Genomic DNA, 55,161 nt, shown 5'->3' with positions numbered 1-55,161 from the left:
GGCGTTCACCTCGGTCGGCCAGGTCTACCCGCGCTCGCTGGACTACGAGGCCGTCACCGCGCTGGTGCAGCTCGCGGCGGCGCCGTCCTCGCTGGCCAAGACGATCCGGCTGATGGCCGGCAACGAGCTGGTCACCGAGGGCTTCAAGCCCGGCCAGGTCGGTTCCTCGGCGATGCCGCACAAGATGAACACCCGCTCCTGCGAGCGCGTCAACGGCCTGATGGTGATCCTGCGCGGCTACGCCTCGATGACCGGCGAGCTGGCGGGCGACCAGTGGAACGAGGGCGACGTGTCCTGCTCCGTGGTGCGCCGGGTCGCGCTCCCGGACGCGTTCTTCGCGCTGGACGGCCTGCTGGAGACCTTCCTGACCGTCCTCGACGAGTTCGGCGCGTTCCCCGCCGTCATCGCCCGCGAGCTGGACCGCTACCTGCCGTTCCTCGCCACCACCAAGGTGCTGATGGGCGCGGTGCGCGCCGGGGTCGGCCGCGAGGTGGCGCACGAGGCGATCAAGGAGAACGCCGTCGCCACCGCGCTCGCCATGCGCGAGCAGGGCGCCGAGCGCAACGACCTGCTGGACAAGCTCGCCGCCGACGAGCGCCTCCCGCTGGACCGTGCCCAGCTCGCCGCGCTGATGGCGGACAAGCTGTCCTTCACGGGCGCCGCGGCCGACCAGGTCGCCGTGGTCGTCGGCCGGATCGAGGAGATCGTCAAGCAGCGCCCGGAGGCCGCCGGCTACACCCCCGGAGCGATCCTCTGACCACGCGTCCCACCAAGGCGGACCTGGAGGCCGCCCGCGACCGCCTCGTCCCCGACGTGGTCGCGGGCGGCCTGCGGGTGCTCTTCTGTGGCATCAACCCCGGCCTGCTGACGGCGGCCACCGGCCACCACTTCGCCCGCCCCGGCAACCGGTTCTGGCCGGTGCTGCACCTGTCCGGCTTCACCCCGAGGCTGCTGAAGCCGGCCGAGCAGCGGGAACTGCTGTCGTACGGCCTCGGCATCACCAATGTCGTGGCCCGCGCGACCGCGCGGGCCGACGAGCTGACCGCCGAGGAGTACACCGAGGGCGGCCGGCTGCTCACCGAGAAGGTAGGACGCCTCGAACCGCGGTGGCTCGCGGTGGTCGGGGTGACCGCGTACCGCGCCGCCTTCGCCGACCGCGCCGCCAAGGTGGGGCCGCAGGAGCGGACCATCGGGGACACCCGGATCTGGGTCCTGCCCAACCCCAGCGGCCTGAACGCCCATTGGACGGCGGCGACGATGGCGGAGGAGTTCGGGCGGCTGCGGGCGGCCGCCGAGAAGTAGCTCAGGCGTCCCTGCGGTGCAGGGTCCAGCCGCCCGCGAGCAGGGCCGCCGCCGCCCACAGGGCGCAGACCGCGAGGCCGGTCCAGGGGCCGAGAGGACCGTCCCAGGTGCTGTGCAGGACGACCTGCCCGGCGCGGTCGGGCAGGAGGTCGGCGACGCCCGAGGACATGTCGCCGATCACGAAGGACACGATCAGCAGGAACGGGATCAGGATCGACAGGGTCGCGACACCGCTGCGCAGCACGGCGGTGAGGCCCGCGGCGAACAGCGCCATCAGCGTGAGCTGGAGGGCGCAGCCGACGGCGCCGCGCAGCCCCTGGGCCCAGGTCGGACCGTCGGCACCGAGGACGGCCTTGCCGACCAGCAGCGTGACCACTCCGGTGAGCAGTCCGGCGGCGAGCGCCGGCAGGGCGATCGCGGTGGCCTTGGCGGCGAACCAGCGCGGCCGGTCCGGGGTGGCCGACAGCGTCAGCCGGAGCGCACCGCCCCGGAACTCCGCCGCCACGGCCGTCGTGCCGAAGGCGATGGCGGCGATCTGTCCGAAGCTGACGCCGAAGAACGCCGAGAACAGCGGGTCGGGGTCGTTCTGGTCGGGGGAGGCCGAGGCGAGCGCGGAGAAGGCGGCCGTGACGACGACGATCGCGGCCAGGGAGCCGACGAGCGAGCGCAGGGTGCGGATCTTGATCAGCTCGGCGCGCAGGACCGGGGTGAACGGCATGGTCAGGCCTCCTGGGGCTGGGCGGTGAACTCGGCTTCGGCGGCGGTCAGATCGAGGTAGGCCTGCTCCAGGGTGCCTTCGCGGGCGGCCAGTTCCAGGACGGGCACGCCCGCCTCGGCCAGCAGGCGGCCGAGGTCCTCGGCGCGGGTGTGCCGTACCGTCCAGGCGCCGTCCGGGTGCCGGGTGGCGTCGTGGCCGTGCCGGGCGAGCAGGTCGCCGAGCGCGCCGGTGTCGGTGCTGCGGACCCTGACCTCGGGCTGGACGCGGGCGTCGATGAACTCCTGGACGGGGGTGTCGGCGAGGAGCCGGCCGCGGCCGAGGATCACCAGGTGGTCGGCGAAGGCGGCGGTCTCGTTCATCAGATGGCTGGAGACCAGGACGGTACGGCCGTCGGCGGCGAGGTCGCGCAGCAGGGTGCGGATCCAGACGATGCCCTCGGGGTCGAGTCCGTTGGCGGGCTCGTCCAGGAGGATCACCTCGGGATCGCCCAGCAGGGCCGCGGCGATGCCGAGCCGCTGGCGCATGCCGAGCGAGTAGGTGCCCACCCGGCGCCGGGCCACCTCGGCGAGGCCGGTGCGCGCCAGTACCTCGTCGACGCGCCGCCCGGGGACGCGGTTGCTCGCCGCGAGGGCCCGCAGGTGGTCGCGGGCGGTGCGGGAGCCGTGCGCGGCCCCGGCGTCCAGCAGGGCGCCCACCCGGCGCAGCGGGTCGCGCAGCGCGGCGTACGCCAGGCCGCCGATGGTGGCGGTGCCCGAGGTGGGGCGGTCCAGGCCGAGGACGAGGCGCATGGTGGTGGACTTGCCCGCGCCGTTGGGCCCGAGGAACCCGGTGACGCGGCCGGGGCGGACGCTGAAGGTCAGATGGTCCACGGCCCGCCGGGCGCCGTACTCCTTGGTGAGGTCGCGTACGTCGATGCTGGTCATGGCTGCAGCCTGGTGGGCGGCGGCAGTTGGCGCCTCCCCCGCCGGTGGGGTCCGTCTCCCCCGTGCGGGGGAGGCCCGTTGTCGGTGGCGGGTGCGAGGATGTGCGCATGGTCCGCCTCCTGCGCCCGTTGCTGCGCGGGACGACGTACACGCGACTGCTGCATCTGTGGGTGCCCATGCTGATGGAGAGCCTGTGGCTCTTCATCGATCCCTCGCGCCCCTGGGTGCCCGCCGTGGTGCTCGTCCCGCTCGGTCTGCTGCCCGCGGTGCGGTTGGGCGAGGGGGTGCAGGCGCGGTGGTTGCTGACGCCCGGTGCCCGGGAGTCGGGCATATCCGAGGCTCCGTCGGCGAACTGGCGCGACCGGCTGCGCACGGTGGGGTGGCTGGAGCTGCGCTGGGTGCTCGGCTGGATGGCCTGCTTCGCCACGGTGTGGCCGCTCATGGCCGCGGTCGAGCTGGCGCGGTGCGCGTGGGGGCGCGCGCCGTCCGGGCTGCCGCTGCTGGACCGGCTGCCGCCGTCCCGCGGCTGGGCCCTGCTGGCGCCGGTTCCCCTGCTCGTCCTGTACGGCGCGGTCGTCGGCCTGGGCGCGCTGATCACGGTGTGCGCGCGGCGTCTGCTGGGGCCGTCGGCCGCCGAGCGGCTGGCCGCCCTGGAGGAGCGCACCGAGCGGCTGCTCGAACGCACCCGGATCGCGCGGGAGTTGCACGACTCGATCGGGCATGCGCTGACGGTGGCGGTGGTGCAGGCGGGTGCGGCGCGCGCGGCGGGCGATCCGGAGTTCACCGACCGGGCGCTCGGCGCGATCGAGGAGACCGGCCGGGCCGCGCTCGCCGACCTGGAGCGGGTGCTGGGGGTGCTGCGCGAGTCCGGGCAGTCGGCGAGCGCCCGGCCCACCCTGGCCGACGCGGACCGGCTCCTGGAGTCGGCGCGGGCCTCGGGGGCGACGGTGGACGCCGAGGTGTCGGGGCCGGTCGCGGCGGTGCCGGGGCCGGTCTCGCGCGAGGGCTACCGCATCCTCCAGGAGGCGCTGACGAACGTGCTGCGGCACGCGGGCGCGGTCCCCGTGCGGGTCCGGGTCGCGGTCACGGACGACCGGCTGCTGCTCCGGGTGCGCAACGCGCTGCCGGAGCCGATACCCGGCCCCGGCCGGGGCAGCGGGCTGCGGGGCATACGGGAGCGGGCCGCGCTGCTCGGCGGCAGCGCGCGCACCGGCCCGGAGAAGGGCGAGTGGCTGGTGCGGGTGGAACTGCCGCTGGGCTGAGCCGGGCGCGCGGGCAAAACCGCCCCGAGCCCGACCGGCCGGTGCCGGGGGGCCGTCGGATTGGTTCAGCGCACGGTACAAGATCCGTAAGAGAGGCCCTAGGCTGGCCGGATGCCGGTCACCGTACTCCTCGTCGACGACGAACCCCTGGTCCGCGCGGGGCTGCGGGCCGTCCTCGACGCACAGGCCGACATCGAGGTGGTGGGCGAGGCCGCGGACGGGGCCGCGGTGATCCCGCTGGTGCGCCGGCTGCGGCCCGACGTCGTGGCCATGGACGTACGGATGCCGCTGCTGGACGGCATCGAGGCCACGCGCGCGGTGCTGCGCACCGTGCCCGACCCGCCGAAGATCCTCGTGGTGACCACCTTCGAGGACGACGAGTACGTGTATGAGGCGCTGCGCGCGGGCGCCGACGGGTTCCTGCTGAAGCGGGCCCGGCCCGCCGAGATCGTGCACGCGGTGCGGCTGGTCGCCGAGGGCGAGTCGCTGCTGTTCCCCGCCTCGGTACGACGCCTCGCCGAGCGGTACGGCGACGGCGGCGACCGGTCCGCGCGTGCCGTCCTGGACCGGGCGCGGCTGACCGAGCGGGAGGCGGCGGTGCTGCGGCTCATGGCGCGCGGGCTGTCCAACGCGGAGATCGCCGCCCGGCTGGTGGTGGGCACGGAGACGGTCAAGTCGCATGTGAGCGGCGTCCTGGCCAAGCTCGGCGCGCGCGACCGGACACAGGCGGTGATCGCCGCGTACGAATCGGGGTTCGTGGAGCCGCGCTGAGCCGCGTGTCCCACTCCGGCCGAACCCGGCGCTCGCCGGGGCGCAGCAGGCCGAGTACGATCCGGCCAACACGCCCGCGAGCTGGGAGGACGGACGGTGGGGCAGCTGACCGGCGGCGATCCCTCGCTGCTGCGAAGGATCAACTCCGCGGTGGTGCTGCACGCGCTGCGGGCCACGGACTGCGCGACGCTCACCGAGATCGCCCGGGTCACCGGACTGTCCCGGCCCACGGTCGAGGGCGTGGTCGAGGGGCTGATCGAGGCCGGGCTGGTGGTGGAACGGGCCGCCGACGAGGGGATCGCGCGTCGGCAGGGGCGCCCGGCCCGCCGGTTCCGCTTCCGTGCCGAGGCGGGGCATCTGCTGGGCCTGGAGGTCGGCCCGCACCGGGTCGCGGCGCTGCTGTCCGACCTGGACGGGCGGGTGCTGGGCCGGCAGGCCAAGGAGGTCGGCGAGGCGGCCTCGGCGGACGAGCGCCTGGACCGGCTGCGGGGCACGGCCGCCGAGCTGCTGCGGCGCTGCGGGGTTCCCCGTGACTCGCTGCGCGCGGTCGGCGTGGGCACGCCGGGCATCGTGGCGGCCGACGGCACGGTGCGGCTGAGCACGGCGCTGCCGCAGTGGACGGGCCTCAACCTCGGCGAGCGGCTGAGCCGTTCCTTCAAGTGTCCGGTGCTGGTGGAGAACGACGCCAACGCGGCGGCGGTCGCCGAGCACTGGAAGGGCGCGGCGGACGAGACGGACGACGTGGTGTTCGTGCTGGCCGGGCTGAGCCCCGGGGCGGGTGCGCTGATCGGCGGCCGGCTGCACCGCGGTTTCGGCGGGGCGGCCGGGGAGATCGGGGCGCTGCACCTGCTGGGCCGGGAGGCCACGCCGGAGACGCTGCTGTCCACCACCGACGAGCCGTTGCACCCGCTGGACGAGCAGGCGGTGGCCAAGGTGTTCGCGCTGGCCCGGGAGGGCGATCTGCGGGCGCGGGCGGCCGTGGAGCGGTTCATCCAGCGGCTGGTGCACGACGTGGCCGCGCTGGTGCTGGCGCTCGATCCGGAGCTGGTCGTGATCGGTGGCTGGGCGGCCGGGCTGGACGGCGTGCTGGAGCCGCTGCGCCGTGAACTCGACCGCTACTGTCTGCGGCCGCCCCGGGTGGCGCTGTCCCTGCTGGGCGAGGCGGTCGTGGCCACGGGGGCGCTGCGGCTGGCCCTGGACCATGTGGAGGAGCAGCTGTTCGCGGTGGAGGGCACGGTGACGGCGCGCCGCTGACGGCGCTCGGGGTCCTCGCCGGGCTCCGCTACGGGGCCGCGACGCCCGCCGCGGCCAGCAGTTGGCCGGCCACGGTCCGGGCGCCGTCGTCGCCCGTGAGGATCGTGTAGTGGTTGGTGCCGGGGACGTGGCGGGGGTGGACCCGCTCGGGGTCGAGCTTCGCGGCGGCGAGGCGGTGCTCGTCGTACAGGCCCTGCGGCTCGTTCATCAGGCCGCGTTCGGCCCAGAGCAGCCGGGCGGGGAGGGGCAGTCGGTGGATCACGCCGGCCATCTCCGCGCCGAGCTGGTCGATGCCGTCGACGCGGACCGCCTCGATCGCGCAGGAGGAGCGCAACTCGGGTTCGACGCCCACGAGATCGCGCTGGAGGTAGGCGTCCACCCAGGGCGACCAGGCGCCGGCGAAGCCCGGGTGGCGCTGCCAGAACGCCCGGTAGGCGGCACGGTCCGCGAACGTCATCGACAGGCGGCTCATGGCCGGGCCGAGCACCGCGTCGATCACCTCGTCGGGTGCAAGTCCGGCCGGCACGGGGAAGGGCACGCCGCCGTCGACGAGCAGCAGCGCGGACGGCAGGCCCGGGTGGCGCACCGCGGTCAGCACGGCGGTGGCGGCGCCCATGGAGTGGCCGGTGAGCACCACCGGGCCGGGCGCCAGCTCCCTGGCCACGGCGGCCATGTCGTCGGCGTGCGCCGCGATGCCGTACGGGCCGGGCAGGTGTCCGCTGCGGCCCCGGCCGCGCAGATCGGGGGCCAGCAGGGTGACGCGGCCGGCCAGGTGGTGGGCGACCCGGCCCCAGGACAGGCCGTTGCCGGTGATGCCGTGCAGGGCCAGCACCACGGGGGCGCCGGGATCGGCGGCGGGCCAGCGCAGTACGGCCAGCTCGCCGCCGGGCACCGGGACGTGCGGCTCCTCGTACGCCGGTACCCCTGCTGTGGGCTGGACGCGGCTCATGGCGGGCGGCCTCCTCGCGGTGCGTGGTCGCCGAAATCATAGGAGCGCCGCGCGGTGGACGGCGTGGTGCCGTACCGGCGCGCCCCGGTGCGGTTCCGGGGCGCGCGGGCGGGTCAGGAGGCCCGCTGGGCGGGGTCGTGGTGGATCTCCACGCCCGCGGTGTCGCCGAAGGTCAGCCGGCAGGTGTCGGCGCGGTAGGTCGCCACGGAGAGGGCGGCGGTGCGGCCCTCGGCGAGGAAGCGGGTGGTGACGACGAGGACGGGCGAACCGGGGAGCCGGTCCAGCTCCCGGGCGTCGTCCGCGCGGGCCGAGCCCAGTTCGACGGCGCGGTCCTGGCCCTCCAGCTCCAGGTGGTGCAGCTCGCGCAGCACCGCACGCGCGCGGGCCGCGCCGAAGGGCGCGTCGATCGCGGTGAGGCCGGGCACCGAGGCGGCCGGGATGTAGAGGAGTTCGGTGGCGACCCGCTGGCCGCCCGACGTCCGGGAGCGGCGCACGGTGTGCACGAGCTCGTCCGGGCCGGTCTCCAGCGCGGTGACGACGGCCGCGGGCAGCGCCTCCTGGACGCAGTCGACGGCCTGCCAGGCGTCCCCGGCGGCGCCGGGCCACGCGTGCTGTTCGCCGCCGACGGCCACGCCCACGCGCGGGGGCGCGACGGTGGTGCCGACGCCCCGGCGGCGCTGCAACCGGCCCTCCAGCTCAAGCTGTTCGAGGGCCTGGCGGAGCGTGGCGCGGGCCACGCCGAAGCGGGCGGCGAGGTCCCGCTCGTTGGGCAGGATCTCGCCGACGGAGAACTCGGAGTCCAGTGCCTCGCTGAGCACGGTCTTGAGATGCCAGTACTTCGGTTCCTGCACCGAATCCAGCTGCGTGGTCCCCACCCTGTCCTCCGCAAGAGCCGTGGTCCGGCGGTTTTTAGCGCCCTTGTTTATTAAAGGTTGTTGCACTTATCTGCGACCATAGGACGGCCGACATCCTTGGTCAAGACCAATCCTCGATCCCCGGGCCCGTGCGCAGGGGGGCCGCAGCGGAGCGTTCACGAGCCGTTCGTACGCGGTGTTCCGGGTGACATCACGGCAAAGCCCCCGTCGCGGGACGGGGGCGGTGCCGGACGGCCGGGTTCAGTCGTCGGCCAGATGGCGCAGCTTGTCGGGGTTGCGCTGGATGTAGACGGACGTCACGCGGCCCTGGGCGGCGTCGAGTTGGAAGAGGCTGTCGGGCTTGCCGCCGGACAGGACCAGGACGGCCGGGCCGCCGTTGGCCTCCAGCAGCCGCACGGAGAAGTCCGGTACCGCGGCGGGGGCGACGGCGGCCAGGAAGCGGGCGACCTTGTCGGCGCTGTGCATGATCCGCAGGGCCGCCTTGGCCTTGCCGCCGCCGTCGGAGACCAGGCGGACGTCCGGGGCGAGCACCGACATCAGCCCGTCCAGGTCGCCCCCGGACGCGGCGCGGAGGAAACGCTCCGTCAACTCGCGGCGCCGGTCGGCGTCGACGTCGTAGCGCGGCCGCCGCTCCGCCACGTGCCGGCGGGCCCGACCGGCGAGTTGCCGTACCGCCGGTTCGCCGCGGTCGAGCAGGGCCGCGATCTCGGCGAACGGGAAGCCGAACGCCTCCCGCAGCACGAACACGGCGCGTTCCAGGGGGGACAGCGACTCCAGGACGACCAGGACGGCCAGGGAGACGGTGTCGGCGAGGACCGCCCGGTCGGCGGCGTCGGGGGCGACGTCGCCGTACTCGGTGAGGTACGGCTCCGGCAGCCACGGTCCGACGTACGACTCGGCGCGCGAGCGCACCTGGCGCAGCCGGTCGATGGCCAGGCGGGTGGTGATCCGCACCAGGTAGGCGCGGGGCTCGCGGATCTCCGCGCGGTCGGCGCGGGCCCAGCGCAGCCAGGTGTCCTGGACCACGTCCTCGGCGTCGGCGACCCGGCCCAGCATGCGGTAGGCGACGCCGGTGAGCAGGGTCCGGTGCTCCTCGAAGACGTCGGTCGCGGGGTCGGCGGTCATGACCTCATCCCATCCGACACGCCCCGGCGCTGTCCACCCGGAATCTCGGCGCGCGTGCGCGTGCCGGACCACAATGACCGCGCGGACCGCCGGGGGCCGGCGGCCGGGAGCCGGAGGTTTGCGATGCGGTACGGGGTTCTGGGCACGGGCGAGGTGGGCCGGGCGCTGGCCGGGCGGCTAATGGAGCTGGGGCACGAGGTGACGCTGGGGTCGCGGACCGCGGACAATCCGGTGGCGCGGGAGTGGGCGACGGCGGCGGCGGGCCGGGCGCGCGCGGGGACCTTCGCGCAGGCGGCGGAGGCGGGCGAGGTGGTGGTGAACGCGGTGAGCGGGCGGGTGGCGCTGGACGCGCTGCGCGCGGCGGGCGCGGCGCACCTGGACGGCAAGGTCCTGGTCGACGTCTGCAACCCGCTGGCCTTCGAGGAAGGGGTGCCGCGGCTCGACCCCGTGGAGTCGGACAGCATGGGCGAGCGGATCCAGCGGGCGTTCCCCGGGGCGCGGGTGGTCAAGACGCTGAACACCGTCAGCTTCAAGGTGATGGTGGACCCGGGGCGGGTGCCGGGCGAGCACCACATGTTCGTGTGCGGGGAGGACGCGGTCGCGAAGGAGCGGGTGACGGCCATGCTGGGCGAGTTGGGGTGGCCGACCGGGCGGGTGCTGGACCTGGGGGGTATCGCGGTGGCGCGGGCGACGGAGATGTATCTGCCGCTGCGGGTGCGGTTGTCGAGGGTGTTCGGGCACGAGGACTTCAACATCGAGGTGCGGCTGGCGGGTTGACGTCGGTCCGGTGGCATGGCTGTCATGGCCCGCACCCCGGGGCTACCTGTCGGTAGCAATTGCTGACAAGCTGTCTACGGCGTCCGTCAGCAGCCGAGCCGAGGAGCACTCATGTCCGCCACCGTCTCCTTCACCATCCCGACCCCGCGCGGCCCCGAGGACGTGGCCGTGTCCTGCGCGCGCGTGGGGCGCGGCGAGCCGCTGGTCCTGCTGCACGGCATCGGGCACCACCGGCAGGCCTGGGACCCGGTGGTGGACATCCTCGCCACCGAGCGCGAGGTGATCACGGTCGACCTGCCGGGCTTCGGCGCGTCCCCCGCGCTGCCGCCCGCCCTCGCCTACGACCTGCCCACGACGAGCGCGGTGCTGGGCACCCTGTTCGAGACGCTGGAACTGGACCGTCCGCACATCGCCGGCAACTCGCTGGGCGGCCTGCTCGCGCTGGAGCTGGGCCGCGAGAAGCTCGTACGGTCCGTCACGGCCCTCTCCCCCGCCGGGTTCTGGACGGAGGCGGAGCGGCGGTACGCCTTCGGCACGCTGCTCGCGATGCGGGGCATCGCCCAGCGGCTGCCGGTGCCCCTGGTGGAACGGCTCAGCCGCAGCGCGGCGGGCCGCACGGCGCTGGTGAGCACCATCTACGCCCGCCCCGCCCGCCGGGCCCCCGAGGCCGTGGTGGCCGAGACCCGGGCGCTGGCGGAGGCCACGGGCTTCGAGGCCACCCTCCGCGCCGGCAACGCGGTCCGCTTCACCGACCCCCTCCCCGGCCTGCCGGTCACGGTCGCCTGGGGCACCAGGGACCGCCTCCTCCTGCGCCGCCAGGGCGTCCGCGCCCGGCAGACGATCCCCCACGCCCGCCTGATCCGCCTCCCCGGCTGCGGCCACTGCCCGATGAACGACGATCCGGCGCTGGTGGCACGGGTGATCCTGGACGGCAGCAAGGACTGAGCCGAGGGGACCAAAAGGGCCGGACGGCACTCGGGAGCGCGGCCGTCCGGGCGCAGCGGCCCGGCCGGGGCGGCCGGTAATCGACGGTCCCCCGGCCGGTTACCGTACGCTTCGAGCCATGCCGCGCACCGGCGTCATCCCCCGGCGCGCGGCAACCCAACTCGGGCGCGGGGCGCGGCTCTTCCCCCGCACCGGGCATCCCGCACCGGGCATCCCGCACCGGGCATCCCGCACCGGGCGTCCCGTTCCGGGAGCCGGCCGCGGGCGCCGGGGGCGGGCGCCGGCCGGGACGAGAACAAATGGGGCGGAGCATGCTTTACCTGACGGTCACAAACAGTTCGTGATCAGGCAACACGCTTCCTTCACAGTGGCCGTATGACTCCGGACATGTCTGATGTGACCCGCGCCCGGCACGGCAGGCCCGTGCACCACTGGCGGCGGGACCTCGTGGAACTCGCCGCGCTCTTCACGGCCGTCGCCGTGGCCGACGGGATGGCGAACCTGGTCGGGCACGGCCCCGACGGCCCGGCCCTGCTGGTGTTCTCGGCGCTCGCGCTGGCCGCGACGGCCGGCTTCCACACCTGGTGGGCGCGGCGCCACGGCCACGCACCGCCGCCCGCCGGTGATACCGGTGCCCGGCCGGCCGCCGAGTCGCGGCCGACCGGGTCCGCCGGGCCGTACGACGGCGCCGGGGAGGTGACCGGGACCGGCACGCTGTGGCGGATGCGGACGACGGTCAGGGACGAGCCCGGTTCGCTGGCCGCGCTGTGCACGGCGCTGGCCGAGCGCCGGGTGGACATCCTGAGCCTCCAGACGCATCCGCTGGCCGACGGCACGGTGGACGAGTTCCTGCTGCGCACGCCCGGGACGCTGAGCGCGGCGGAGCTGACACGGGCGGTGGCGGCGGCCGGGGGCGCGTCCACGTTCGTCGAGCGGGCGGACGCCCACGACCTGGTCGACGCCCCGACGCGGGTCCTCGGCCTGGCCGCCCGTACGGCGCTGGACGCGGCGGAACTGCCGCTGGCGCTGAGGCAGTTGCTCGGCAGGTGCACGATCCGCTCGCTGCCCGGCCACGGCCCCGGCCGGGACTCCGTGCCGGTGGAGGGGGTGTTGGAGGACACCGTCATGCGGCTGCGGGCGTCGGAGGGCGGTGTGCTCACCGTGGAGCGGCCGTATCTGCCGTTCACGCCCACCGAGTTCGCGCGGGCCCGGGCGCTGGTGGAGCTGGACGCGCGGCTGGGTCCGCGGATTCCGGACGGGCAGGACGTGCTGACGCTGCCCGAGGGCGAGGACATCGCCGTACGGCGGATCGACACCGGCGAGCTGGCGGCGGCGAAGGCGATGCACGAGCGGTGCTCGGCCCGCACGCTGACACTGCGCTACCACGGGCCGGTCGGCGACGCCGACCGCTATCTCGGCCACCTCCTCAGCCCCCGCTTCGGGCGGACGCTCGCCGCGCAGACGCCCTCCGGACGGATCGTCGGCCTCGGGCACCTGCTGTGGGACGGCGACGAGACGGAGATCGCGCTGCTGGTCGAGGACGACTGGCAGCGGCGGGGCGTCGGCGCCGAACTGCTGCGGCGGCTGGTGGAGATGGCCCGCTCGGCCCGCTGCGACAGCGTGTACGCCGTGACGCAGGCGTCCAACACCGGGATGGTCGCGGCGATGCGGGGCCTCGGGCTGCCGCTGGACTACCAGGTGGAGGAGGGCACGCTGGTGATCACGGCACGCCTGGCCACCGAGGTATCGGCCCGCCCGGTGTACGACACGGCGCGCCGGGACTGACGCCGATGGGGGTGCCTCTCCCAGGCCCTCGGGGCGCCGGGCACGACGGCACGCGCCCCCGTCAGCGCGCCGCCTCCCCCGTCCCCACCGGGACCCGGACCGGCTCCCCCAGTGCCTGGTCCAGGTCGGCCCAGAGGTCGTCCACGTCCTCCAGCCCCACCGACAGCCGCAGCAGCTTGTCGCTGACGCCCGCGCCCCGGCGGTCGTCCGCGTCCACGATGCGGTGGCTGATGGAGGCGGGGTGCTGGATCAGGGTGTCCACGCTGCCCAGGCTCACCGCGGGGGTGATCAGCCGCACCCGGGAGATCAGGTCGTGCGGGTCGCCCTCCACCTCGAAGGCGATCATCGCGCCGCCGATGCGCGGGTAGTGGACGCGGGACACGCGCGGGTCCGAGGCGAGGCGGCGGACCAGCTCCGCGGCGTTCGCGGATGCCGCCCGGACCCGGACGGGCAGGGTGGACAGACCGCGCAGCAGGAGGTAGCCGGCCAGGGGGTGCAGGACGCCGCCCGTGGCGAAGCGGACCTGGCGGAGCCGGCCGGCCAGTTCCTCGTCGCAGGCCACGACGCCGGCCAGCACGTCGCCGTGCCCGCCGAGGTACTTCGTCGCACTGTGCAGGACCAGCCGCGCCCCTTCCTCGGCCGGCCGCTGCAGCACCGGGGTGGCGAAGGTGTTGTCGACGAGCAGCGGCACCGAACCGCACGCGTACGCGATGGCCCGCAGGTCCAGCTCGGCGAGGGTCGGGTTGGCCGGGGACTCGACGATCACCAGGCCGGTGTCCGGGCGCAGCGCGTCGGTGACCCCGGCCGGGTCGGTCCAGGTCACCTCGGTGCCGAGCAGCCCGGCGGTCAGCAGGTGGTCGCTGCAGCCGTACAGCGGCCGTACCGCCACGACATGGCGCAGCCCCATGGCCGAGCGTGCGAGCAGCACCGCGCTGAGGGCGGCCATGCCGCTGGCGAACGCGACCGCGGACTCCGTGCCCTCCAGGCGGGCCAGCGCGGTCTCGAAGCGGGCGACGGTGGGGTTGCCCAGCCGGCCGTAGACCGGCGGCCCCACCAGGTCGGCGCCGTCGGTGGCGAAGGCGTCGATGCGCGCGGCCTCGCCCCGGCTGTCGTAGGAGGGGTAGGTGGTGGACAGATCGATCGGCGGGGCGTGCAGCCCCTGGCGGGCGAGATCGTCGCGGCCGGCGTGCACGGCCTCGGTGGCGAGGGCTCTCGGTGCGGGGCGTACGTCGTCGTAGGCACCCATGGTCGCTGTGTCCATGCCAGGAAGGGTGAACAACGAACGGGTTGACGGGGTCAAATCCCGTGTTATGTTCGCCCGATGGCCGAATCTGTCGTACTGGATCCGGTCGATCTCCAGTTGCTGCGGCTGCTGCAGAACGACGCCCGGATCACCTACCGCGACCTCGCCGCCCAGGTCGGCGTGGCGCCGTCGACCTGTCTGGACCGGGTGACCCGGCTGCGCCGCTCCGGCGTGATCCTCGGCCATCGGCTGCGACTGGATCCGGCCAAGCTCGGACGCGGGTTGCAGGCGCTGCTGTCGGTGCAGGTCAGACCGCACCGCAGGGAACTGGTCGGGCCGTTCGTGGAGCGGGTGCGCGCGCTGCCGGAGGCCCGCTCGGTCTTCCATCTGACCGGCCCGGACGACTACCTGGTGCATGTGGCCGTCGCGGACATGGCCGACCTGCAACGACTGGTGCTGGACGAGTTCACGGCGCGCCGCGAGGTCGCCCGCGTGGAGACCCGCCTGATATTCCAGCAGTGGGAGTGCGGGCCGCTGCTGCCGCCCGGCCACGCCGACAGCTGAATCCCCCTCGGGCCGGGTGACGCGCGGATCGCTCTCGTACGAGGATGGGCGGCATGTCTGAGATCAACACCCCGCTGCCCCGCCAGGTCGCCGACGCGTACGTCGACGACCTCATCGCCCTCGACCCGGTGACCGGTACCTACCTCGGCGTCCCGGAGAGTTCGCGCGCGCTGCCCGACTACTCGCCCGCGGGCCAGGAGGCACTCGCGGAGCTGTCCCGGGCCACCCTGGCCAAGCTGGCCGAGGCGGAGCGCCGGCCCGGCGCCGACAGCGACGTGGAGCGGCGCTGCGGGCGGCTGCTGCGGGAGCGGCTGACCGCCGAACTCGCGGTGCACGAGGCCCAGGAACACCTGCGCGCCGTCGGCAACATGCACACGCCCGGCCACTCGGTGCGGGACATCTTCACGGTGATGCCGGCCGAGACCGAGGAGGACTGGGCGGCGATCGCCGAGCGGCTGCGGGCGGTGCCGGGCGCGCTCGCCGGCTACCGCGAGTCGCTCCGACTCGGCCTGGACCGCAAGCTGTTCGCGGCGCCGCGGCCGACCGAGACCTTCATCGGGCAGCTCACCGAGTGGATCGACACGGACGGCAAGGGCCGTGGCTGGTACGAGGAGTTCGCCGCCGCGGGGCCCGACGCGCTGCGCGCGGAGCTGGACGAGGCGGCCCGCTCCGCCACCGCCGCCCTGACCGAACTGCGCGACTGGCTGCGGGAGGTGTACGCGCCGGCCGTGGCGGACGCCCCGAACGTGGTGGGCCGGGAGCGGTACGCGCGCTGGGCGCGTTACTTCAACGGCACCGACCTGGACCTGGACGAGGCGTACGCGTACGGCTGGTCGGAGTTCCACCGCATCCTCGGCGAGATGAGGCGCGAGGCGGAGCGGATCCTGCCCGGCGCCGAGACCCCCTGGGTGGCGCTGGCGCACCTGGACGAGCACGGCCGGCACATCGGCCTGGACGAGGTCCGCGAGTGGCTCCAGGGCCTGATGGACCGGGCGATCGCGGACCTGGACGGCACCCACTTCGAACTCGCCGAGCGGGTGCGGCGGGTGGAGTCGCGCATCGCCCCGCCCGGCGGCGCGGCGGCCCCGTACTACACCAGCCCCTCGGAGGACTTCTCCCGGCCCGGCCGCACCTGGCTGCCCACCATGGGCCTGGACCGCTTCCCGGTCTACGACCTCGTGTCGACCTGGTACCACGAGGGCGTGCCCGGCCACCATCTCCAGCTCGCGCAGTGGACGCACGTCGCGGAGAACCTCTCCCGGTACCAGGCGTCGGTGGGCATGGTCAGCGCCAACGCCGAGGGCTGGGCGCTGTACGCGGAGCGGCTGATGGACGAGCTGGGCTACCTCGGCGACCCGGAGGAGCGCCTCGGCTACCTGGACTCGCAGATGATGCGGGCGGCCCGGGTGATCGTGGACATCGGCATGCACCTGGAGCTGGAGATCCCGGCCGACTCGCCGTTCCGCCCGGGTGAGCGCTGGACGCCGGAGCTCGCGCAGGAGTTCTTCGGCGCGCACAGCAGCCGCCCCGCGGACTTCGTGGAGAGCGAGCTCACCCGCTATCTGACGATCCCGGGCCAGGCCATCGGCTACAAGCTCGGCGAGCGGGCCTGGCTGCTGGGCCGGGAGCGGGCGCGGGAGCGGCACGGCGACTCGTTCGACCTGAAGTCCTGGCACATGGCGGCCCTCTCCCAGGGCTCCCTGGGCCTGGACGACCTGGTGGACGAACTGTCCCGCCTCTGAGCACTCCGCTCACTCGATCGGCGTGCCCGGCGCGCGGGTCACCCGGCTTCGCTCCCATGCTGGCGGACGGGGAACGACCGCCGTCCGGGCCGCCGCGCCAGCCGCGTGGGACGCGCCCCGGACCCTGGCCACCGGAAGGGCGTCGATGAGGCTCGTCGTCGATCTCAACAAGTGTCAGGGGTACGCGCAGTGCGCGTTCCTCGCGCCGGACGTCTTCGCCATGCACGGCGAGGAGTCGCTGGTCTACGACCCGCAGCCCGACCACGAGCAGCGCGAGCGGCTGGCGCGGGCCGTGGCCGCCTGCCCGGTGCAGGCGATCACGGCCGACGGGGTGGACGCGGACGGCCCGGACGTCGCTTCCCGGGGCCCGGAGGCCCCCGATGGCCACTGAGGTGGTGGACCGGCTCCGGCGCGAGGGCCGGATCGCGATCGTGGGCGCCTCGCTGGCCGGGCTGCGGGCGGCCGAGACGCTGCGCGCGGAGGGCTTCGCCGGGAAGCTGACCCTGATCGGCGACGAGCCGTACGAGCCCTACGACCGCCCGCCGCTGTCCAAGGCGGTCCTGCTCGGCCGGGCGGGCCCGCACCGCACCGCGCTGCCCCGGCGCCGGGAGATCGACGCCGAGTGGCGGCTCGGCGTGGCGGCCACCGGCCTGGACCTGACGGCCCGGCGGGTGCGGCTGGCCGACGGGGACGAGGTGGAGTACGACCGGCTGCTCATCGCCACCGGGGTGCGGGCCCGGCCCTGGCCGAAGGAGTCGGAGGCCCGGCTGGAGGGCGTCTTCCTGCTGCGTACCCGGGACGACGCGGCCGGGCTGTACCAGCGGCTGCGGGCGGGTCCGCGCCGGGTGTTCGTGATCGGCGCCGGGTTCGCGGGCTGCGAGGTCGCCTCCGCGTGCCGGGAGCGGGACATCCCGGTGACGGTCGCGGAACGGGCGGGCGCGCCGCTGGTGGGCGCCCTCGGCGGGGTGGTCGGCGCGGTCGCCGCGGAGCTGATGCGCGAGCACGGCGTCGACCTGCGCACCCGGGTGACGGTGACCGCGCTGGAGGGCGACGCGGCGGGGCGGGTGCGGGCGGTCCACCTGTCCGACGAGAGCGTGGTCGAGGCGGACGTGGTGGTGGTCTCGCTGGGTTCGCTGCGCAACACCGAGTGGCTGGCCGGGTCGGGGCTCGGCGCGGGGCCCCGGGGCGTCGCCTGTGACGCGGGCTGCCGGGCCTTCGACTTCCGGGGCATCGTCACCGACGACGTGTTCGTGGCGGGCGACGTGGCGCGCTCCCCGCACGCGCTGTTCGAGTACCAGTTCCTGTCGCTCGAACACTGGGGCAACGCGGTGGCGCAGGCGGAGACGGCCGCGCACAACATGGTCTGCGACGGTGCCGACCGGCGCCCGCACCTGTGGATGCCGGCGTTCTGGTCCTCGCAGTTCGGGGTGAACATCAAGTCGGTCGGGGTGCCCCCGATGGGCGAGGAGCTGATGATCACGCAGGGTTCGACGGCCGAGCGCCGGTTCGCCGGGGTCTACGGCCACCGGGGCCGGGTGGTGGCCGCGGTGACCTTCGACAACACGCGGTGGCTGGAGTTCTACCAGCGGCAGATCGAGCGGGGCGCGCCCTTCCCGGCGGAGTACCCGACGCTGGACCGGCGCCCCGAGAACCGGCACCCGGTGCCGGCCGACTTCCCCGACCCGTCCCTGCCGACCCACGCCGCGATGGTGACTCTCAGCGGCTACTCACCGGCCGACACCCAGCTCGTCTTCCACCCCGCCCGCCACTGACCGGCCCGCCCGTACCTCCCGTACCCGCCCCGAGGACCCGTCATGACGCAAGACTCGCTCGTGCACCGGATCACCGACTTCGCCAACCGCGCCGACCCCTACCCGGTCTACCGGGAGCTTCGCCGGACGCCGGTGCTGCACGAGGAGGAGGGCGGCCCCTACGTCATCAGCTCCTACTGGGACATCGAGGCGCTGCTGCACGACCCGCGGGTCAGCTCCGACGCGGCCAACCTGGCGGCCGCCGGGGAGGACGTGCTGCTGCGCTCGGAGGAGACGGGCGGGCTGCCGCCGTCGTTCCTGCGCCTCGACCCGCCCGAGCACGACCGGCTGCGGCGCATCGCCAACAGCGCCTTCGGGCCCCCGCACCGGCCGCACCGGATCGACGGCCTGCGGGGCGAGCTGCGGGAGATCGTCACCGGGCTGATCGACGGCATCGGGGACGCGCGGCAGGTCGATCTGGTCGACCGGTTCGCCTACCCCTTCCCGGTGACCGTGATCTGCCGGCTGCTCGGGGTGCCCCGGGAGGACGAGCCGCGCTTTCGTGCCTGGGTCGATCCGCTGGTCGCGACCCTCGACCCGGGGACGCGGCGGGAGGCGGGCGAGGACTTCGCCACGACCGCGCGCGAGGCCCGGACGCAGCTCGGCATGTACCTGGCCGGGCTGGTCGAGGAGCGGGCCAGGGAGCCGCGCGACGACCTGCTGTCCGACCTGGTGAACAGCCGGGGCCCGGACGGCGCCATGACGATGATGGAAGTGCTCAGCACCTCCGTGCTGCTGCTGATCGCGGGCCACGAGACGACCGTCAACCTGATCACCAACGGCATGCTCACGCTGCTGCGCCACCCGGACGTCCTGGAGCGGCTGCGCCACGACCCGGGCCTCGCGCCCCGGCTCGTGGAGGAACTGCTGCGCTACGAGCCGCCGGTGCAGATGATCCCGCAGCGCACCTGTATCGCCGACATCGACGTGCGCGGGGTGACGATCCCCAAGGGCTCGCGGATCTGGCTGGTGCTGGCCGCGGGCAACCGGGACCCGGAGCGGTTCGCGGAGCCCGAGCGGTTCGACCCGGACCGCGAGGACATCCAGCACCTCGGCTTCGGCAGCGGCATCCACATCTGCTTCGGCGCGCCGCTGGCCCGTCTGGAGACGCAGATCGCGCTGACCGAGCTGGCCCGGCGGCTGGAGAACCCGCGCCTGGTGCAGGACCCGCCGCCGTACCGGGAGAACGCCGTGCTGCGCGGCCCCCGGCACCTGGAGATCGCCTTCGACGGGCTACGGCCCTGAGAGGTGCCTACGCGAGCCTGCTGAGCCGGACCAGCCCCACCCAGGTCTCCGGCCCCGGCTGGGCGTGGGCGACGCGCACGGCGTACGACCCGGCGGCGAGGGGCACCCTCAGGTGCGCCCGCCGGTCCGCCTCGCCGCCCGGCCGGGCCGAGTCGAACAGGACCACGGGCCCCGGCACGTCCCAGCGCAGCTCCTGCTCCCACACGGCGCTCTCCAGCGCGGCGGGGACGCCGGCCAGCAGCTCGCGCTCGGAGTCCGCGGCGGACCACCGGACGAAGGTGCCGTGCTCGGGCAGGTAGGAGGTGGCGGCCGGTTCGTCGCCGAGGACGAGGGCCGCGCTGTCGCCGACCGGGAGCAGTCCGGCGTATCCGGGGACCTCGCAGGCCCGGTCGTAGTCCGTGTCGAGCTCCTCGCTGTCGGCGCCCGCCCAGAACGGCAGGACCACCTCCGGGACGGCGATCAGCGGGCCGCCGCCCGACTCCACCCACTCCAGCACTCCGCGATCTTCAAACCGAGCCATGGGCGAAGAACCTACACGTCCGCGAAACGGCCGCCGAGGCGGGTCAGCCGACCCCCTTCTGCCGCAGCGTGGAGCCCGATCGGCCCTTGACGACCTCCAGTTGGGCGTGGACGCGGCGGCGCAGGTCGGCGACATGGCTGACGATGCCGACGCTGCGGTCGCGCTCGCGCAGGCCGTCCAGGACGTCGAGGACCTCGTCCAGGGTCTGGTCGTCCAGGCTGCCGAAGCCCTCGTCGATGAAGAGGGTGTCGAGGCGCACCCCGCCCGCCTCGTCGGTGACGACGTCGGCGAGGCCGAGGGCGAGCGCGAGGGAGGCGAAGAAGGTCTCGCCGCCGGACAGGGTGGCGGTGTCCCGCTCGCGGCCGGTCCAGGCGTCCACGACGTGCAGCCCGAGCCCGCTGCGGCCGCGGCCGCTGCGCCCGTCGGAGTGCACGAGGGTGTAGCGGCCCGAGGACATGCGCTCAAGGCGTGCGGTCGCGGCGGCGGCGACCTGTTCCAGGCGCGCGGCGAGCACGTACGACTCCAGGCGCATCTTGCGCTCGTTGTCGGCGGAGGTGCCCGCGGTGAGGGCGGCGAGCCGGGCGACCCGGTCGTACTCCTCGCGCAGCGGGGCGAGCCGGCGTGCCGCCTCGGTCGCGCGGGTGGAGAGGCGGTCCAGTTCGGCGCAGCAGCGGGCGGCGGCGTCACGGGCGGAGGCGGCCGCCCGCAGCCGCTGCTCGGCCTCGGCCGCGGCCCGCTCGGCGCCGGCCGGGTCGGCGGGCGGGCGCTGGGCGGCGGCCGCGGTGTCGGCCTCGGCCAGTACGGCGCGTACGGCGGCCTCCTCCGACTGCCGGGTGTCCAGGCGGTGTTGCAGCTCGCGGTGGGCCGCGTCGTCGAGCAGGGCGGCGGCCGCCTCCCGCGGCGTGGCGAAGCCGGCCCGGTAGGCGGCGTCGGCGAGCCGGGCGTCGGCGGCCTTGAGGCGCTGCGCGGTGTCCTCGGCCGCGCGTACGGCGTCGGCGGCCGCGGTGAGCAGCGCCGCCCGCCGCTCCAGCTCGGCGGCGCGCGCGGCCACGCTGTCGGCGGTGCCGCGCGCCTGGGTCAACTCGCCTTCCAGTTGCGTCTGTTCGCGCTCCAGGGCGTCGCGCCGGGTGAGCCGGGAGGCGGCCCGTACGGCGGCCTGCTGCCGGTCGGCGAGGCGCCGTTCGCGCTCCTGCTCGGCGCGCCGCAGCTCCTCGCGGGCGGCGTGCAGGGCGGAGGCGGCACGGTGGGCGCGGGCGTACTCCTGCTCCAACTCGGCGGCCTCGACTTCGAGTTGCGCGGTGGGCGCCTCGCCGGCCTCGGCGGTGGCGACGGCCAGGGCCTTGCCGACGTCGCCGGCGCGCCGCTCCTCGTCGGCGTGCCGCCGGTCGGCCTCCTGGGAGGCGGTGTGGGCCTGTTCCTCGGTGGCGCGGTCCACGTGTCCGGCGACCTTGCGGGCGGGCGCGGGGTGCTCGGTGGCGCCGCAGACCGCGCAGGGCTCCCCGTCGGTGAGGTGGGCGGCGAGTTCGGCGGCGATGCCGTCGAGCCGCTGTTCCTTGAGCCGGAGCCAGTGGGTGCGGGCGTCCAGGGCGTGCTGTCGGGCGTCCTGGGCCCGCCGCCGGGCCGTCTCCAGTTCGACGGCGAGGGCGTCGCGGGTGCGGGCGGCGTCCAGGCGCCCCCGCGTCGGCTCGCGCCGGGCGCCGAGCTGTTCGGCGCGGGTGGCGGCCTCCTGGGCGGTGTCGATGCGCGCCTGGAGGGCGGCGCGCGCGTCGTGCCAGCCCTCCAGCCAGGCGTCGGCCTCGCGCAGCACGTCCTCGTCGGCCCGCTCCTGACGGTCCAGTCCGGCCCGTTCCGCGGCCAGTTCGCCGATCCGCCGCTCGGCGCGCCGGGCGGCGTCCAGGCCGCCCAGTTCCTCGGCGGCGCGGCGCGCGGCGGCGGCGAGCCCGCTCGCGTCGGCCTCGGCGAGGGACGCGGGCAGCGGGCCGCGGGCGCGGGCCTCGGCGGCCTCGGCCCCGCGGTGTTCCCGCTCGGCCTCCTCCCGCAGCTCCAGCGCGGGCGCGACCGCCTCCGCCTTGCGGGAGCGCGCCATGCGCTCCTGGTCGGCCTGGTGCTCGGCGGCCCGCTCCTGGAGGCGCTCGGCGCGGCGGCGGCCCTCGGCGAACCGGCTCTGCAGGCGGGCGAGTTCGCGTATGCCGTCGAGGGTGTGGCGGGCGTCGGCGTGGGCGGACTCGGCGGCGGTGAGCCGGCTGTGGGCGACGGCCAGGCGCTCCCGCGCGGTGCTTCGGGCGACGGCGGCGGCGCCGAGCACGGCCTCGGCCAGGCCCGGGTCGCCCGGGGCCAGCTCGGGCAGCTCCATGGCGTCGGCGGCCGCCTGCTGCATGCGGTGGGCGTCGGCGAGCAGGTCCGCGTCGGCCTCGCGGACCCGGGCCTCGGCGGCGCGGCGGCGCTCGGCGAGGCGCTTCTCGACGTCGGCGAAGCGCTGGGTGTCGAAGAGGCGGCCGAGGAGCCGGCCGCGGGCCTCGGCGTCGGCGCGCAGGAAGCGGGCGAAGTCGCCCTGGGGCAGCAGCACCACCTGGCAGAACTGCTCGCGGCTCATGCCGAGCAGCTGCTCGAACTCGGCGCCGATCTCCTGGTGGGAGCGGCTGAGGTCCTTCCAGGAGCCCGCCGCGGCGTCGTACTCGCGCAGCCAGGTCTGGGCCTTGTCGACGGTGGTGCCCTTGCCGCGCAGCTTGGGCCGTTCCCAGGGCGGTTGCCGGGTGACCTCGAGACGGCGTCCGGCGACGGTGAGTTCGAGGCGGATCTCGGTGCGGGTGCGGGGCTCGGCGTGGTCGCTGCGCAGGTTCATGCCCTGGCCCGCGCCGCTCTGGCGGGCGCCGGGGACGGAGCCGTACAGCGCGTAGCAGACGGCGTCGAGGACGGAGGTCTTGCCGGCGCCGGTGGGGCCGTGCAGCAGGAAGAGCCCGGCGGCGGACAGGGCGTCGAAGTCGACGCCCTGGGTGGCGCCGAAGGGGCCGAAGGCGGTGATGTCGAGCCGGTGCAGCCTCACCTCGCCACCTCCCGCACCACGGCGTCGGCGCGGACGGCGTCGAACGCCTCGCGCAGCACGGCCGCCTCCTGCGCGTCGGGCCCGGCGCCCCGGACGTGGGCGACGAAGTCCTGGGCGATCTGCTGGTCGCCGCGGCCCGCGAGGCGCCGGGCGTAGGAGACACGGGGGTCGTCGGTGGCGCGTTCGGGGGCGAAGACCAGGCTCAGCGTGTGCGGGAAGCGTTCGGCGAGCCGGGCCATCGGCTCGGCCGGGCGGACGGCGTCGGTGAGGGTGGCCTCGACCCAGGCGTCCTCGTGGCGGTCGAGGGCCGGGTCGGCGAGGAGTTCCTCCAGGGTGCCGCGGATGCGGGCCAGCGGGCGGGGCACCGGGCAGTCGAGGCGCTCGGCGGTGACGGCGCCGTCGGCGGCGAGGTCGACCAGCCACATGCTCTTGCGGTGGCCGGCCTCGGAGAAGGAGTAGGCGAGCGGGGAGCCGGAGTAGCGCACGCGCTCGGTGAGGGTCTGGCAGCCGTGCAGATGGCCGAGGGCCACATAGTCGGCGCCGTCGAAGATCCCGGCCGGTACGGCGGCGACCCCGCCGACGGTGATGTCCCGCTCGCTGTCGCTGGCCTGGCCGCCGGTGACGAAGGCGTGGGCGAGGACGACGCAGCGGGTGCCCGCCGGGCGGGTCGCGAGGTCGGCGCGGACCCGGTCCATGGCGGCGGCGAGGACGGCCTCGTGGCCCGCCTTCTCCACCCCGAACTCGTCCTTCACCAGGGCGGGTTCGAGGTACGGCAGCCCGTAGAAGGCGACATCGCCGTGGCGGTCGGCGAGCACCACCGGGGTGGCGACGGCGGACGGCTCGGTGCGCAGATGGATGCCGGCGCGGTCGATGAGCCCCGCTCCGACGCCGAGGCGGCGGGCCGAGTCGTGGTTGCCGGAGATCATCACCGTGGGCACGCCCAGCGCGGCGAGGCGGTGCAGGGCGTCGTCGAACAGCTCGACGGCGGCGAGCGGCGGGACCGCCCGGTCGTACACGTCTCCCGACACGACCACCGCGTCCACCTCGCGCTCGCGCACGGTGGCGACGAGGTGACCGATGAACCCGGCCTGGGCCCCGAGCATGCTCACCCGGTGGAAGGCCCGCCCGAGGTGCCAGTCGGACGTGTGCAGGAGTCTCATGACTCCCGAGACTAACGGGCGGGTCCGACAACACGGCCGGTTACTCCTGAATCACCCGTCATGCCCGGGACCCCGCAAGGGGGTTATGTCTGTTTTGTCCTTGTCGTCAATATCTCAGACGTCCCCGTACGCCTCGCCGCCCGGCTCGAAGGCGGCCGTGCCCGCCGTCGCGTCGGCGAGCCAGCCCCTGAATGCCTCCACGTCGGCGTCCGGCAGGCCGATCTCGATGGTGACGGCCTCGCCGTAGCGCACGTCGCGGACCTCGCGGCCGGTGGCGCGCAGCTCGTTCTGGAGCTTGCCCGCGCGCTGGTGGTCGACGGTGACCGTGGCCAGCCGGAAGCGGCGCCGGGTGCGGGTGCCGACGGTGTCCAGGGCCTCGCCGACGGCGCCGCCGTAGGCGCGGATGAGTCCGCCGGCGCCGAGCTTGACACCGCCGTAGTAGCGGGTGACGACGGCGACGACGTAACGCATGTCGCGGCGCAGCAGCATCTGGAGCATGGGGACGCCGGCCGTGCCGCCCGGTTCGCCGTCGTCGCTGGCCTTCTGCACGGAGGCGTCGGCGCCGATGACGTACGCCCAGCAGTTGTGGGTGGCGTCGGCGTGCTCCTTGCGGACGGCCGCGACGAAGTCCTGCGCCTCCTTCTCGGTGGCGGCCGGGGCGAGGGCGCACAGGAAGCGCGAACGGTTGATCTCGGTCTCGTGCACGCCCGCGCGGGCCACTGTGCGGTACTCGTCCTGCATCCCGCCAGCCTAATCCCGGCCCGCCGGCCAGACCGCCGCCAGGCAGTCCGATCCGGCCCGGCGGGCGCCGCCACCCGCCGCCCGTGACCGGAGGTCGTACCCGCTCCGGTGGCGCAACCAAGACTGTTGCCAGGCCAGTTGAGGTGCCCTAGCATTCCGCCGGGCAGTCAGTTTGAAAGAACAACTCACCTAATCAGCGTTGTGACATGGATGGAGCTGCTGCATGCGTCAGTCGACGCTCGGGCCTGCCGAGGCAATGGCGGCACTCGGAACCCCTGAGGGGCGAGCCAACCCGTACCCCATCTACGAAGCACTGAGAAGCCGCGGTCCGGTGATCAACCTGGGCCCGCTGGCCGTGATGGTCGGCTACGAGGAGATCAACAAGGCCCTGAAGGAGCCGCTGTTCCTCTCCCCCGACCCCGCTGTGCGCGACGCGGTGCGGCCCGACTGGCGTGAGCAGCCGGCCTGGCGGTCGATCTGCACCACCATGCTCTTCCACAACGAGCCGACCCACGAGCGGCTGCGCCGCTTCTCCAGCGGACCGTTCAGCCCCGGTGTCGTCGCCGGCATGGAGCCGCTGCTGGAGCAGCTCGCCGAGGCCGCCGTCGACAAGCTGGAGAAGCTCGGCGCGGCGGGCGAGCCGGTCGACTTCATGGACAACTTCGCCTGCTGGCTGCCGCTGTCCGTCATGGGTGCGCTGCTGGGCATCCCGGTGGAGGACCACGCGAGGATCCAGCCGCTGCTGCGCCCGGTCACCGAGGGCCTCGACCCGTTCGGCGACACCTCGCGGCTGGCCGCCGCCAACCACGCGGTCGAGGAACTGGCCGCGTACTTCGCCGACCTGGTGGCCGCCCGCCGTGCCGAGCCGAAGGACGACCTGGTCACCAAGCTGACCCAGGACTTCGACAACGGCGCCGATGTCAGCGAGGACGAACTGATCGCGACCTTCATGGTCCTCCTGGTCGCCGGCACCGCCGCGCCCTTCGACATGCTCGGCAACACCATGGCGCTGGCCATCCGCAACCCCGAGCTCGCCGAGCAGGTCCGCCAGGACCCCTCGTTCGCCGCCGACTTCGTCGAGGAGGGCATCCGCCTCGACCCGGCCGTCCAGGTGCTCAACCGGGTGGCCGCCGAGGACATCGAGTTCTGCGGCGTGCCCATCGCCAAGGGCACCCCGATCCTGCTGCTGATCGCCGGCGGCAACCGCGACCCGCGCCGCTACACCGAGCCCGAGCGGTTCGACCCGCGGCGCTCCAACATCCAGCCGCTGACGTTCGGCCTGGGGGCCCACTACTGCCTCGGCTCGCCGCTGGGCCGGCTGGAGGCTGCGGTCGCCCTGAAAGCCCTGGTCCGCCGCTTCAAGAACCCGAGGATCTCCGGCGAGCCGGTCTACCGCGACCAGCTGGTCCAGCGCGGATTCGAGAAGCTGCCCGTCACCCTCGGCTGAGTTCCACAGGACCGCGCGGGGGAGCGGACCAGCCAGTCCTTGAAAGAACCGAGTTGGAGAATCATGGCCCAAGAGACATCGAACGCCGAAGAGAAGAAAACCACCACTGACCGGTTCGGCCTCGTCTTCGCACTCGTGGCCGCCGGCGTGGCGATGTCCAACCTGGACCTCTTCGTCGTCAACGTGGCCATGCCGGACATCAGCGCCGACTTCCACGGCACCGCGCTGTCGTCGCTGTCCTGGGTGCTCAACGCCTACTCGATGGTGTTCGCCGCCCTGCTGGTCCCGGCCGGAAGCATCGCGGACCGCATCGGCGCGCGGCGCGCCTACCTGCTGGGCGTGGGCTCCTTCACCGTGGCCTCGGTGCTGTGCGCCGTCGCCCCGGACGTGTGGTTCCTGGTCGGAGCGCGCGTGGTCCAGGCCGCCGGTGCCGCCTTGCTGATCCCGGCGTCGCTCGGCCTGCTGCTGGCCGCGGCGCCGCCGGAGAAGCGCACCTCCGCGGTGCGCAACTGGGCGGCGCTGAGCGGACTGGCCGCGGCGCTCGGGCCGGTCATCGGCGGCGCGCTCGCGCAGATCGACTGGCGGTGGATCTTCCTGATCAACCTGCCGATCGGTGTGCTGACCGTCGTCGGCGGTCTGCGCTCCCTGACGCACGTGCCGGGCCGCGCGGACGGCGGCAGGACCGACGTCCTGGGCGCCGCGCTGCTCACCGCGGGCATCGGCGCCGTCGCGCTGGCCCTGATCAAGGGACAGACCTGGGGCTGGTCCTCGGCGCGGCTGGTCGGCACGCTGGTGGCCGCCGTCGTCCTGCTGGCGGCCTTCCTGTGGCAGTCCTCGCGCCACCCCTCGCCGGTGCTGCCGCTGGACCTGATGGTCCTGCCGGCGCTGCGTCCCGCGATGCTCGCCAACCTGCTGTTCGCGGTGCCGTTCAGCGTCATGCTGCTGTCGGTGACGCTGTGGTGCCAGGACGTGTGGGGATGGTCGGCGCTGAGCACCGGTCTGGCCATCGCGCCCGGCCCGCTGATGGTGCCCCTGCTGTCGAAGTACGCGGGCATGGTCTCCCGGCGCATCGGCCTGGGCGCCACCGCGGCGATCGGCTGCGTGCTGTTCGGCATCGGGCTCGCCTGGTGGACGGTGGAGCTCGACGCCGCGCACCACGACTATCTGACCGCGCTGCTGCCGGGCATGCTGCTGACCGGCGTCGGGGTGTGCCTGGCGATGCCCACCCTGGTGGCGACAGCGGTCACCAAGCTGCCGCCGACCAGCTTTTCCACCGGCTCGGCCGTGGCCACCATGGCCCGGCAGGCCGGCGGTGTGGTCGGGGTGGCCGGTCTGGTCGCGGTGCTCGGCCAGCCGCACGGCACGGCGGCCGTCGTCCGCAGCTTCCAGCACGGCTGGCAGTTCGGCATGTTGACGACGGCGGCCGCCACGCTCGCCTGCTGCCTGCTGCTGCGTTCCACCAGGCCGGCCGCGCCGGCCGGCCGCTGACCGTACCGCCGCGCGCGGGCACCCCGCCGCGCTCCGGTGTCACGGAACGTCGTCCCTTGCCCACCAGCGACACAGCCGACCGCTCATGAACGCCGAGGACGTACCCCATGACGGATTACGCGCTGAACGAGATGTTCAGCTTCGCCCGCAAGCACTCCCCCTTCTACCAGGACCTGTACGCCGACCTGCCGGAGAGCGTCGACGACGTCTCGCAGCTGCCGATCATCGACCACGGGGAGTTCTGGGCCGCCAACACCCTCACCGGGAACCGGGTGCTGACGAGCCCGCTGTCCGAGGCGATCGTCTACAAGAGCGGCGGCACCACCGGCTCCCCGAAGTTCTCCTGCTACACCCGCACCGAGTGGGACCACGTCGCCAGGACACTGGGCACCGGCCTGGTCGGCATGGGGCTGCGGGACGGCCACAGGGTGGCGAACCTGTTCTACGTGGGCGAGCTGTACGCCAGCTTCTTCATGTTCCAGGACAGCCTGACGCAGGTGCCGGTGGAGACCGTCCGGCTGCCGATCGGCGGTGCGACCGCTCCCGAGGCCGCCACCCGGATGCTCGCCGAGTTCTCGGCCCAGGTGATCGGCGGTACGCCGACCACGATGTGCAGCCTCGCCGATCACCTGACCGACCGCGGTGAGACGGTGCCCTCGGTGGAGCTGATGTTCTTCGCCGGCGAGCCGGTCTTCGAGGACCAGCGGCGGCTGCTGCGCACCGCGTTCCCCAACGCGCGGATCAGCCCGGCGGCGTACGTGAGCGTCGACGCCGGCCCGCTGGGCCACCCGGTGGGCGAGGAAGGCGGCACGTTCGTCTACCGGGTGCCGCAGGACCGCGGCATCGTCCTGGAGATCGTCGACGGCGACACCGGCGAGCCGATCCGCACCAACGGCCGGCCCGGACGCATCCTCAAGACCGACCTGTACCGGCGGCTGATGCCGCTCCTGCGCTACCCGGTGGGCGACCGGGGTGAGTGGGTGGACGCCGAGCAGGGCCTCTTCCGGATACTCGGACGGCACGAGGAGGGCGCCCGCATCGGTCCGGTGACCTTGTACGTCGAGGACCTGCGCAAGGTGGTGGACGAGGCGGACGAGACCGGTGCGGTGACCGGCGTACAGATGGTCGTCCGCCGCTGGGACGGGCGTGACGGACTGGTGCTGCGGCTGGTCGCCCGGCCCGGCTTCACCGACACCGACGCCATCGCCGCCAAGGTGGTGGACCGGCTCGACAGCGCGCGAGCGATGTACGCCGAGAGCGTGGCGGCCGGCTTCATCCACCCGATGGTCATCGAGTGGACCGGCTACGACCAGCTCGCGGTGAACCGGCGCACCGGCAAGCTGCTGCGCGTGGTCGACGAGCGGCCGTCCGACGCCGCCGGGTGAGCGCACCTCGCACGCACCCGGAGCGGGCCACCGTCACCTAGGTACCGGCCCCGCCCCGGGGCACCCTGAACCAGGTCAGCAGGGCGGCCCCCGGGGCGAGGGCGGGCCAGCCGGTGCCGTGCCAGGCGAGGACGGCGACGGCGGAGGTGGGGAACTTGGCGCGCAGCCGGTCCAGGGTGTCGTCCAGGCCGTCCCCGGCCAGCGCCAGGACCAGGTCCTCCAGGCCCGGGTTGTGCCCGACGAGGAGCAGGGTCTCCACCGCGGGCGGTGTCTCGCGCACCACGTCCAGCAGGGCGGGCACGTCGGCCGTGTACAGCCGTGGTTCGTAGCGCACCGGGGGCGGGGTGCCCCATTCCGCGGAGGCGAGCTGCCAGGTCCGGCGGGCCCGTACGGCGGTGGAGCACAGGGCGAGGTCGGGCAGCAGGTCGGCCTCGGCGAGGGCGCGGCCGGCGGCGGGGGCGTCGCGCAGGCCGCGCGGTGCGAGCGGCCGACGGGGGTCGGATACGCCCTCGGGCCGGGCCGACTTGGCGTGTCTGAGCACGACGAGGCGGCGCAGCGGACCCGTGCCCGCGCGCTCCTTCACGCGAACGTCCCGATGTCACGGGTGAGTTCGAGGGCGAGCAGCCGGTCGGCGTAGGCGAACGTCTCGAACCGGGCACCGTCCGCCACCGCCGGGTCGGCCGCGACGGCGGCCAGCTCCGCCAGCACCCCCGGCATGCCGAGATCGTCCTCCCATGCCTCCTTGAGCCGCCCCCGCACCGCCTCCGGCACGGGCCGCGAGGGCTGCCGCGCCCACCCGGCCACGTCCCGCCGCCAGCCCGCCAGCCGCTCGGCGGCCCCACGCACCGCCGCCTCGTCCAGCGTCACGGTCTCCCCGTGGGGGACGGAGAGGAGGGCGAGGCGGAGGGCGGTGGGATCACCGAGCAGCGAGGGGTCGCGCAGCGGATCCCCTCCCTCACCCGCCCGCTTCACGGGCGCCACCGCCACCACCGGCCCCTCGGCCCCGGGCACGTCCTCGTCCCCGGCCACCACCCACACCACCCCCGCTCCCGGCACGTGCGCCTCCTCGAAGGGGCGGACGGCCAGGGCGTCGGCGGCGGCGGACAGCTCCGCCGGCCGGCCGGGGGCGGTCGGCCAGACCTGCAGACCGGTCAGTTCGAGGGCGCGGGCGAGGAGGTCGGCGGTGAGGAGCACCCGCAGGGACGTGAGGTCGGCCCCGGGGGCGCGGGCCTCGATACGGGTCAGGCCGCGGCGGGCGGGCGCGGCGGCGACGGGTTCACCGGTTCGGGCGTCGAGGATGCGCAGCACGGGCCGAGCGTAGGCGTGCGGACGCCCGTACGCAGGTACCGCGCGCCGGTTCCGGACACCGTGGCGGGGCGGGGAGGCGGGAATCAGCGCCGCCGGGGGCCTGTTGACGGCGTCGGAAAGCAGCACACACCACGCAGGAGGCGGACGTGTACGACGAAGAGGCCGCGATTCGCAGGATTCTGACCGAACTGGGCGACACCTGGGCGGTGGTCGGCCTGTCCGACAATCCCGCCCGGCCCGCGTACCGCGTGGCCCAGGTGCTCCAGCGGTACGGCAAGCGGATCGTGCCGGTGCACCCGAAGGCCGAGACGGTGCACGGCGAGCAGGGGTACGCCACCCTCGCGGACATCCCCTTCGACGTCGACGTGGTGGACGTCTTCGTCAACAGCTCGCTGGCGGGCGCGGTGGCCGACGAGGCCGTGACGAAGGGCGCGAAGGCGGTCTGGTTCCAGCTCGGCGTCATCGACCAGATTGCTTGCGATCGCACTCGCGAGGCCGGTCTCGCCATGGTCATGGACCGCTGCCCGGCGATCGAGATCCCCCTCCTGGCCTAGTGTCAGATATTCTTCACCACACTCACACATTGAATATTGACATTCGCGCATGGCATCTGAGCTGTGGAAACTCCGTCCCCAAGACAAGCAAGATCCTGGGTCAAGATTTGGTAAGCAGCCTTTTGCCGGCACGGAAACCGTTCCTAGCCTGTGGCCTCCTTCCTCGTTACGAGTGCGTACACGACCTGAGAGGCCACCTTGCACATGACGAAAGTCGACCAGGCCGCACCGGTAGCCACGAGTGATACCGGGGGCCTGCGCCGCGACGTCGGACTCATCGGCCTGATGTGGGCCTCCGTGGGCTCCATCATCGGCTCCGGCTGGCTCTACGGCGCCGAGAAGGCCGTCGTCGTGGCCGGCCCCGCGGCGATCATCTCGTGGGTGATCGGCACGGTGGCCATCGTCCTGCTGGCGCTGGTGCACGCCGAGCTGGGCGGCATGTTCCCGGTCGCGGGCGGCACCGCGCGCTACCCGCACTACGCCTTCGGCGGCCTGGCCGGCATGTCCTTCGGCTGGTTCTCCTGGCTCCAGGCCGCCACCGTGGCCCCCATCGAGGTCGAGGCGATGATCGGCTACGCCGGTCACTGGAAGTTCGCCCAGGGACTCCAGGGCGCCGACGGCACGCTGACCACCAGCGGAATCGTTACTGCAATCGTCCTCATGGCCGTCTTCGTCGGCGTCAACTTCTTCGGCGTCCGCGCCCTCGCGCACACCAACAGCGCCGCGACCTGGTGGAAGATCGCCATCCCGCTCGCCGCGATCTTCATCATCGCCGTGGGCAACTTCCACGTCGGCAACTTCACCTCGGAGGGCTTCGCCCCGTTCGGCGCGAAGGGCGTGCTGGGCGCCATCAGCTCCAGCGGCATCATCTTCGCGCTGCTCGGCTTCGAGCAGGCGATCCAGCTGGCCGGCGAGAGCCGCAACCCGCGGCGCGACCTGCCCCGCGCCACGCTCGGCTCGGTCGCCATCGGCGCCGCGATCTACATCCTGCTCCAGATCGTCTTCATCGCCGCGCTGCCGCACGCCTCCTTCGCGCACGGCTGGGCGAAGCTGGCCTACACCGGCATCAGCGGCCCCTGGGCGGGCCTCGCGACCCTGGTCGGCCTCGGCTGGCTGGGCTGGGTGCTCTACGTCGACGCGATCATCTCCCCCGGCGGCACCGGCCTGATCTACACCACCGCCACCTCCCGCGTCTCCTACGGCCTGGCCAAGAACGGCTACGCCCCGAAGGCCCTGACCAGGACCGACAAGCGCGGCGTGCCGTGGATCGGCCTCATCGTCACCTTCGTCACCGGCATCCTCTGCTTCCTTCCGTTCCCGAGCTGGCAGGAACTGGTCGGCTTCATCACCTCGGCGAGCGTGCTGATGTACGCGGGCGCGCCGCTGGCCTACGGCGTCTTCGCCGACCGCCTGCCGCACTTCGAGCGCCCCTACCGGCTGCCCGGCGGCAAGTTCATCTCGCCGGCCTCCTTCGTGATCGCCAACCTGATCATCTACTGGAGCGGCTGGAACACCCTGTGGCGGCTGGGCTTCGCCATCCTGCTCGGGTACGTGCTGATGGGCTCCTACGCCCTGTGGGCCAACTTCAAGGACAAGCCGGACGCGCCCCGGATGGACTTCCGGGCCGCGCAGTGGCTGCCCGCGTACCTGCTGGGCATCGGCCTGATCTCCTGGCAGGGCGGCTTCGGCGACGGCAGCCAGGGCAACATCCCGCTGTACTGGGACATCCTGGTCATCGCGGCCTTCTCGCTCGGCGTCTACTACTGGGCGAAGGCCACCGCCTCCAAGACGGAGGCGATCGAGCGCAGCATCGACGAGGTCGTGGTCGCGGACGCCCCGGTCCACTGAGCCACACCGCCTCCTGGTGCCCCGTCAGCCGCCCCGGCCGACGGGGCACCGCGGTGTTCCGGTGCCGCCCCTACCGGTCTCCCGGTGACCGTCCGTCCGCGAGACGGTGGTCGGCGGTCTTCAGCGCCTCGTCCACCAGCCGGCGCAGATGCCCTTGGCGCAGTGAGTAGATCACCCGGCGGCCCTCCTTGCGGGTGTCGACCAGGCCGGCGAGGCGAAGCCGGGCCAGGTGCTGGCTGACGGCCGGGCGGGCGGCGCCGCATGCCTCCGTGAGCGTGGTGACGTCGGCCTCCTGAGCGGTCAGGGCGTACAGCAGGGCGAGCCGGGTGCGATCGCCGAGCAGGGCGAGGAGTTCGGCGGCGAGCGCGAACTGCTCCTCGCCCGGGGTGCGCTGATGCGCAGGGTGTGCAGGTGATAGGTGCATGCGTGCGCTCATACGCACATAATGGCTCCGTGGGCGCCCCGCGTCCACCACAGCCCGGCAGAAGGGGACTTCCGTGAGCGACCATCACGACCACGACCACGGCCCGCACCGGCACGGCGCCTCCTCCCTGCGCCACCGCCTGGCCCATCTGCTCACCCCGCACTCCCACGAGAGTGCCGACAAGCTCGACGCGGCGCTGGAGTCCTCGGCGCAGGGCATGCGCGCCCTGTGGGTGTCGCTCGCCGTGCTGGGCGCGACCGCGCTGGCGCAGGCGGGTGTGGTGGCCGTCTCCGGGTCGGTCGCGCTGCTCGGCGACACGGTGCACAACGCCGCCGACGCGCTGACCGCCGTACCGCTCGGCATCGCCTTCGTGCTGGGGCGGCGGGCGGCGAACCGGCGGTTCACCTACGGCTACGGCCGCGCCGAGGATCTCGCGGGCCTGGTGATCGTGCTGACCATCGCGGCCTCGGCGGCCTTCGCCGGGTGGGTGGCCGTCGGGCGGCTGCTCGATCCCCGCCCGGTCGCGCACGTGCCGGTGGTGGCGCTGGCCGCGCTGGTCGGCTTCGTGGGCAACGAGTGGGTGGCCCGGTACCGGATCCGGGTGGGCCGCCGGATCGGTTCGGCCGCACTCGTCGCCGACGGGCTGCACGCCCGCACCGACGGCTACACCTCGCTGGCCGTGCTGCTGGGCGCGGCCGGATCCGCCGCCGGGTTCCGGCTCGCCGACCCGATCGTGGGGCTGGCCATCACGGCCGCGATCGCGCTGGTGCTGCGGGACGCGGCGCGGGAGGTGCTGCGGCGGATGCTGGACGCCGTGGACCCGGCGCTGGTGGACCGCGCCGAGCGGGCGGTACGCGCGGTGCCGGGCGTGCGCGGGGTGGGCGAGCTGCGGCTGCGCTGGATCGGACACCGGCTGCGGGCCGAACTGGCGGTGGTGGTGGACGGCGGGGCGACCCTGCGGCAGGCGCACGCGATCGCCGTCGAGGCCGAACACGCCCTGCTGCACGCCCTGCCGAGGCTTTCGGCCGCCCTGGTGCACGCCGACCCGGCACCGGACCCCGGCGAGCGGGACCCCCATCTGGCCCTGGCCCACCACCTCGCCGGTTGAGCCCGGCCACGCGAGGTCAGGCCACGCCCAGCCCCTCCAGCACCACCGCGCCCGGCAGTTCCGCGAACGCCTTGCCCGGCACCAGCAGTTTGCCGCGCCGGCGGCCGCTGCCGACCAGGACGTAGGGCAGGTCGACGACGGCCGCGTCCACCAGCAGCGGCCAGTCCGCGGGCAGTCCGATCGGGGTGATGCCGCCGTACTCCATCCCGCTCCGGCCGGTCGCCGTCTCCATCGGGGCGAACGACGCCTTGCGCGCGCCCAGGTGACGGCGGACCATGCCGTTGACGTCGACCCGGGTGGTGGACAGCGCCAGGCACGCGGCGAGCGTGGTCTCGCCGGCCCGCTTGGCGGCGACCACCACGCAGTTCGCCGACCGTTCGGTCAGATCGCTGCCGTAGTGCTCCACGAAGACGGCGGTGTCGGCCCAGCGCGGGTCGGTGTCGACGTAGAGGATGTGCTCGGCCGGGGTCCCGGCGGACCAGTTCCGCAGGGCGTCGGCCACCGGGGCGGTCAGTTCGGCCAGGCAGTCCGGTGCCGGGGTCGCGGTCTCGAAGTCTCCGATGGGTGCGCGCATGGCCGCACGGTAACAAGGCGCGGCGGCCCGGCGCGGGGACGTCTCACTGCACGGGCGGCACCGAGACGGCCATCATCATCTCCATCGGGACGTCGCCGCGGTTGGCGTAGACATGCGGGGCGTTGGCCTCGAAGGCGGCGCTGGCGCCGGTCGGGACGGTGTGGTCCTCGCCCTCGACGGTGAGGGTCAGCTCGCCCGCCGTGACATGGACCAGCTCGACGGTGCCGGCCGGGTGCGGCTCCGCCGGGCTCTCGTCCCCGGGCATCAGCAGCCAGTCCCAGATCTCCAGCGGCCCGGGGGCCTCGGTGCCCGCGAGCAGCCGGTTGTAGCTGCCGGACTCGGTGTGCCACAGCCGTACCGCCCGTTCGGCGGGGACGATGCGGACCCGGGGGCCGCGCTCGTAGTCGAGCAGGGTGGTGACGCTGATGCCGAGCGCGTCGCCGATCTTGACGATGGTGCCGATGCTCGGGTTGGTGCGGGCCTGCTCGATCTGGATCAGCATCCCGCGGCTGACACCGGCCCGGGCGGCGAGCACGTCCAGGGTGAAACCGCGTACCGAACGCCAGTGTCTGACGTTGCGCGCCAAGGACTGGGTCAGCAATTCGAGGTCTGACACGTTCCGTCCAATATCCGAGATGGTTCACTTCTTTGGATGACGTAGTTCAACCTACTGGACTACGGTGGAGCGCACCCCTTCGTTCAACAAACTGTACTGCGAGGCATCGTGACGGCCTTCTTCGCCCTGATCACCAGCGTGCTCTGGGGGCTGTCCGACTTCGGCGGCGGGCTGCTGACCCGACGCACGCCCGCGCTGACCGTGGTGGTCGTCTCGCAGGCCATCGCGGCGGCCGTCCTGGGCGCGATCGTCGTCGCCACGGGCGCCTGGGACGCGGCCGAGCCCCGGCTGTGGTTCGCGTTCGCGGCGGGCCTGGTCGGTCCGATCGCGCTCCTCGCCTTCTACAAGGCCCTGGCGCTCGGCCCGATGGGCGTCATCTCGCCGCTCGCCACGCTCAGCGTCGTCGTGCCCGTCGGCGTGGGACTGTTCCTGGGCGAGCGCCCCGGGCTGCTCCAGCTCGCGGGCATCGTGGTCGCCGTCGGCGGGGTGGTCCTCGCGGGCGGCCCCCAGCTGCGGGGCGCCCCGGTGGAGCGGCGCACCGTGCTGCTGACGCTGGTCGCGGCGCTCGGTTTCGGCACCGTGTTCGCCCTGATCGCCGAGGCGTCCAGCACGGTCACCGGCCTGTACCTCTCGCTGTTCGTGCAGCGGCTGACCAATGTCGCGGTGGGCGGGGCGGTGCTCGCCGTGTCCCTGCGGCGCGGCGGCAGCGCCCTGCCGGAGGGCGGCTTCCCCTACCGCTCGCTGCCCGCGCTGGCCTTCGTCGGTCTGGCCGACGTGGCGGCCAACGGCACCTACGCCATCGCCGCCCAGCGCGGCCCGGTCACCGTGGCCGCCGTCCTCGCCTCGCTCTATCCGGTGGTGACCGCGCTGGCCGCCCGCGGCTTCCTGCGCGAACGGCTGCGCGCCCTCCAGGCGGCGGGCGCGGGCCTCGCCCTGGTGGGCACCGTCCTGCTGGCGACGGGCTGAGGGCTCAGTCGGTCTCCAGTTCGGCGAGCCGGGCCACCGCGGACTCGTCGAGACCGGCCAGCGCCCGTAGCTGCGCCGGGGTCGCCCCGTCCGGGATCGGCACCGGGGCCGGGGTCCGCAGCGGCGGCTGCCAGCCCTCCTCGGGCGTCCAGCGCCGTACGACCCTGGCGGGCGCGCCGGCCACCACGGCGTGGTCGGGCACCGTCCCCCGCACCACGGCACCCGCCGCGACCACGACGTTCCGGCCGATCCGCGCGCCCGGCAGGATCACCGCGCCGGTGCCGATCCAGCAGCCGGGGCCGATCTCCACGGGCTCCATGCGCGGCCACTGCCGGCCGATGGGCTCGTGCGGGTCGTCGTAGGAGTGGTTGGTGGAGGTGACGTAGACGTACGGCCCGAAGTAGCAGTCGCGGCCGATGGTCACCGTGGTGTCCGCGATGACGTGGCTGCCGCGGCCGAGCACCACGCCGTCGCCGATGCGCAGGATCGGGTCGGGGCCGAGGTCAAGGTCGGGCATCAGGCCCGCGGTCAGGGTGACCTGTTCGGCGATGATGCAGTGGGAGCCGAGCCGGATCCAGGGCTCGCCGAAGACCGTGCCGAGCGGGAAGGCGAGCCGGGTGGCCTCGCCGATGGCGCCGAAGCGGAGGCGTCCCGGGTGCTCCGCCGTGACGGAGCCGGTCCGCTGGACCCAGCCCCAGGCCGTGTGGACGGCACGCTGGGCGAGGCCACGGCGCCAGGATGAGAACGTGTTCTTGCGCTTCGGCACGGGCTCACGTTACTCACGGGTTGCGTCGGCGCGGAGGCCGGGCCGCTGTGATCTTTGCCCCACCCCCTGCCGTACCGTGCGGGGAACCCATCGACCTGAGGAGACGGTGATGACGCAGCGGGCACTGATCGTGGGCATCGGCGGCAAGGAGCCGCGGATCGACGCGGAGGCGTTCGTCGCGCCGACCGCCTCGGTGATCGGCGATGTGACCGTGAGCGCGGGGGCGAGTGTCTGGTACGGCGCGGTGGTGCGCGGGGACGTCGAGCGCATCACCGTGGGCGCACAGGCGAACGTGCAGGACAACGTGACGCTGCACGCCGATCCCGGGTTCCCGGTGAGCGTCGGGGAGCGGGTGTCCATCGGACACAACGCGGTGGTCCACGGGGCGACGGTCGAGGACGACTGCCTGATCGGGATGGGGGCGACCGTGCTCAACGGGGCGGTGATCGGGGCCGGGTCGCTGGTGGCGGCGCAGGCGCTGGTGCCGCAGGGGATGGTGGTGCCGGCGGGCTCGCTGGTGGCGGGGGTCCCGGCGAAGGTGCGGCGCGCGCTCTCCGCCGAGGAGAGGGAGATGGTGACCCTCAACGGCACCTTGTACGCGGACCTGGCCCGAACGCACCGCGGGGTGCACGAGTAGGCCCTCCGGCGGGGGCGGGCCGTCCGTGGCCGGGGAGGTTCACTCGCCGGCGCCGACCGGCTCCGCCTCCCGCTGGGAAAGCTCCTGCTGGGCCTTCTTCGCGCGGCGCTTCACGATCAGCATCGTGGCCAGGCCGAGGACCACGGCCGCCCCCAGGCCCACGTACGAGAACTTCTTGAGCCAGCCCTCCGCGACGACGCCCACGTAGTAGACGGCGGCGGTGGTGCCGCCGGCCCAGCAGACGCCGCCCAGGACGTTGGCGATCAGGAACTTCCAGTAGGGCATGTGGAGGACGCCGGCGAGGGGTCCCGCGAAGATGCGCAGGAGGGCGATGAAGCGGCCGAAGAAGACGGCCCACATGCCCCACTTCTGGAAGGACCGCTCGGCGGTGGCCACATGGGCCTCGCCGAAGTGCCTCGGGAACTTCCCGCCCAGCCAGGCCAGCAGACCGCGCCCGCCCTTGCGGCCGATGGCGTAGCCGATGGAGTCGCCGATCACCGCGCCCGCGGTGGCGCACGCGCCGAGGATCAGCGGGTTGATGTGCGACTGCTGGGAGGACATGAGCGCCGCCGAGACCAGGACGATCTCGCCGGGCAGCGGAATGCCGAGGCTCTCGACGCCGATCACCAGGGCCACCACGGCGTAGACGGCGACAGCCGGGACCGAGTCGAGCCATTCCTGGACGTGCACCGCCGGATCCTCCCCTGCCGCTGACCTTGCCCGGGAGCACCGTGTAAAGCGCTCCCCAAGGAAGGCTACCCGGTCGGCGCCGAACGGCCGCTCGGCGTACGCCCTGCGGGGCCGCACCGGCCGGGCGCCGGCGAGACGGAGGGGCCCCGCGGGGCCCCTCCCGTGCCGGACGGCTACTTCCCGGCCCCGCCCACGGCGCCGTGGCGCGCGGTGCCGGCCGCGAGTTCCAGGTCCTGCTGGAGCGCGGAGTACGCCGGCTTCGGCTGCATCTTCACGTCGTAGAGCAGGCCGTAGCCCTCACCGCTGAAGGTGCCCGGGATCCAGGAGTCGCCGTCGTAGACGCCCCAGACCGTGAAGGAGATGCACTGGCGGACGAGCTGGCAGCCCTTGAGCAGCTCGGAGAACTCGTAGGGCTGGGCGTACTGGGCGAGCGAGTCCGTGGGCACCTGGTCGGTCGCGTTGTCGACGAAGGTGCGCACGTCGGCCTCGGTGATGGCGACCTTCAGGCCCAGGTCGCCGAAGGCCTGGAGATCGGCCTGGTAGCGCTGGGCGTCGAAGCCGTACTGGGTGTCGAGGTGGCCCTGCTCGCCGATGCCGTCGATCGGCACGCCCTGCTCACGCAGCTTCTTGACGAAGTCGTACACGGCCTGGAACTTGACGTTGGTCCCGTCCTCGCCGGTGATGTTGTAGTCGTTGTACATCAGCAGGGCCTTCGGGTCCGCCTTGTGCGCCCAGCGGAACACGTCGGCGACGATGCCCGAACCGAGGTGCTTGATCCAGAAGTCGTCGGCGTTCAGGCCGTCGGCCTGCGGGGTCTCCCAGGAGTTGGCGAAGACCTCGTTGACCACGTCCCACTGCCACACCTTGCCCTTGAAGTGCGTGACCTCGTCGGCGACGTGCTGGTGGAGGATGTCGCGCAGCTGCGCGTCGCTGATGGAGCCGTCGGCCACCCCGCTGGTCAGCCAGCCCGGCAGCTGGTTGTGCCACATGAGGGTGTGGCCGCGGACCGCCTGCCCGTGCTGCTGGGCGAACTGCACGAGCTGGTCGGCCGCCTTCCAGTCGTGGACGCCCCGGCTGGGCTCCACCGACTCCCACTTCATCGCGTTCTCGGCCGTGACCGTGGAGAACTGGTCGGCGACGATGCCGGTGTAGGGCTTGTCGGTACCCAGCTTGGCCGCGTCGACCGCGGTGCCGACCCGCAGGCCCTGCTTCGACGCCAGCGCCCGCAGGGAGGTGTCGGCCGCGCCGCTGTTGCCACCCGCGACCGCGACGGCGGCGGGGATGAGCAGTAGGGCGGCGGCACCAGTGGCGACGAGCGCGGATCTGCGTCGAAGCTGCGTCACGGCAGACTCCCGGGAGTGAAGGGGCCTCGAAAGTTTCGGGCCTGTATTCGATCGGAGCTGCAAGCTAGACCCGGTGATCTCGCGGAGTCAATGCTGGTGCAGCGCTCAAATTCGACGAAGACACAGGCCACTTGGGAGGCAGTGGTTGCGACCACATGACACACTCCCGACCGAAACTTTCGACACCCTTCGGGCCCGGGAAACCCGAAAGGGCCTCCGACGCACGTCAGAGGCCCTTCCCGAGCGATCTCCCGCGGCTCAGCCGTTCGGCCGCAGGGTCCACACCACCGTCATCTCCCCGGTGACCGCCCCGTCCTCGCGCTGGATGGCGATGCCGACCGGGAACTCCGGCCGGCCCCCCGCGTCGAGTTCGGCGACGACCTCGGCCGCCGGGCGGCCCAGGGTCGCCGTGGCCGTCACCGGCCCCTTGGCCAGCTTCTTGTAGGCGATCTCGGCCCGGACCGCGAGCGGCACCGCGCGCGTGAGCTGCTCGCCGAAGGCCGTGAGCACGATGGCGCCGCTGGCGGACTCGGCCAGCGTGAACATGGCGCCGGCGTGGGGCCCTTGGACGTGGTTGTGGTAGTCCGGCTGGTCCGGGAGCCGCAGCACGGCCCGCTCCCCGGTCACCTCGACGAACTCCAGGTTCAGGGTGCGCACCATCGGAACCGCGGCGGCAAGCATCTCGCCCATCGAGGCGCTGTCAACAGTCGTGGACCCGATGTTACCGACGGGTAAGTACCGCTCGCTACGGCCCTGACGAGATCCCGTGACCGAACCGTGCCGCCGCCGCACTAGTGTTGTCGGCCATGTGGCCAGATCAGCAGCCGCCCGGGGGCGCGCAGAACCCGCAGCAGAACCCGTACCAGCAGCCGGGTTACCAGCAGCAGCCGAATCCGTACCAGCAGCCCGGGTACCAGCAGTACCCGCAGGGGGGCCAGCACCCCGGAGCCGGTCAGCAGCCGGGCGCGGGCCAGTACCCGGGGGCCGCCGGTCCCTACGGGCAGCAGCAGCCGCAGTGGGGGCAGCAGCCGCCCACGGTGCCGCTCCAGCAGTCCCCGCAGGGCGGCGGCGACGGCGGCGGCAACCGTACGAAGCTGATCGCGATCGTCGCGGCCGCCGCCGTGGTGGTCGCCGCCTGCGTGACCGGCGCCCTCGTCCTCGGCGGCGGCAAGGACGGCAAGACCGACAAGGCCGACGGCAAGGACGGGCACACCGCCCAGTCGCCGACCTCGGCGCCGTCCAGCCCCGCCTCGACCGACAACCCGCGCGCGGCGGAGAGCGAGAAGCCGAGCGTGCCGGGCTGGAAGGTCGTGGTGAACCCCAAGTGGGGCATAGCCTTCGACGTGCCCTCCGACTGGCAGGCCCAGGCACCCGACCTGGAGGTGGGCTTCGATGACCAGAAGTCCACCGACGGCAAGCCGCTGATCGTGATGTCGGGCTCGGCCGAGGACAAGCCCAAGTGGTGCACGTCCGACGACGACAAGGACGGCCGCACCCACGACACCCCGCTCGCGGTCGTGGGCAGCAAGGGCGCCAGCGGCGCGAAGAGCACCGACCAGATCGCCGTCAACACCCCGGCCTGGTGGGTCTTCGGCGGTTACACCCAGCCGGACAAGAAGAGCATCACCTTCGACAAGAAGGCCACTCCCTTCACCACCACGTCCGGCATCAAGGGCAGCTACGCGTGGGCCCGGTCGAGCGGCACCCCGCAGAAGGGCAAGTGCGCGACCGACGGCAAGGCACTCACCTTCGGCTTCCAGAACTCGGCGCACGACTACGTGTCGTTCAACTTCTACGGCGCCAAGGGGGTCCAGGACGAGGTCCCGCAGGCCACGATCATGAAGATCCTCGGCTCCGTCCGGCTGCACGGCACCCCCACGGCGAACTGACCCGGAGCGACCCGGCCCGCGTCGCCGGCCGGGTCGTCAGCCGATGCCGAACGCCCCGCCGGGCGGCACCGGCGACGGCACCGCGTCCGCGTCCTCGACCGGCCGCGCGGCGCCGATGAACTTCCGTACGGCGGCGCCGTGTTCGACCCGTGCGGGGAAGGCGTCCGCCGCCACCCGGCGGGCCAGCGCGGCGGCGTCCGGCGGCCGGTGCGAGGCGATGAGCACGGCGTTGCCGAACCGCCGCCCGCGCAGCACCGCCGGCTCGGCGACCAGCGCCAGCTCCTCGAAGACCTCGGCGAACGTGGCCAGTTGGGAGCGCAGAAAGGCGAACGGCGCCGCGTCCGCGAGGTTGGCGAGATAGGTCCCGCCGGGCCGCAGGACCCGCTCGGCCTCACGGGCGTAGGCGAGGGTGGTCAGATGGGCCGGGACCCGGGAGCCGCCGAAGACGTCCGCGATCAGCACGTCGGCCGCGTCGTCCGGCGCGGCCTGGAGCCAGGCGCGGGCGTCGGCGGCGTGCACCGTGACGCCCGCGCCCTCGGGCAGCGGCAGATACTCGGCGACCAGGTCCAAAAGCCCCCGGTCGGCGTCCACGACGTCCTGCCGGGAGCCGGGCCGGGTCGCCGCGACGTACCTGGGCAGGGTCAGCGCTCCCCCGCCCAGGTGCAGCACGTCCAGCGCCCGCCCCGCGGGGGCCACCGTGTCCAGCGCGTGCCCGAGCCGCCGCGCGTACTCGAACTCCAGGTACGTCGGCTCGTCCAGGTCGACGTACGACTGCGGCGCCCCGTCGACCGTCAGCAGCCAGGCCCGCTCCCGGTCCACATCGGGCATGAGCTTGGCGGCGCCGTGGTCGGTGGTGCGGGAGACGGGTATCTGCTCGGTCACAGGTTCATTGTGACGCCCTCCGGAAGGGCCCTACGAACCGACGGACACCACCGTCCCCGCGCCGACCGTCCGGCCGCCCTCGCGGATGGCGAACCCGAGCCCCGGCTCCAGCGGCACCTCCCGCCCCAGCTCGACGGTCATCTCCACCGTCTCCCCGGGCCGGGCGACGGCCACCGCGCCGAGGTCGACGTCCCCGACCACGTCCGCGGTACGGATGTAGAACTGCGGCCGGTACCCCGTGGCGACCGGCGTCGTACGACCGCCCTCGCGCCCCGACAGCACGTACACCCGCGCCGTGAACCGCCGCGCCGGCACCACACTTCCCGGCGCCGCCACGACGTGCCCCCGCCGCACCGTGTCCCGGGGCACACCGCGCAGCAGCACGGCCACGTTGTCCCCGGCCTGCGCCTCCCGCATCGGCTTGCCGAAGGTCTCCAGGCCGGTGACGACGGTCTCGACGCCGGCGCCGAGCACCGCCACCCGGTCCCCGAGCCGCAGCGTGCCGCGCTCCACGGCGCCGGTGACGACGGTGCCGCGCCCGCTGATGGTGAGCACGTTCTCCACCGGCATCAGGAACGGCGCGTCGAGATACCGCTCGGGCATCGGCACATACGTGTCCACCGCGTCGAGCAGCGCCTCGACGGACGCCGTCCAGCGCGGGTCGCCCGCGAGCGCCCGCAGCCCCGAGACGCGTACGACGGGTACCGCGTCGCCCGGGTAGCCCTGCGCGGTGAGCAGGTCGCGGACCTCCAGCTCGACCAGGTCGATCAGTTCCTCGTCGCCCGCGCCGTCCGCCTTGTTGAGGGCGACGACGATGTGGTCGACGCCGACCTGCCGGGCGAGCAGCACGTGCTCCGCGGTCTGCGGCATGATCCCGTCGAGCGCGGAGACCACGAGGATCGCCCCGTCGAGCTGGGCGGCGCCGGTGACCATGTTCTTCACATAATCGGCGTGACCGGGCATGTCCACATGGGCGTAGTGCCGGGTGTCGGTCTCGTACTCGACGTGCGCGATGTTGATGGTGATGCCGCGGGCGGCCTCCTCGGGGGCGCGGTCGATGCGGTCGAAGGGCACGAAGGTGCCGGTGCCGCGCTCGGCGAGGACCTTGGTGATGGCGGCGGTCAGGGTGGTCTTGCCGTGGTCGACATGACCCATGGTGCCGATGTTCAGGTGCGGCTTGGTCCGCACGTAGGCCGTTTTGGACATGGCTGTACCTCGAAGCCTTCGCTGTCGTACGGAAGTCGGGACCCCTCGAGTCGGCCGACCCTCCCCCTGCGGGGTCCGCCGGACGATCCGGGGAGGGTCAGCTTCGGGCGCCGTCGACAGCGGCCGCGAGCGTGGGAACGGCAGCCTTCGGCGCATCCGCGACCGCGGATGCTGCGAGGTGGAAGGCGTACCGGAACATGACGTCGATCATCGCCGACGCGATGTCCGGCGTCGAATGGTTTTCGCCCGCTTCCCGGCCACGCGCGCAGCCCTTGTCGTGCTCCGGCTCGCCATGCTCCGGCTTCGGCGGGCACCCGGGCCACCCGGGCCTGACCTTGACGGTCACCGTGGCCGAGGCGGGCTCACTGGCAGCGCTCCGCAGCGGACCGGTGGCGAGCCGCGTATCCCGTCAAGAACCCGGTCGGCCGCACCGACCGGTGCGTACGGCGGGGCCGCCCCGAGTGCCCTCTATCATCGGCGAGGGTCGTCGGTGTCTTCCAGGGGGTCACGTGCTCGATGCCACCACCGTCTCCGCGCCGCCCGTGCCCCGCGCGCGGTTCGCGGCCCGCTGCACCCGGGCGCTGCTGTCGCCGCGGGCGCGGCTGTCCCTGCTGCTGGTGCTGCTGGCGGCCGCGGGCGCGCTGGTGCTGCTGTTCGAGCCGCAGCGGCTGCTCACCCGGGGCTGGCCCCCGCACATGGGCGGACTCGCGGCGGCGCTGGTGTTCGGGGCCGGGTACGGGCTGTGCACGGTGGCGTTCGTGCCGCGGCCCCTGCTGAATCTGGCGGCGGGCGCGCTCTTCGGCTCCCGGCTGGGGCTCGGCACCGCGCTGGCCGGGACGGTGCTCGGGGCCGGTGTGGCCTTCGGGCTCGGGCGGCTGCTCGGGCAGGACGCGCTGCGTCCCCTGCTGCGCGGCCGGTGGCTGCGGGCGGCGGACGGGCAGTTGAGCCGGCACGGGTTCCGGTCCATGCTGGCCGCGCGGCTCTTCCCGGGGGTGCCGTTCTGGGCGGCGAACTACTGCGCGGCGGTCTCCCGCATGGGCTGGCTGCCGTTCCTGCTGGCGACGGCGCTCGGATCGGTCCCGAACACCGCCGCCTACGCGGTCGCCGGCGCCCGTGCCTCGGCGCCGACGTCGCCCGCGTTCCTGCTCGCGATGGCCTGCATCGCCGTACCGGCGCTGGCGGGCACGGTGGTGGCGTGGCGGCACCGGCACCGGTTGCGCGGGCGGTAGACACTCGGCCGCTAGTGCTGTGGCCGGGCCGCGGAACCGGGGGTCAGACGGCCTCCAGGATCATCGCGTTGGCGAGGCCGCCCGCCTCGCACATCGTCTGGAGGCCGTAGCGGGCGCCCCGGTCCCGCATCGCGTGCACCAGGGTGGTGGTCAGCCGGGTGCCGCTGGCGCCGAGCGGGTGGCCGAGGGCGATGGCACCGCCGTTCACGTTGACCTTGGCCAGGTCGGCGCCGGTCTCCCGCTGCCAGGCGAGGACCACGCTGGCGAACGCCTCGTTGACCTCGAACAGGTCGATGTCGGCGAGGGAGAGGCCGGCCCGGGCGAGCACCTTCTCGGTGGCCGGGACGACCCCGGTGAGCATCAGCAGCGGGTCGGAGCCGGTGACCGCGAAGCTGTGCAGCCGGGCGAGCGGGCGCAGCCCGAGCCGGGCGGCGGTCTCACTGGAGGTGATGAGGACGGCGGAGGCGCCGTCGTTGATCGGGCTGGCGTTGCCCGCCGTGATGTTCCACTCGATCTGCGGGAAGCGCTCGGCGAAGGCGGGGTCGTGGTAGGCGGGCCGGAGTCCGGCGAGGATCTCCGGGGTGCTGCCGGGCCGTACGCACTCGTCGCGGGTGACGCCCGCCAGGGGCGCGGTCTCGGCGTCGAACAGCCCGGCCTCCCAGGCCGCGGCGGCCTTGTGGTGCGAGGAGACCGCGAAGGCGTCCATCTCCGCACGGGTCAGCGACCACTTGGCGGAGATGAGTTCGGCGCTGATGCCCTGCGGCAGCAGGCCCTCGGGGTAGCGCGCGGCGACGCCGGGCCCGAACGGGTCCTTGCCCGCGGGCACGTTGGACCACATCGGCACGCGGCTCATCGACTCCACGCCGCAGGCGACGACCATGTCGTACGCGCCGGCGATCACGCCCTGGGCGGCGAAGTGCACGGCCTGCTGGGAGGAGCCGCACTGGCGGTCCACCGTGGTGGCCGGGACCGACTCGGGCAGACCGGCGGCGAGCACGGCGTACCGGGTGGTGTTCATGGCCTGCTCGCCGACCTGGTCGACGGTGCCGCCGATCACGTCGTCGATCAGCGCCGGGTCGACGCCGGAGCGCTCGACCAGGGCCTTGAGCGTGTGGGCGAGCAGCTCGACGGGGTGGACGTCCGCGAGGGCGCCGGTGGGCTTGCCCTTGCCGATCGGGGTGCGTACGGCCTCGACGATCACTGCGTCTCGCATGGTGCGGCCTCCTGCGGCGGAGCGGGCTCGGTCACGAGCGGGGGTTACCAGTGGGTAGGAAATCCGGACTCACCATAACCGAGCGAGTTGGAAACTCAAACCAACCCCTCGGGACGAGGGAACCCATGACGTTCGCAAGGGTTGGAAAACCAAACCCTCAACTAAACTGGGCCCCATGGCCGCATCGAAGGACCCGCGCCCCTGCTCCATCGCCGACACCCTCGCGGTGGTGGGCGAGAAGTACTCCCTGCTCGTCCTGCGGGAGGTATGCCTGGGCAACGGCCGGTTCGACCAGTTGGTGCGCAACATCGGCGCCCCGCGCGACGTCCTGGCCGCCCGGCTGCGGCGGCTCGTGGACGCCGGGATCCTGACCAAGCGCGCCTACAGCGAGCACCCCCTGCGCTTCGACTACCGGCCGACCGCGGCGGGCCTGGAGCTGGAACCGGTGCTGATGACCCTCAAGGAGTGGGGCGACCGCCATCTGCGCCACCAGACCGACCTGCCCATGAGCATGGAGCACAGCTGCGGCCACGAACTCGTCCCGGTGGTCACCTGCCAGGCCTGCGGCGCCCCCGTGCACCACGACGACCTGACGGCCCACCCGCAGACCCCGGGCTGGACCGTGCAGGGCCCCGTCGCCTCCTGAACCGCCCCGCCGACAGGGCGGTCGCCCCGTGTCCGGCCGGGTTCGCGGCGCCCCCACACCCCCGTTTCGGCCATCTCCCGACCGCCCCCTCGGCGTCGACTCGGCCGGGCATATGCCACCTGAACTGGGCCGACCACGGCGCGCGGCCACAGGCGCCGGTGACCAACGGCATACGTTCTGCGTAGCGACGCGGTAGCGCAGTGTCAGCCCTTGCCCCTAGGCTGTTCCGCATGTCCCCCCATTTCCCGCCCCCGGGTTCCGCACGGTCTGCCGCCGAGGTGAACGAGCAGATCCGGGCGCTCTGGCTGCGCACGGGCGGCTCCCTCTCGGCCCAGGAACGCACGGAGTACGAGCTGCTGGTCGTGGAGTGGGCCAAGGCGATCCGCGAGGAGGTCATCGAGGCGGCCTGACCGCGAAAGGCTCTGGTGCCGGCCCGCCGCTTCGGACAAGCTGCGGCCCATGGACTGGATGCCCCTGCTCTCCACACTCACCGGTGCCGCCATCGGCATCGCGGCCACCCTGATCGCCGATCGCAACCGGTGGCGGCGCGAGGAGGCCCGGCACGCGCTGGAGATACGGCGCGAGGTGTACACCGCGTACGTCTCCGCCCTCAAGGCCGCGGGTGAGGAGATACGGGCCGTCGCCCTGGGCGATCACCTGTCCGCGTCGGCACGGGACGCGGCCGTGCGCGAGGCCGTCCGCGGCACCGGTGTCTACACGGCGAGCGAACGCCTGTGGCTGGTCGGACCGCCGGACGTCGTGGCGGCGGGGAACGAGGCGTTCCACGGCCTGCGCGCGCTGCGCGACGCCTACGCCCGAGGGGTGGCCGTCGGTTCCGAGGAGGACGCGCCCCTGATAGCGCGGCGGCGCGCGGCCATGGCGCGGATGCGTCACCTCATGCGCGAGGACCTGGGCATCGGCCCGCTGGGCATCGAGTGACCGCCGCCGCCTCCCGCTCCCCCGAACCGCCGAATTTCCCGCCTGCCTCTTGGCTCCGTCCGTGCCGTGGCGAAGACTGAGCCGATGACGCAGCGTGCGGAACTCGCGACCGTACTGGACCGGCTGGCCGTGGACGAGCTGGTCACCGCGTACGCGGTGACGGTGGACGACGGCGACTGGACGGCGTACCGGGACCTGTTCACGCCCGGGGGGAGAGCCGATTACCGTTCGTCCGGGGGGATCGAGGGCGAGGCCGGGCAGGTCGCCGGGTGGCTCGCCGGGAATCTGGCGCGCTACGCCGTGCGCCAGCATCTGATCGTCAACCGGCGGGTGCGGTTCGGGGTCCTGGAGCACGACACCGGGGACACCGCGCGGGTGCGGGCCGACTATCTCAACCCGATGCGCCTCACCGACGGGGACGGTCCGGCCGCGCCGGATCTGGAGTGCGGCGGCCGGTACGACTTCGGGCTGCTGCGCACGCCCGAGGGCTGGCGGATCGGCGAGGTCGTGGCCACGGAGAAGTGGCGGCGGACGGCACCGGAGCGGTGACGAACCGGACGGTGACCGGGCGGGTCCGAGGCCCCCTGTCGTAGATCGCTTGCGGCGCGCACACTGGAGCCCTGGGGTAGGGAGGCTCCGTATGAGGACGATCGACCGCTGGCTTGCCTCCCCCTGGCGGCGCTCGGCCGTCGTCGCCCTCGCGGGCGCCCTGCCCGTCCTGGCCTTCCCCACGCCCTCGCTGTGGTGGTTCGCCTACGTCGCCCTGGTCCCCTGGCTGCTGGTGGCCCGCTCGGCGCCGACCGGCCGGCGGGCGGCGTACGACGGCTGGTGCGGCGGCTTCGGCTATCTGGTGGCCGTGCACCACTGGCTGCTGCCGAGCCTGCACGTGTTCATCTTCCTGATCGGCGCGCTGCTCGGTCTGCTGTGGATGCCCTGGGGCCTGCTGGTCCGCCGGTACCTGGGCGGCACCCCCTCCCCCGGCCGGTGCGCCGTCGCGCTCCTGGTGCTGCCCTCGGGCTGGCTGCTGGTGGAGCTGGTCCGCTCCTGGCAGGGGCTCGGCGGCCCCTGGGGCATCCTCGGCGCCAGCCAGTGGCAGGTGGCACCGGCGCTGCGGCTGGCCTCGGTCGGCGGGGTGTGGCTGCTGAGCTTCCTGGTGGTGGCCGTGAACGTGGCGGTGGCCGCGCTGGTCTCGGTGCCCGCGGCGCGGCTGCCCGCGGTGGCCACGGTGGCCGCCACCGCCGCCGCGACCGCGGCCGCGTGGGCGTGGGCACCCCGGCCGGAGATCGACGGCAGGACGCGGATCGCCGTCGTACAGCCGGGTGTGGTGGCCGGGCGGGACAGCGCCGAGCGGCGTTTCGAGCGGGAGGAGCGGTTGACGCGGGGGCTCGTCGGGCATGACGTCGATCTGGTGGTGTGGGGCGAGTCCAGCGTGGGCTACGACCTCGCCGACCGGCCCGACCTGGCCCGGCGGATCGCCGCGCTGTCCCGCGCGACCGGCGCCGACGTGCTCGTGAACGTGGACGCCCGCCGCTCCGACCGGCCCGGCATCTACAAGAGTTCGGTGCTGATCGGCCCCGACGGCCCGACCGGCGACCGCTACGACAAGATGCGTCTGGTCCCCTTCGGCGAGTACATACCCGCCCGCTCCCTGCTCGGCTGGGCCACCTCGGTGGGCAAGGCGGCCGGCGAGGACCGCGGGCGCGGCACCGAGCAGACCGTGATGAACGTGGGGCACGGGCTGCGGATCGGCCCGCTGATCTGCTTCGAGACCGCGTTCCCCGACATGGGCCGGCATCTCGCCGAGGACGGCGCGGACGTGTTGCTGGGCCAGTCCTCCACCTCCACCTTCCAGCACAGCTGGGCGCCGGAGCAGCACGCCTCGCTGGCCGCCCTGCGCGCCGCCGAGACCGGCCGCCCGATGGTGCACGCGACCCTCACCGGCGTCTCCGCCGCCTACGGCCCCGGCGGGCAGCGGCTCGGCCCGTGGCTGGGGACCGGCGCGAGTGCCGCGCGGGTGTACGACGTGCCGCTCGCGCACGGCGTCACGCCGTACGTCCGCTACGGCGACTGGCCGGTGCACGCCGCGCTGCTGGTGCTGGCCGCGCTGTGCGCCGGCGAGGGGGCGCGGGTGCTCAGGCCGCGCCGGGGAGGTCCTGAACCGCTCGTACCACCCGCTCGCACAGCTCATGGGTCGCCAGCGCGTCCCGGGCGCTGAGCACCCGTCCGGCGCGCACCGCGTCCAGGAAGGCGTGCACCGCCTGCTCGATGCCGCGCTGCCGGGCCACCGGCACCCAGTCGCCGCGCCGGCGCAGGGTCGGCTGGCCCTTGTGGTCGATCACCTCGGCGAGGTTGAGCACCTGGCGCTTGCTGTCCTGGCCGGAGACCTCCAGGATCTCCTCCGTGGAGCCGCTGAGCCGGTTCATCACGCCGAGCGCGGTGAAGCCGTCGCCGCCGAGCTGGAGCACCACGTGGTGCAGCAGCCCGTCCTGGACGCGGGCGCGGACCGTGACGTCGTCGACCGGGCCCGGCGCGAGGAAGCGCAGGGTGTCGACGACGTGGATGAAGTCGTCCAGCACCATCGCGCGGGGCTCCTCGGGCAGCCCGACCCGGTTCTTCTGGAGCAGGATCAGCTCGCGCGGGTGCTCCAGGCACTGCGCGTACCCGGGGGCGTAGCGCCGGTTGAAGCCGACGAAGAGGGAGACGCCGCGCTCCCGCGCCAGCTCCACCAGCCGCTCGGAGTCCTCCAGCCGGAAGGCGAGCGGCTTGTCGACGTACGTCGGGACGCCCGCCGTGAGCAGCCGGGTGACGATCTCGGGGTGGGCGGCGGTGGGCGCGTGCACGAAGGCCGCGTCGAGCCCGGCGGCGAGCAGCGAGTCCAGGCTCTCGTGCCGCTGCCCGTCCGGCAGGTGCAGGCCGTCGGCGACCCGGGCGAGGGTGGCGGGGGTCCGGGTGTGCAGATGGAGGTCGACCCCGGGCAGCGTGCCCAGCACCGGCAGATACGCCTTCTGTGCGATGTCCCCGAGTCCGATGCAGCCGACCTTCACGTGTCTGTCTCCTGGCGCTCGCCCGCGTGTACGTCCCCGGCAGCATACGGGGGCCGCCGGCCGGCGCTGCCGTCGAAGCCGCGTCCGGGAGCGGATCGACGGCGCCGTCGGCGTCCGAGGCGTCCCCGCGCCGCCGTGGCGTCACCCGAGGCGCCCGGAAACCCCTCGTTCGGTGCGGGAGTTCACCCGGGTGGGGGCATCGGGCTCGACTCTTTGATGCCAACCGGCCGCGGAACCAGCATCGTTGCGCGGGTGCATCGAACGACGACCACCGCAGCGCTTCTGGTCACCGTCGCCGTCTCAGCCCTCACCGGCTGTGTGACGGTACGGCACACGGCGGCACCGGGACCGCTCCCGAACGCCGCGCCCTCAGGGCTGACGGCGCCCCGCACGGACGGCAGCGCGTCGCCGAGGGTGGTGCAGGCACCGGCCCGGGAGGCATTGGAGATGGTCGGCCCGTCCGGGGACCAGGCGCCCGCCCCCAAGGCCGCCCCGCACGCAGGCCAGGACGGCCCGCCCGCGGGTCAGCCCGCCCTGTCCGGCGCGGGCCTCCCCGTGCAAGGTCTGCCGCGCACCGCCCAGCGGGTGCCCGTGGACGTGTGCGCCCTGGGCCGCAAGTACGGTGGCTGGCGCCGCGACAGCCCGGAGGCGCGGATCTGCGAGCGGACGTACGGACGGCACTGACCGCCGGCCCGGGGGGGCGGTGCCCGCCCCCGTCAGCTGGGCCGCTGCCGCGGCGGTCCCCAGGGCCCGCCGCCCGTCGGGCCGTCCTGCTCCAGCCTCAGCTCCAGGCGCCCGATCGCGGCCCGGACGCCCTCGCCGTAGCCGTCGTCCGCGAGGGACTCGGCGGTGGTGCGGGCGTGACCGAGATGGGCGCGGGCGGCCTCGGTGCGGCCCAGCTTCACGTAGTCCGCCGCCAGGTTGAGGTGGAGCGAGGGGAAGAAGCCCGGCACGCCCCGCGGATCGCCGTCGGGCAGCTCCCGGGCCGCCGCCAACGCCCGTAGATCCCAGGCGAGTTCGTCCGCGGGGTCGTCCTGGGTGTCGGCGAGGTAGTGGGCCAGGGTGCAGCGGTGCAGCGGGTCGCCGTCCTCACCGATCTCCGCCCACAGGTCGAGGAAGCGACTGCGGGCCTCCTCGCGGTCGCCGCCGTGGTGCAGCATCACGACCTGGCCGATCCGCGTCAGCACCTCGTCCAGGGCCGTGTGTTCCCGTCGCTCCGCCACCGCGTCCTCCGGCGATCGTCCGCTGTCGTGCCCTGACGCTAACCGGCGCCGCCCAAAATTCCCGGTCAGGCGGCGCCGACGCGCCCGAGCGCCGGCGTCAGCCCAGGTCGGGGATGCGCCAGTCGATCGGCTCGTGGCCCTGGCGGGCGATCGCCTCGTTGATCTGGGTGAAGGGGCGGGAGCCGAAGAACTTCTTCGCGGACAGCGGGGAGGGGTGCGCGCCCTTGACCACCACGTGCCGCTCCTCGTCGATCAGCGGGAGCTTCTTCTGCGCGTAGTTGCCCCAGAGCACGAACACCGCCGGGTCGGGGCGGGAGTCCACCGCGCGGATCACGGCGTCGGTGAACTTCTCCCAGCCCTTGTTCTTGTGCGAGTTGGCCTCGCCGGCCCGGACGGTGAGGACCGCGTTGAGCAGCAGCACGCCCTGCTGGGCCCACGGCATCAGATAGCCGTTGTCCGGGACGGGGAGGTCCAGTTCGGCGTGCATCTCCTTGTAGATGTTGCGCAGCGAGGGCGGGGTCCTGACGCCCGGACGGACCGAGAAGCACAGGCCGTGTCCCTGGCCCTCGCCGTGGTACGGGTCCTGGCCGAGGACGAGGACCTTGACCTTGTCGTACGGCGTGGCGTCCAGCGCGGCGAAGACCTCCTCGCGCGGGGGGTAGACGGGACCCTTCGCCCGCTCCTCCTCGACGAACTCGGTCAGCTCCTTGAAGTAGGGCTGCTGCAGTTCGTCGCCCAGAACCCCGCGCCAGGACTCGGGCAGCATGGCGATGTCGGTCACGTCAACGTCCTCACGATGTCGATCAATTACCGCGTGCGGTCACTTCCAGGATGCAGAACCTACAGGCGCCCACTGACAACGGGCTCCCGGGGCCGCCGCACCCCACCGCTCACCAGCTGGTCTTACGGTGCAGCGCCCACATCATCATGATCGTGGAGGGGTCGAGGGCCTGCTCGCCGCCGGATATGTCGTCGCTGGCCGCCACGTACTGCCGGCCCTGCCACAGCGGGAGCAACTGGGCGTCGCTCGCGATGATCCGCTGGGCCTGTTCCATGTCGCCGACCGTCTGGCCGCGGTCGCTCTGCGCCCGCGAGTGCGGCAGCAGCTTGTCGGTGATCTCCTTGGCCGGGTAGGGGGTGCCGAGCGCGTTCTGCTTGCCGGTGAAGGGGGCGATGAAGTTGTCCGCGTCGGGGAAGTCGGGGGACCAGCCGCGGCCGAACACCGGGTACTCGCCCTTCTGGTAGCCGACCACGTAGGTGTTCCAGGGGCGGCTCTTGAGGGTGACGGTGAACAGGCCGGAGCCCTCCAGCTGCGCCTTCAGCTCCTTGAACATCAGGGCGGTCTCGGAGCCGTAGCGGTCGCTGGTGTACCAGAGGGTCAGCGGGACCTTCTGATGGATGCCCGCGTTCTGGAGGATCGCCCGTGCCTTGTCGGCGCTCGGGTCGCCGTAGGCGTCGAAGAAGGCGGTGGTGTGCCCGACGAGGCCCCTGGGGACCATCGAGTACAGGGGGTCGACGGTGTCCTTGTAGACCTTGTGGGCGATCGCGCCCCGGTCCACGAGCTGGGCGATCGCCTTGCGCACGGCGGGCCGCCCGGCCCAGGGGTCCCGGGGGTCGAACACCAGGTAGCTGATGCTCGTGCCGGCGCCGTCCACGAGCTGGAGGTCGGAGTTGCCCTGCTGCTGGAGGGCGAGAATGTCGCCGGCGGCGAGGCCGCGGTAGGTGACGTCGATCTGCTTGTCGCGCAGCGCCTTGACCATGCCGGCGGAGTCCTGGAAGTAGCGGATGGTCACCGCGTCGTTCTGCCGCTGGGCGAAGCCGTGGTAGTTGCCGTTGCTCGTGAGGACGGCCTGCCGGCCCTCCTGGTACGACTGGAGCTTGTACGGCCCCGAGCCGTCGGCGCCGGAGTCCTTGCGCAGGGCGCGGGCCGGGTAGTCCTTCGGGTCCACGATCGACAGGGCCGGGGTGGCCAGCACGAACGGGAAGGTGGCGTCGGACTTGCCGAGGTGGAAGACGACCTCGCGGTCGCCGGAGGTCTCCACGCTCTCCAGGCTGCCGAGCAGTCCGGCGGGGCCGGCGGGGGCGTTGATGGCCCGGATGCGGTCGACGGAGTACTTGACCGCCTCCGCGTTCAGCGGGTGGCCGTCGGCGAACTTCAGGCCGGCGCGCAGCGTGCAGCGGTAGGTGCGGCTCGACGAGCCGGTGAACGAACAGCTCTGGGCGGCGTCGGGCTGGGGGGCCGTCGCGCCGTTCGGGTAGGCGAGCAGCGTCTGGAAGATGTTCCGGTACAGCTCCCAGGAACCGTCCCAGGCGCCGGCCGGGTCCAGTGTGCTGGGCGCACTGGTGGTGCCGACCACGATCGGCCCTCCGCTGCCCGAGCCCCCGTCGGACAGCAGGCCACAGCCGCCGGCCGCCAGCGACACGGACGCGATCGCCGCGACTCTCCGCAGGAATCGTTTCCGGTTGAACAACGCGCACGCTCCTCGATCCGCCTACCAAGGTCGGCAGACCTTACCGCAGCGTCGGACGGTCAACCTCCCCTGGACCAGGGCTACTTGATCGAAAAAGCGATGACGACGTTGTCATTCCGGCAGGTGTCCGCTGTGCGGTGTCCCGGGCACCGGCCCGTCCGGAATCCGGTGCCCGGGACGTGGTGTCACACCCCGGCGTTGAGGAAGAGTCCACCGTCCACGAGGAGGGTCTGACCGGTGATCCAGTCGGACTGCGCGGAGGTGAGGAACGCGGCGGTGCCGCCGATGTCGGACGGCACGCCGAGCCGGCCCAGCGGGTAGGAGGCGGCCGCCTCCTCCTCGCGGCCCTCGTACAGGGCCGCGGCGAACTTCGTCTTGACCACGGCCGGGGCGATCGCGTTGACCCGCACCCTCGGCGCGAACTCGTGCGCCAGCTGCTGGGTCAGGTTGATCATCGCGGCCTTGCTGATGCCGTAGGCGCCGATGAACGGCGAGGGCGCGAGGCCCGCG

57 protein-coding genes (2 of these 57 only partly in view) are annotated in these 55,161 nt (G+C 73.7%); 29 read left to right on the top strand and 28 right to left on the bottom strand.

All coding sequences use genetic code 11. The features are described 5' to 3' along the window. Together purB and mug are read left to right on the top strand one after the other, a co-directional pair. Positions 1–757: the 3' portion of an adenylosuccinate lyase gene (gene purB, locus AB0927_RS12625; protein ID WP_366667562.1), read on the top strand. The gene continues 686 nt to the left of window position 1, outside the view; 757 of the gene's 1,443 nt are visible here — the last part of the coding sequence; the start codon falls outside the window, past its left edge; the stop codon is at positions 755–757. A gap of 56 nt (positions 758–813) precedes the next feature. Then, positions 814–1,302 carry a G/U mismatch-specific DNA glycosylase gene (gene mug / locus AB0927_RS12620; protein ID WP_366667561.1) on the top strand — a complete coding sequence of 163 codons (489 nt, stop codon included), beginning with the start codon at positions 814–816 and terminating at the stop codon, positions 1,300–1,302. 1 nt (position 1,303) lies between these two features. Here the strand turns inward: mug and AB0927_RS12615 are convergent, their stop codons facing one another. Together AB0927_RS12615 and AB0927_RS12610 are read right to left on the bottom strand one after the other, a co-directional pair. After that, positions 1,304–2,020: an ABC transporter permease gene (locus AB0927_RS12615; RefSeq protein WP_366667560.1), complete on the bottom strand. Its 717-nt coding sequence runs from the start codon at positions 2,018–2,020 to the stop codon at positions 1,304–1,306. Positions 2,021–2,022: 2 nt separating this feature from the next. Beyond that, on the bottom strand, positions 2,023–2,943 hold the full coding sequence (locus AB0927_RS12610) for an ATP-binding cassette domain-containing protein (protein ID WP_366667559.1): 921 nt from the start codon (positions 2,941–2,943) through the stop codon (positions 2,023–2,025). Between the two features lie 107 nt (positions 2,944–3,050). Here AB0927_RS12610 and AB0927_RS12605 point away from each other — a divergent pair, with 107 nt between their 5' ends. The 3 genes from AB0927_RS12605 (at position 3,051) to AB0927_RS12595 (ending at position 6,230) form a co-directional block, all read left to right on the top strand. Then, complete coding sequence (locus AB0927_RS12605) at positions 3,051–4,205, top strand: histidine kinase (RefSeq protein WP_366667558.1); 1,155 nt, start codon at positions 3,051–3,053, stop codon at positions 4,203–4,205. Between the two features lie 111 nt (positions 4,206–4,316). Next, the gene (locus AB0927_RS12600; protein ID WP_366667557.1) at positions 4,317–4,976 is read left to right on the top strand and encodes a response regulator transcription factor; all 660 of its coding nucleotides are present in this window, start codon (positions 4,317–4,319) and stop codon (positions 4,974–4,976) included. Positions 4,977–5,072: 96 nt separating this feature from the next. After that, positions 5,073–6,230 carry an ROK family transcriptional regulator gene (locus AB0927_RS12595; protein ID WP_366667556.1) on the top strand — a complete coding sequence of 386 codons (1,158 nt, stop codon included), beginning with the start codon at positions 5,073–5,075 and terminating at the stop codon, positions 6,228–6,230. Between the two features lie 28 nt (positions 6,231–6,258). Here AB0927_RS12595 and AB0927_RS12590 read toward each other — a convergent pair whose 3' ends face one another. The 3 genes from AB0927_RS12590 to AB0927_RS12580 all read right to left on the bottom strand — a co-directional run bounded on the left by AB0927_RS12590 (position 6,259) and on the right by AB0927_RS12580 (position 9,179). After that, positions 6,259–7,179, bottom strand: a complete 921-nt coding sequence (locus AB0927_RS12590; protein ID WP_366667555.1) for an alpha/beta hydrolase — start codon at positions 7,177–7,179, stop codon at positions 6,259–6,261. A 113-nt stretch (positions 7,180–7,292) separates the two neighbouring features. Further along, a complete protein-coding gene (locus tag AB0927_RS12585; protein ID WP_366667554.1) occupies positions 7,293–8,054 on the bottom strand; it encodes a GntR family transcriptional regulator in 762 nt (253 codons plus the stop codon). A gap of 240 nt (positions 8,055–8,294) precedes the next feature. Further along, complete coding sequence (locus AB0927_RS12580) at positions 8,295–9,179, bottom strand: RNA polymerase sigma-70 factor (protein WP_366667553.1); 885 nt, start codon at positions 9,177–9,179, stop codon at positions 8,295–8,297. 123 nt (positions 9,180–9,302) lie between these two features. Here AB0927_RS12580 and AB0927_RS12575 point away from each other — a divergent pair, with 123 nt between their 5' ends. The 3 genes from AB0927_RS12575 (at position 9,303) to AB0927_RS12565 (ending at position 12,686) form a co-directional block, all read left to right on the top strand. Continuing rightward, a complete protein-coding gene (locus tag AB0927_RS12575; RefSeq protein ID WP_366667552.1) occupies positions 9,303–9,956 on the top strand; it encodes an NAD(P)-binding domain-containing protein in 654 nt (217 codons plus the stop codon). A gap of 111 nt (positions 9,957–10,067) precedes the next feature. After that, a complete protein-coding gene (locus AB0927_RS12570; protein WP_366667551.1) occupies positions 10,068–10,901 on the top strand; it encodes an alpha/beta hydrolase in 834 nt (277 codons plus the stop codon). Positions 10,902–11,288: 387 nt separating this feature from the next. After that, positions 11,289–12,686, top strand: coding sequence for a GNAT family N-acetyltransferase (locus tag AB0927_RS12565; RefSeq protein WP_366667550.1), 1,398 nt, complete (start codon positions 11,289–11,291; stop codon positions 12,684–12,686). A 61-nt stretch (positions 12,687–12,747) separates the two neighbouring features. Here AB0927_RS12565 and AB0927_RS12560 read toward each other — a convergent pair whose 3' ends face one another. Next, positions 12,748–13,947, bottom strand: a complete 1,200-nt coding sequence (locus AB0927_RS12560; RefSeq protein ID WP_366667549.1) for a PLP-dependent transferase — start codon at positions 13,945–13,947, stop codon at positions 12,748–12,750. A 60-nt stretch (positions 13,948–14,007) separates the two neighbouring features. Here AB0927_RS12560 and AB0927_RS12555 point away from each other — a divergent pair, with 60 nt between their 5' ends. The 5 genes from AB0927_RS12555 to AB0927_RS12535 all read left to right on the top strand — a co-directional run bounded on the left by AB0927_RS12555 (position 14,008) and on the right by AB0927_RS12535 (position 19,291). Next, positions 14,008–14,493, top strand: coding sequence for an Lrp/AsnC family transcriptional regulator (locus AB0927_RS12555; protein ID WP_366667548.1), 486 nt, complete (start codon positions 14,008–14,010; stop codon positions 14,491–14,493). 53 nt (positions 14,494–14,546) lie between these two features. Beyond that, entirely contained in the window at positions 14,547–16,235 is a 1,689-nt protein-coding gene (locus AB0927_RS12550) for a DUF885 domain-containing protein (protein WP_366667547.1), read from the top strand. Positions 16,236–16,380: 145 nt separating this feature from the next. Further along, positions 16,381–16,626, top strand: a complete 246-nt coding sequence (locus AB0927_RS12545) for a ferredoxin (protein ID WP_366667546.1) — start codon at positions 16,381–16,383, stop codon at positions 16,624–16,626. Continuing rightward, a complete protein-coding gene (locus AB0927_RS12540) occupies positions 16,616–18,007 on the top strand; it encodes an FAD/NAD(P)-binding oxidoreductase (RefSeq protein ID WP_366667545.1) in 1,392 nt (463 codons plus the stop codon). Before AB0927_RS12545 ends, AB0927_RS12540 begins: the two co-directional genes overlap by 11 nt. 42 nt (positions 18,008–18,049) lie before the next feature. Further along, the gene (locus tag AB0927_RS12535) at positions 18,050–19,291 is read left to right on the top strand and encodes a cytochrome P450 (protein ID WP_366667544.1); all 1,242 of its coding nucleotides are present in this window, start codon (positions 18,050–18,052) and stop codon (positions 19,289–19,291) included. 7 nt (positions 19,292–19,298) lie between these two features. Here AB0927_RS12535 and AB0927_RS12530 read toward each other — a convergent pair whose 3' ends face one another. The 4 genes from AB0927_RS12530 to AB0927_RS12515 all read right to left on the bottom strand — a co-directional run bounded on the left by AB0927_RS12530 (position 19,299) and on the right by AB0927_RS12515 (position 24,755). Next, a complete protein-coding gene (locus AB0927_RS12530) occupies positions 19,299–19,811 on the bottom strand; it encodes an immunity 21 family protein (RefSeq protein ID WP_366667543.1) in 513 nt (170 codons plus the stop codon). A 43-nt stretch (positions 19,812–19,854) separates the two neighbouring features. Beyond that, positions 19,855–22,854, bottom strand: a complete 3,000-nt coding sequence (locus AB0927_RS12525) for an SMC family ATPase (protein WP_366667542.1) — start codon at positions 22,852–22,854, stop codon at positions 19,855–19,857. After that, positions 22,851–24,014: an exonuclease SbcCD subunit D gene (locus AB0927_RS12520; protein ID WP_366667541.1), complete on the bottom strand. Its 1,164-nt coding sequence runs from the start codon at positions 24,012–24,014 to the stop codon at positions 22,851–22,853. Before AB0927_RS12520 ends, AB0927_RS12525 begins: the two co-directional genes overlap by 4 nt. Positions 24,015–24,128: 114 nt before the next feature. Then, on the bottom strand, positions 24,129–24,755 hold the full coding sequence (locus AB0927_RS12515; protein ID WP_366667540.1) for a YigZ family protein: 627 nt from the start codon (positions 24,753–24,755) through the stop codon (positions 24,129–24,131). Positions 24,756–25,086: 331 nt separating this feature from the next. Between AB0927_RS12515 and AB0927_RS12510 the strand changes: the two genes are divergently transcribed. The 3 genes from AB0927_RS12510 to AB0927_RS12500 all read left to right on the top strand — a co-directional run bounded on the left by AB0927_RS12510 (position 25,087) and on the right by AB0927_RS12500 (position 29,075). Next, positions 25,087–26,202 (top strand): cytochrome P450, encoded by a 1,116-nt coding sequence (locus AB0927_RS12510; protein ID WP_366667539.1) that lies wholly within the window; start codon positions 25,087–25,089, stop codon positions 26,200–26,202. Positions 26,203–26,265: 63 nt separating this feature from the next. Next, the gene (locus AB0927_RS12505) at positions 26,266–27,690 is read left to right on the top strand and encodes an MFS transporter (RefSeq protein WP_366667538.1); all 1,425 of its coding nucleotides are present in this window, start codon (positions 26,266–26,268) and stop codon (positions 27,688–27,690) included. Between the two features lie 107 nt (positions 27,691–27,797). Beyond that, positions 27,798–29,075, top strand: coding sequence for a phenylacetate--CoA ligase family protein (locus AB0927_RS12500; protein ID WP_366667537.1), 1,278 nt, complete (start codon positions 27,798–27,800; stop codon positions 29,073–29,075). A gap of 37 nt (positions 29,076–29,112) precedes the next feature. On the opposite strand, the gene AB0927_RS12495 is transcribed toward AB0927_RS12500, so the two are convergent. Next, positions 29,113–29,658, bottom strand: coding sequence for a histidine phosphatase family protein (locus AB0927_RS12495; RefSeq protein WP_366667536.1), 546 nt, complete (start codon positions 29,656–29,658; stop codon positions 29,113–29,115). Further along, positions 29,655–30,383 (bottom strand): hypothetical protein, encoded by a 729-nt coding sequence (locus AB0927_RS12490; RefSeq protein WP_366667535.1) that lies wholly within the window; start codon positions 30,381–30,383, stop codon positions 29,655–29,657. Before AB0927_RS12490 ends, AB0927_RS12495 begins: the two co-directional genes overlap by 4 nt. A gap of 146 nt (positions 30,384–30,529) precedes the next feature. Between AB0927_RS12490 and AB0927_RS12485 the strand changes: the two genes are divergently transcribed. Both AB0927_RS12485 and AB0927_RS12480 read left to right on the top strand, forming a co-directional pair. Then, positions 30,530–30,937, top strand: a complete 408-nt coding sequence (locus AB0927_RS12485) for a CoA-binding protein (RefSeq protein ID WP_366667534.1) — start codon at positions 30,530–30,532, stop codon at positions 30,935–30,937. 204 nt (positions 30,938–31,141) lie between these two features. Then, positions 31,142–32,785 (top strand): APC family permease, encoded by a 1,644-nt coding sequence (locus AB0927_RS12480; RefSeq protein WP_366667533.1) that lies wholly within the window; start codon positions 31,142–31,144, stop codon positions 32,783–32,785. Between the two features lie 70 nt (positions 32,786–32,855). Here the strand turns inward: AB0927_RS12480 and AB0927_RS12475 are convergent, their stop codons facing one another. Further along, on the bottom strand, positions 32,856–33,221 hold the full coding sequence (locus tag AB0927_RS12475) for a metalloregulator ArsR/SmtB family transcription factor (protein WP_366667532.1): 366 nt from the start codon (positions 33,219–33,221) through the stop codon (positions 32,856–32,858). A gap of 61 nt (positions 33,222–33,282) precedes the next feature. On the opposite strand from AB0927_RS12475, the gene AB0927_RS12470 reads away from it, so the two are divergent. Then, positions 33,283–34,317, top strand: a complete 1,035-nt coding sequence (locus AB0927_RS12470; protein ID WP_366667531.1) for a cation diffusion facilitator family transporter — start codon at positions 33,283–33,285, stop codon at positions 34,315–34,317. A 16-nt stretch (positions 34,318–34,333) separates the two neighbouring features. Here the strand turns inward: AB0927_RS12470 and AB0927_RS12465 are convergent, their stop codons facing one another. Together AB0927_RS12465 and AB0927_RS12460 are read right to left on the bottom strand one after the other, a co-directional pair. Beyond that, positions 34,334–34,891, bottom strand: coding sequence for a YbaK/EbsC family protein (locus AB0927_RS12465; protein ID WP_366667530.1), 558 nt, complete (start codon positions 34,889–34,891; stop codon positions 34,334–34,336). A gap of 43 nt (positions 34,892–34,934) precedes the next feature. Then, positions 34,935–35,507, bottom strand: a complete 573-nt coding sequence (locus AB0927_RS12460) for an XRE family transcriptional regulator (protein ID WP_366667529.1) — start codon at positions 35,505–35,507, stop codon at positions 34,935–34,937. A 108-nt stretch (positions 35,508–35,615) separates the two neighbouring features. Between AB0927_RS12460 and AB0927_RS12455 the strand changes: the two genes are divergently transcribed. Next, on the top strand, positions 35,616–36,473 hold the full coding sequence (locus tag AB0927_RS12455) for an EamA family transporter (protein ID WP_366667528.1): 858 nt from the start codon (positions 35,616–35,618) through the stop codon (positions 36,471–36,473). 4 nt (positions 36,474–36,477) lie between these two features. On the opposite strand, the gene AB0927_RS12450 is transcribed toward AB0927_RS12455, so the two are convergent. Then, positions 36,478–37,239 (bottom strand): acyltransferase, encoded by a 762-nt coding sequence (locus AB0927_RS12450; protein ID WP_366667527.1) that lies wholly within the window; start codon positions 37,237–37,239, stop codon positions 36,478–36,480. A 109-nt stretch (positions 37,240–37,348) separates the two neighbouring features. On the opposite strand from AB0927_RS12450, the gene AB0927_RS12445 reads away from it, so the two are divergent. Further along, positions 37,349–37,876, top strand: a complete 528-nt coding sequence (locus AB0927_RS12445) for a gamma carbonic anhydrase family protein (RefSeq protein ID WP_366667526.1) — start codon at positions 37,349–37,351, stop codon at positions 37,874–37,876. Positions 37,877–37,915: 39 nt separating this feature from the next. Here the strand turns inward: AB0927_RS12445 and AB0927_RS12440 are convergent, their stop codons facing one another. From AB0927_RS12440 to AB0927_RS12430, 3 genes are all read right to left on the bottom strand, one after another. Further along, positions 37,916–38,566, bottom strand: coding sequence for a DedA family protein (locus tag AB0927_RS12440; RefSeq protein WP_366667525.1), 651 nt, complete (start codon positions 38,564–38,566; stop codon positions 37,916–37,918). A gap of 173 nt (positions 38,567–38,739) precedes the next feature. Next, the gene (locus AB0927_RS12435) at positions 38,740–39,909 is read right to left on the bottom strand and encodes an endo-1,4-beta-xylanase (RefSeq protein ID WP_366667524.1); all 1,170 of its coding nucleotides are present in this window, start codon (positions 39,907–39,909) and stop codon (positions 38,740–38,742) included. 258 nt (positions 39,910–40,167) lie between these two features. Beyond that, a complete protein-coding gene (locus AB0927_RS12430; RefSeq protein ID WP_366667523.1) occupies positions 40,168–40,599 on the bottom strand; it encodes a DUF4442 domain-containing protein in 432 nt (143 codons plus the stop codon). Positions 40,600–40,715: 116 nt separating this feature from the next. On the opposite strand from AB0927_RS12430, the gene AB0927_RS12425 reads away from it, so the two are divergent. Next, complete coding sequence (locus tag AB0927_RS12425) at positions 40,716–41,798, top strand: hypothetical protein (RefSeq protein WP_366667522.1); 1,083 nt, start codon at positions 40,716–40,718, stop codon at positions 41,796–41,798. A gap of 36 nt (positions 41,799–41,834) precedes the next feature. On the opposite strand, the gene AB0927_RS12420 is transcribed toward AB0927_RS12425, so the two are convergent. From AB0927_RS12420 to AB0927_RS12410, 3 genes are all read right to left on the bottom strand, one after another. After that, entirely contained in the window at positions 41,835–42,680 is an 846-nt protein-coding gene (locus AB0927_RS12420) for a fused MFS/spermidine synthase (protein ID WP_366667521.1), read from the bottom strand. Positions 42,681–42,710: 30 nt separating this feature from the next. Further along, positions 42,711–43,886 (bottom strand): elongation factor Tu, encoded by a 1,176-nt coding sequence (tuf, locus tag AB0927_RS12415; protein ID WP_366667520.1) that lies wholly within the window; start codon positions 43,884–43,886, stop codon positions 42,711–42,713. 97 nt (positions 43,887–43,983) lie between these two features. After that, a complete protein-coding gene (locus tag AB0927_RS12410; protein ID WP_366667604.1) occupies positions 43,984–44,232 on the bottom strand; it encodes a hypothetical protein in 249 nt (82 codons plus the stop codon). A gap of 163 nt (positions 44,233–44,395) precedes the next feature. On the opposite strand from AB0927_RS12410, the gene AB0927_RS12405 reads away from it, so the two are divergent. Continuing rightward, positions 44,396–45,115, top strand: a complete 720-nt coding sequence (locus AB0927_RS12405) for a VTT domain-containing protein (protein WP_366667519.1) — start codon at positions 44,396–44,398, stop codon at positions 45,113–45,115. Positions 45,116–45,158: 43 nt separating this feature from the next. On the opposite strand, the gene AB0927_RS12400 is transcribed toward AB0927_RS12405, so the two are convergent. Beyond that, the gene (locus AB0927_RS12400) at positions 45,159–46,328 is read right to left on the bottom strand and encodes a thiolase family protein (protein WP_366667518.1); all 1,170 of its coding nucleotides are present in this window, start codon (positions 46,326–46,328) and stop codon (positions 45,159–45,161) included. A gap of 175 nt (positions 46,329–46,503) precedes the next feature. On the opposite strand from AB0927_RS12400, the gene AB0927_RS12395 reads away from it, so the two are divergent. The 5 genes from AB0927_RS12395 to lnt all read left to right on the top strand — a co-directional run bounded on the left by AB0927_RS12395 (position 46,504) and on the right by lnt (position 50,128). After that, complete coding sequence (locus AB0927_RS12395; RefSeq protein ID WP_366667517.1) at positions 46,504–46,974, top strand: helix-turn-helix domain-containing protein; 471 nt, start codon at positions 46,504–46,506, stop codon at positions 46,972–46,974. Between the two features lie 230 nt (positions 46,975–47,204). Further along, positions 47,205–47,384: a hypothetical protein gene (locus AB0927_RS12390; protein ID WP_366667516.1), complete on the top strand. Its 180-nt coding sequence runs from the start codon at positions 47,205–47,207 to the stop codon at positions 47,382–47,384. Positions 47,385–47,433: 49 nt separating this feature from the next. Next, positions 47,434–47,913: a hypothetical protein gene (locus AB0927_RS12385; protein ID WP_366667515.1), complete on the top strand. Its 480-nt coding sequence runs from the start codon at positions 47,434–47,436 to the stop codon at positions 47,911–47,913. An 84-nt stretch (positions 47,914–47,997) separates the two neighbouring features. Next, positions 47,998–48,462: a nuclear transport factor 2 family protein gene (locus AB0927_RS12380; RefSeq protein ID WP_366667514.1), complete on the top strand. Its 465-nt coding sequence runs from the start codon at positions 47,998–48,000 to the stop codon at positions 48,460–48,462. Between the two features lie 91 nt (positions 48,463–48,553). Beyond that, positions 48,554–50,128, top strand: a complete 1,575-nt coding sequence (gene lnt / locus AB0927_RS12375; RefSeq protein WP_366667513.1) for an apolipoprotein N-acyltransferase — start codon at positions 48,554–48,556, stop codon at positions 50,126–50,128. Here lnt and AB0927_RS12370 read toward each other — a convergent pair. After that, complete coding sequence (locus AB0927_RS12370) at positions 50,046–50,957, bottom strand: Gfo/Idh/MocA family oxidoreductase (protein WP_366667512.1); 912 nt, start codon at positions 50,955–50,957, stop codon at positions 50,046–50,048. The genes lnt and AB0927_RS12370 overlap by 83 nt on opposite strands. A 252-nt stretch (positions 50,958–51,209) precedes the next feature. Between AB0927_RS12370 and AB0927_RS12365 the strand changes: the two genes are divergently transcribed. Continuing rightward, positions 51,210–51,641: a hypothetical protein gene (locus tag AB0927_RS12365; protein ID WP_366667511.1), complete on the top strand. Its 432-nt coding sequence runs from the start codon at positions 51,210–51,212 to the stop codon at positions 51,639–51,641. A 32-nt stretch (positions 51,642–51,673) separates the two neighbouring features. Here the strand turns inward: AB0927_RS12365 and AB0927_RS12360 are convergent, their stop codons facing one another. From AB0927_RS12360 to AB0927_RS12345, 4 genes are all read right to left on the bottom strand, one after another. After that, complete coding sequence (locus AB0927_RS12360) at positions 51,674–52,180, bottom strand: hypothetical protein (protein ID WP_366667510.1); 507 nt, start codon at positions 52,178–52,180, stop codon at positions 51,674–51,676. A 97-nt stretch (positions 52,181–52,277) separates the two neighbouring features. Beyond that, positions 52,278–52,961: a uracil-DNA glycosylase gene (ung, locus tag AB0927_RS12355; RefSeq protein WP_366667509.1), complete on the bottom strand. Its 684-nt coding sequence runs from the start codon at positions 52,959–52,961 to the stop codon at positions 52,278–52,280. A 109-nt stretch (positions 52,962–53,070) separates the two neighbouring features. Continuing rightward, the gene (locus AB0927_RS12350) at positions 53,071–54,651 is read right to left on the bottom strand and encodes an ABC transporter substrate-binding protein (protein WP_366667508.1); all 1,581 of its coding nucleotides are present in this window, start codon (positions 54,649–54,651) and stop codon (positions 53,071–53,073) included. Between the two features lie 185 nt (positions 54,652–54,836). Then, a protein-coding gene (locus tag AB0927_RS12345; RefSeq protein WP_366667507.1) for an SDR family oxidoreductase crosses the window boundary here: on the bottom strand, positions 54,837–55,161 show its end. 440 nt of this gene lie beyond the right edge of the window; the window shows 325 of its 765 coding nt (coding positions 441–765); its start codon lies beyond the right edge, outside the window; its stop codon occupies positions 54,837–54,839.

It is taken from the genome of Streptomyces sp. NPDC048106 (assembly GCF_040706415.1).
Classification (GTDB): Bacteria; Actinomycetota; Actinomycetes; order Streptomycetales; family Streptomycetaceae; genus Streptomyces.
Note: the sequence above shows the minus strand (reverse complement) of the source record. Positions and strands in the feature narration are given on the sequence as shown.

Excerpts from the sequence above, each read along its gene's own strand:
- AB0927_RS12615 (WP_366667560.1), bottom strand. The coding sequence starts at position 2,020 with ATGCCGTTCACCCCGGTCCTGCGCGCCGAGCTGATCAAGATCCGCACC.
- AB0927_RS12610 (WP_366667559.1), bottom strand. The coding sequence starts at position 2,943 with ATGACCAGCATCGACGTACGCGACCTCACCAAGGAGTACGGCGCCCGG.
- AB0927_RS12605 (WP_366667558.1), top strand. The coding sequence starts at position 3,051 with ATGGTCCGCCTCCTGCGCCCGTTGCTGCGCGGGACGACGTACACGCGA.
- AB0927_RS12600 (WP_366667557.1), top strand. The coding sequence starts at position 4,317 with ATGCCGGTCACCGTACTCCTCGTCGACGACGAACCCCTGGTCCGCGCG.
- AB0927_RS12590 (WP_366667555.1), bottom strand. The coding sequence starts at position 7,179 with ATGAGCCGCGTCCAGCCCACAGCAGGGGTACCGGCGTACGAGGAGCCG.
- AB0927_RS12580 (WP_366667553.1), bottom strand. The coding sequence starts at position 9,179 with ATGACCGCCGACCCCGCGACCGACGTCTTCGAGGAGCACCGGACCCTG.
- AB0927_RS12575 (WP_366667552.1), top strand. The coding sequence starts at position 9,303 with ATGCGGTACGGGGTTCTGGGCACGGGCGAGGTGGGCCGGGCGCTGGCC.
- AB0927_RS12570 (WP_366667551.1), top strand. The coding sequence starts at position 10,068 with ATGTCCGCCACCGTCTCCTTCACCATCCCGACCCCGCGCGGCCCCGAG.
- AB0927_RS12565 (WP_366667550.1), top strand. The coding sequence starts at position 11,289 with ATGTCTGATGTGACCCGCGCCCGGCACGGCAGGCCCGTGCACCACTGG.
- AB0927_RS12560 (WP_366667549.1), bottom strand. The coding sequence starts at position 13,947 with ATGGACACAGCGACCATGGGTGCCTACGACGACGTACGCCCCGCACCG.
- AB0927_RS12555 (WP_366667548.1), top strand. The coding sequence starts at position 14,008 with ATGGCCGAATCTGTCGTACTGGATCCGGTCGATCTCCAGTTGCTGCGG.
- AB0927_RS12550 (WP_366667547.1), top strand. The coding sequence starts at position 14,547 with ATGTCTGAGATCAACACCCCGCTGCCCCGCCAGGTCGCCGACGCGTAC.
- AB0927_RS12545 (WP_366667546.1), top strand. The coding sequence starts at position 16,381 with ATGAGGCTCGTCGTCGATCTCAACAAGTGTCAGGGGTACGCGCAGTGC.
- AB0927_RS12540 (WP_366667545.1), top strand. The coding sequence starts at position 16,616 with ATGGCCACTGAGGTGGTGGACCGGCTCCGGCGCGAGGGCCGGATCGCG.
- AB0927_RS12535 (WP_366667544.1), top strand. The coding sequence starts at position 18,050 with ATGACGCAAGACTCGCTCGTGCACCGGATCACCGACTTCGCCAACCGC.
- AB0927_RS12530 (WP_366667543.1), bottom strand. The coding sequence starts at position 19,811 with ATGGCTCGGTTTGAAGATCGCGGAGTGCTGGAGTGGGTGGAGTCGGGC.
- AB0927_RS12520 (WP_366667541.1), bottom strand. The coding sequence starts at position 24,014 with ATGAGACTCCTGCACACGTCCGACTGGCACCTCGGGCGGGCCTTCCAC.
- AB0927_RS12515 (WP_366667540.1), bottom strand. The coding sequence starts at position 24,755 with ATGCAGGACGAGTACCGCACAGTGGCCCGCGCGGGCGTGCACGAGACC.
- AB0927_RS12505 (WP_366667538.1), top strand. The coding sequence starts at position 26,266 with ATGGCCCAAGAGACATCGAACGCCGAAGAGAAGAAAACCACCACTGAC.
- AB0927_RS12500 (WP_366667537.1), top strand. The coding sequence starts at position 27,798 with ATGACGGATTACGCGCTGAACGAGATGTTCAGCTTCGCCCGCAAGCAC.
- AB0927_RS12480 (WP_366667533.1), top strand. The coding sequence starts at position 31,142 with ATGACGAAAGTCGACCAGGCCGCACCGGTAGCCACGAGTGATACCGGG.
- AB0927_RS12475 (WP_366667532.1), bottom strand. The coding sequence starts at position 33,221 with ATGAGCGCACGCATGCACCTATCACCTGCACACCCTGCGCATCAGCGC.
- AB0927_RS12465 (WP_366667530.1), bottom strand. The coding sequence starts at position 34,891 with ATGCGCGCACCCATCGGAGACTTCGAGACCGCGACCCCGGCACCGGAC.
- AB0927_RS12445 (WP_366667526.1), top strand. The coding sequence starts at position 37,349 with ATGACGCAGCGGGCACTGATCGTGGGCATCGGCGGCAAGGAGCCGCGG.
- AB0927_RS12430 (WP_366667523.1), bottom strand. The coding sequence starts at position 40,599 with ATGGGCGAGATGCTTGCCGCCGCGGTTCCGATGGTGCGCACCCTGAAC.
- AB0927_RS12425 (WP_366667522.1), top strand. The coding sequence starts at position 40,716 with ATGTGGCCAGATCAGCAGCCGCCCGGGGGCGCGCAGAACCCGCAGCAG.
- tuf (WP_366667520.1), bottom strand. The coding sequence starts at position 43,886 with ATGTCCAAAACGGCCTACGTGCGGACCAAGCCGCACCTGAACATCGGC.
- AB0927_RS12400 (WP_366667518.1), bottom strand. The coding sequence starts at position 46,328 with ATGCGAGACGCAGTGATCGTCGAGGCCGTACGCACCCCGATCGGCAAG.
- AB0927_RS12395 (WP_366667517.1), top strand. The coding sequence starts at position 46,504 with ATGGCCGCATCGAAGGACCCGCGCCCCTGCTCCATCGCCGACACCCTC.
- AB0927_RS12390 (WP_366667516.1), top strand. The coding sequence starts at position 47,205 with ATGTCCCCCCATTTCCCGCCCCCGGGTTCCGCACGGTCTGCCGCCGAG.
- AB0927_RS12385 (WP_366667515.1), top strand. The coding sequence starts at position 47,434 with ATGGACTGGATGCCCCTGCTCTCCACACTCACCGGTGCCGCCATCGGC.
- AB0927_RS12380 (WP_366667514.1), top strand. The coding sequence starts at position 47,998 with ATGACGCAGCGTGCGGAACTCGCGACCGTACTGGACCGGCTGGCCGTG.
- lnt (WP_366667513.1), top strand. The coding sequence starts at position 48,554 with ATGAGGACGATCGACCGCTGGCTTGCCTCCCCCTGGCGGCGCTCGGCC.